This is a genomic window from Bacteroides salyersiae WAL 10018 = DSM 18765 = JCM 12988, assembly GCF_000381365.1.
In the GTDB taxonomy this organism is placed as follows: domain Bacteria; phylum Bacteroidota; class Bacteroidia; order Bacteroidales; family Bacteroidaceae; genus Bacteroides; species Bacteroides salyersiae.
Map to the genome: position 1 here is coordinate 646,113 of NZ_KB905466.1, position 57,671 is coordinate 703,783.

Genomic DNA, 57,671 nt, shown 5'->3' on the forward strand with positions numbered 1-57,671 from the left:
TACAAACAATGGCATGTCACTAATAACATGGCAACGAAACATCTCTCTCTTATCTATTCTACTGCCAAAGATGAAATTGGACATGGTAATATCGAAGAATGTTTGCAAAAAGAATTCAAAAACCAAGGGATTAAGGTAATATTCGATAAATTCTATCTTGGTTACTCTTATTCTAACCGGACAGAAGAAACCGGATGTATTGAAAAATACCTCGAATCGCTTAAAAATAAATCCATAGACCTTATTTTGCCCATAGGAGATCAGGCTACCGGTGCTTTATTATCTACCCATCACCGACTATTATCCTCTATTCCCGTGGTAGCTTGCAATGTGCATTTCCCCAATGAAAAATTGATAGCGGAATATGATTTGCAGAAAGTGTATATATTACGTGATACTCCCGACTTAAAGCGCAATATGGATTTCATTAAAACACTACACCCTCATACCGGCTTAGAGATCTTCTATAATATAGATATGACTGCTATGGGAGGTGAGTCTTTTGATATGCTCACCCACGTAGTTGAACGAAAAAACGTAAAGTTTCTAGGATATCAGAAAGAATTTACACAAGAGTCCGATTACGAGAAGCTATGGAAAATGATCGCGTACTTCAATTTAATGCCCGGCATCACAAATGACAGTTTAGCAATGAACAAGCTGACTGTCAGCCTTTGTCCGTTCCGTTATATAAAAGGAGCCTCTTTGCTGATCATGCTCGAACGCTCGAGACGTATACAGGAAGACCAAGTCTTTTTACTGGATAAATTCGATAGGATGGCTATTCCGATTGTGAATGCCTTGAACATTCCTTCTTTCAGTTGTATTCGTGAGGGATTTAATGAAAAAGCCAAAATTGTAGGCGGATATATGGCCACGAAAGAGATCTCGGCAAAAGCGGCTGTCGACTTAAGTGTCCGTCTTCTGAATAAAGAGAAAACAGGCATGCCTAAAATAAGGGATCTGAACAAAGAATATGTGCTGGATTGGACTTATTTTTCCGAATATGCAGGGCATATGCACAATGTCCCCCAAAATGTCCGCATCATTAATTATCCATTTTATGCCCATTACCAAAAGGAGCTTTATTTATTGGGGACATTGTTTGTTCTAACTTTCATTTTGATTTCCATTATTTTACTGCGCATGCACCGGCGTTCACTAATAGAACACAAAAATCTTCAAATGCTGGAAGAGGTTCAAAAGCGACTGAGTCTCTCTATGGATGGAGGACAAATCACGCTTTGGAATATTCAGGACGACATTATTGAGTTCGACGGCAATTACGGTTACCCAATGGGACTTGAACAACGAAAATTCACCAAGGATGATTTCCGGACATATATACATCCGGATGATATTCCGTTGCTGAGTTCGTTTTATGAGACGCTGCACCAATCTCCCAATATGCAAATACAACGTATTCGTTTCTGTTTCGATAAGGAGAAAGAAGACTACCAATGGTTTGAACTCCGATGCAGCAGCCTGAAAGATGCACAAGGAAAAATTATGATGGCGGGTATCATGCAGAATATCCAGAAACAGACAGAACACGAAGAACAACTCATATTGGCAAAGCAGATAGCAGAAAAAGCAGAACTAAAGCAATCGTTTCTCAATAATATGAGCCATGAGATCCGTACTCCGCTAAATGCCATCGTGGGTTTCACGAATTTACTGGTAGGCGAAGAAGCCGACAAATTAGATCCGGAAGAAAAAGCGACCATGCTCGAGCTGGTGAATCATAATAACGATTTACTATTGAAGTTAGTCAATGACGTATTGGAAATGTCTCGCATGGATTCCGGTATCACCTTTTTCGAAATGGAAGAATGTAACTTGACAGAGGTAATAAAAGAGATCTATATGACCCACCAAGGACTGATACAGCCCTCTTTAAATTTCCATCTTGAACTCGATGAAAGTGTTTCGTTACCTGTCAACACGGATCGTCTCCGCTTCACCCAAGTTATCTCCAATCTCTTGAATAATGCCAATAAGTTCACCAGCAAAGGGGAAATAACATTAGGATGTAAATTAGATAAGACCCATCATGAGGTACGCGTTTATGTAAAAGATACCGGCAAAGGTATCGATGAAAAAGAGCTCCTCATGATTTTCGACCGCTTCTATAAAATTAATGAGTTCGAGCAGGGCAGCGGTTTAGGACTTTCCATCTGTAAAGTGATTATTGAACGGTTGGGAGGACGCATAGAAGTACAGTCGGAAGTAGATAAAGGCAGTTGTTTCACGGTAATTCTATCTTTGGCAAATGCGATATAGTCTGCATAATGGAGATTTTAAAAGAAAAAAACAAACAATGAAAAGCAAAATGAAATCCTGGCAGGAATGGTTGTTATTTAGCAGTGTAATGATTTTGGTCTTTATGCTTGGAATAGGCATCTCATCCTTACTGGAGTCCAGAAAAGAAATAGCAACTATCACTTACACTCAAAAAGTAAAGATAACCGGCGTAGAAGCACGTAGCCCCCTTTTCAGCAAAAGCTATCCCCGCGAATACCAGACGTGGGCAGATACGGTAACGCCTCATTCCCTGAGCGATTTCCGAAGAGATTTTTCCGTAGATATTTTAGCACAACGTCCCGAGATGGTGGTATTATGGGCCGGTTACACCTTTTCAAAAGATTATTCCACTCCGCGCGGACATATGTATGCACTGAATGATGCCATCCATTCTCTCCGTACCGGTGCGCCCATGAAAGCGGCTGACGGTCCGCAACCCTCTTCGTGCTGGGCATGCAAAAGCCCGGATGTCCCCCGATTGATGCAAACGATCGGTGTAGATTCTTTCTACCGTCAAAAATGGGCGGCATTGGGTAGTGAGATAGTAAACCCTGTGGGGTGTGCAGATTGTCATGAACCGGAAAACATGAATCTGCATATCAGCCGTCCGGCACTTATTGAAGCATTCAGTCGTCAAGGCAAGGATGTAAACAAAGCTTCTCCACAGGAAATGCGCTCATTGGTATGCGCCCAATGCCATGCGGAATATTATTTCCAAGGAGATGAAAAACGGCTGACCTTTCCTTGGGATAAAGGTCTCACGGTAGAAAATATAGAAAAATATTACGATGAAGCTGATTTTACCGACTACATTCATAAGTTGAGCCGTGCCCTTATATTGAAAGCCCAGCACCCCGATTATGAAATATTCCGCATGGGTATCCATGCTCAGCGTGGGGTATCATGCGCCGATTGCCATATGCCATATGACGAAGAAGGGGGTATAAAGTACAGTGACCATCATATCCAAAATCCACTGGCAGTAGTGGAACGTACTTGCCAAACTTGCCACCGCGACAATAAGGAAACACTTCGTCATAACGTATATGAACGACAGCAGAAAGCTGATGAACTGCGCAATCTATTGGAAAAGGAATTGACTACAGCGCATATCGAAGCCAAGTTTGCCTGGGACAAAGGAGCTACCGAAAACGAAATGCAAGAAGCATTGACATATATTCGCCAGGCACAATGGAGATGGGATTTCGGGGTTTCTTCTCATGGCGCTTCTTTCCATGCTCCACAAGAGACCATGCGGATCTTAGGGCATGGGCTGGACAAAGCATACAAGGCACGCATGGCTATCGCCAAAGTTCTGATACGGCATGGATATTCCGATGATGTGCCGTTACCGGATATTTCCACCAAACAAAAAGCCCAGCAATATATCGGTTTGGACATTTCTACCGAAAAGGCAGCCAAAGAAAAATTCTTGAAAGAGGTGATCCCGATGTGGATACAGGAGGCGAAAGAGAATAAACGCATTGCAGGTATATAACCCGCTTTTACAATTCGATCTTATATCTTATATTAAGAAGTGCATGCTTCTACAACCCTCTGTAGAAAACATGCACTTTTCAATCTATATTTTAATTTCCAAATTCCTAAAAATGGCTGCTACCATCAAAACAATGGGTACAAACCTGACATTTGGGTAAACCGATAGCCTCTATCAAAGTTTCCAGTGTATTGAACTTCAATGAAGAAAGCCCGAAACGCTCGGCAATGACACTCACCATCTTCTCGTATTCCGGCGAACCGGTAGTGGCATATTTCTCAAGATTCTTGTTCTCGTCTCCTTCAAGTTCTTTAATAATGCGCCGGGTAATTAACTCAAGTGCATTTTTAGAAGCAGTAAAACCGACAAAAGGACAGGCATAAATCAACGGAGGGCAAGCAATGCGCATGTGTACTTCTTTCGCTCCATAATCGTAAAGTACTTTCACATTATCACGCAATTGAGTTCCACGTACAATGGAGTCGTCACAAAACAACAGACGTTTACCATTGAGCATGGCACGATTCGGTATCAGCTTCATCTTTGCCACGAGTGAACGCATCTCCTGATTACTCGGAGTAAAGCTACGCGGCCAGGTAGGTGTATATTTGGAAATAGCCCGATGATACGGCACTCCTTTCCCCTCTGCATATCCCAATGCCATACCGACACCCGAATCGGGAATACCACATGCACAATCCACCTCGAACTCATCTTTCTGTCCCATCTTCAAACCACTGGTGAAACGGACTTCTTCCACATTACGTCCTTCATAACAAGAGGTAGGAAAACCATAGTATACCCACAGGAAAGAACAGATCTGCATTCCTTCGTCCGGCTTACGCAACTGTGTGATTCCATCGGCACGCAAATGCACTATTTCACCCGGTCCCAAATACCTTTCTATCTCATAATCCAGATTCGGAAAACTACTTGACTCACTGGTAGCAGCATACGCTCCCTCTTTTTTGCCTATCACCACCGGCGTACGCCCCCACCGGTCGCGTGCAGCAATAATACCGTCTTCTGTAAGCAGAAGCATGGAGCAAGAACCTTTGATATGCTTATACACATTCTCGATACCTTCTACAAAAGTTTTTCCCTGAATGATAAGTAAAGCGATCAGCTCTGTTTGATTGGTACTGCTGGAACTCAGTTCAGCGAAATGCATATTTTTGGAGAGTAGTTCGTTTTCTAATTCTTGAAGGTTGACGATTTTTGCGACTGTAACGATGGCGAAGCGCCCGAGATGAGAATTGATAACGATAGGTTGTGCGTCTGTGTCGCTGATGATGCCGATCCCGGCATTGCCTTTGAATTTATCCAGATCGGATTCAAACTTGGTACGGAAATATGAACTTTCCAGATTGTGAATGGAACGGATAAACCCTTGCTCTTTACTATAGGTCGCAAGACCGCCCCGTTTTGTCCCCAAATGTGAATTATAATCTGTGCCGTAGAACAAATCGGTCACACAGGCCCTTTGTGAGACTGTTCCGAAAAAACCTCCCATATAAGATTCTTTTTAATTAGTGTTAGTTTTGAAAAAGATTGTGCAAAAGTACAAAAAAGAATCTGACCGGAAAAGAAATTATGAATAATGTGCCTATTGAATAATTTGCCAATATTAATAATTTGCCAATGTGTCAATGTGCCAATATGCCAATTAAAAGAATGTACTCATTAATAATGTGTCAATGTGCCAATGCATTAATGCCAATGTGCCAATCAACCGGCAAAATGAGAGCGCAGCTAATTGGCACATTGGCATATTGACACATTGGCAAATTATTTAAATTTCTTCATTTTCTTATCTGCCGGAGTAGCTTCGATAATGCTCATTGCAAAACCACCGCTACGGGCAAGTTTAGTAGAAATCTTTGTTTTGTTGGTTACCAATCCTTTTTTTATCTGGTAGGAAGTAGGATTGGATTCATAATCGGCATCTTTTCCATCGGCATAAAGAGTGGCTACATATTGTTTCCCCGGATCCAAAAAGTCTAACGTGAAAGTTGCTGTACGGGCATTTTCATCGGTAATGCCACCCACAAACCAATTATTAGTGCCTTTCGCCTTACGGGCTACGGTAATGTAATCTCCCGGTTCGGCTTCCAGATATTTGCTATCGTCCCAGTCCACTGCCACGTCTTTGATAAACTGGAAGGCATCCATGTGACGTTCATAGCTTTCGGGAAGATCGGCTGCCATCTGGAGCGGACTGTACAACGTCAGATAAAGAGCCAACTGTTTAGCCAGCGTAGTATGTACAAAACTATGCTCTCCCGTCAGGAAAGAGAGTTGCGTATCGAAGATACCCGGAGTGTAGTCCATCGGGCCACCAATCTGTCGGGTAAAAGGAAGCAGTGTGGTATGGAAAGGTTTGCTGCCGCCAAATGCTTCGTATTCGGTACCACGGGCAGATTCATTACCGATAAGATTCGGATAAGTACGGCACAGTCCGGTAGGCCGAACGGCTTCATGGGCATTTACACAAATCTTATAATCGGCGGCTTTGGTCACTGCATAGAGATAGTGATTGTTCATCCACTGTCCGTAATGATGTTCACCACGTGGGATGATATTACCCACATAACCACTCTTCACTGCATTATATCCATTGTCCACCATGAACTGATAAGCCTTGTCCATATGGCGTTCGTAATTACGTACAGAAGCAGAAGTTTCGTGGTGCATCATCAACTTCACACCTTTGCTGGCAGCGTAGGCATTCAGCATCTTCACATCAAAATCGGGATACGGAGTCACAAAATCGAATACATAATCTTTTGATTGGCCGAACCAGTCTTCCCAACCTTCGTTCCAGCCTTCTACCAATACCTGATCGAATCCGTGTTCGGCTGCAAAGTCAATATAGCGTTTCACATTTTCGTTGTTGGCACCGTGCTTACCGTTAGGTTTCGTTTTTGAATAATCCGTTTCGCCTAATTTTACGGAAGGCACATCATCCGTGTAAGCCCAACTGCTTTTTCCGGTAATCATTTCCCACCATACACCTACGTATTTCACCGGTTTAATCCAAGAAACATCTTCATATGCACAGGGTTCATTCAGATTAAGGGTCAATTTGGAGGCAAGGATGTCGCGGGCATCATCACTTACAATCACCGTACGCCACGGAGATTTGCAAGGAGCCTGCATATATCCTTTATCTCCCACAGCATCAGGAGTCAGCCATGATTCGAATACGAGATTCTTGTCGTCCAGATTCAAGTGCATACAAGAGTAATCTACCAAAGCGGCTTCATGCAGGTTGATGTAAAGACCATCGGCCGTTTTCATCTGCAAAGAGGTCTGTACGCCTGTCGGTGAAAAGGAGGTCTGTGAAGCATTGCCGGTAATAGCGCCTTTCATCAATCCGCGAATCTCCGAAAGCTTGGATTCTGTATAGTCATATTCTTGCGTGTCATAGTCACCGGGAATCCAGAAAGCTGTATGATCACCCGTCATGGCAAACTGCGAATGTTCTTCCTTGATCACAAAATAATTCAGATTCTTCTGCAATGGAAATTCGTAACGGAATCCCAAGCCATCATCGTACAAACGGAAACGGATAACGATGTTGCGTTCCTGCGCTTTCTGATCCAGCGTCACAGCTAACTCATTGTAGTGATTGCGAATGTATTTCACCTCTCCCCAAACCGGTTCCCAAGTTTCATCGAAAGTGCCGGTTTTCACGTCGGCCAGTGTAAATCCGCTCATCAATCCGGGATCATTCTTTAACTCCAATCCAAGCTTGGACGGTTTGATTACCTCCTTATTCTTATAAGAAAGTTCGTACACCGGTTCGCCTTGCGCGTTTACCGTAAAACTAAGTTTCAAAAGCCCGTTAGGAGAAGTAATACTTTCGGCCATAGTTGCTGTACTTATTAATAATAAGGAAAGCAGCAAGAAAGCCATTTTAGTGGTTAGTGTTTTCATGTGATTCATGATATGAATTTAATAAATTAATAATCGTATGGCAAAGATAAGCAGGAAACATTCAGGTTCGTTCCGCATATAAACGGAATATAAAAGAAATATCTGAAAACGTTTGCATAAACTTCTTACTATTAATAAGATAATAGAGAATAAAAAAGAGTGAAATATAAATCGAATAACAGGAAAATTTAATGATAACAGGAAAATAGCGGCGAATTTACATTAAATAAACAAGCATATAAATGTTTATATTTCGGATACAAGAAACAGGAAGGAAAGAAATAAAAGCACAATTTACACATCAAAAATAAGAGACATTTCCATCATCAGACAATCATTTGAATATCAACACATTAAACAAACCATTATTCCCCTCTACGAGAATCGACCCGTTCCCCGTAGAGAAACACATCGAGTCTCGTAGAGGAACGAACCTTTTCTCGGTGAGGAACCGACCGGATATTTATATAATATGACAAACACTTTAAGGACAGAAATAAAAGCATGTATACACTGTAACAAAATAAGAAATAAGGAAAGAGACATACACTTTACTTCAATTCTGTTTTAATAAAGGAATTCGACTAACATAATTTTCAGACATCCAAAGAAATGATTGAAGTCGTTTGATTGACAAGCCACCAAAACCTCTTTTTTTGCGAAATACAATCATTCCAGCACACCGATTTTCATAATTTCCTCTTCGAAGTTTTCCCGGTTGATAGCCTTGTTTTTCACTTTGTTCCGATAGGTATAAATCGTATTGATGGAATAATGAAGAAAGTTAGCAATTTTAGAACTGTCGTCAATGCCCAAACGGATAATTGCAAAAATTCTCAGTTCGGTATTCAACAGTTCACCCGGCTTCATTATAAAACGTTCTTCCGGTTGCAACAATCGATTGAACTCTGTTACAAAATCAGGATACAGGTGCAGGAAAGCATTGTCGAAGTTGGCATAAAATTCCTTTTGTTCCATTCCGGCAAACTGTGAAGATTTTGTAAGTTTAAGCAATTCCTCTGTTTGTCCGGCAGTGATTTTACGATTTACCGTACGACGAAAATTATCCAGTTTTTCAATATAAAGGGAGCAAAGATTAAGGAAATGTCCGATATATTCTTCCTTTATGTGATTGGCCTGCCGCAAATGACGCCGGGCAACAGAAAGTTTCTTCACCTGCTTGTATATCAGAACGACCGATATAATCAGGAAAACGGAAAGCAGGCTGACTATGATCAGAAAAAGAACCAATTGACGACGCTGGCGCTCTATCTGCAACTTATAGGCAGCATCTATCACAGGAAGCATACCCGAAATCTCGATGGTACGTAAACGCGCGTTACAGAAAATGGCATCTTCGAGCGAACGCTTGATATAATGATAAGCACGGGTTATATCACCTTGCCCGTAAAGAACAAAAGCCAGACTGGGCAAGGCGGCATTCTCCTTAACCGATGCCTTTATATCCGAAATGGTGGAGAGTATCAGATACTTTTCATACTCTTCCGGACGACCCTCGTCCCGATACAACTGTGCCAACGAAAAAGCCGCACGGGCAAAAACATTCGATTCCTCCGGCTGGCTATGTACCAATTCCTGAAATATTTTTTTAGCCTGCATGTACTGACGGGTAGCGACAAAGCGTTCGGCTTCATAAAGACGGTACTCGGGCAAAGCAGGCGAAAGAACGGTCAATAGCGAATCCCTGTATTTATTTTGGAGTGCTGCATACTTTGCAACATAGGCGCTATCGTGAGAATAACTGGCCAGAAAAGAATTCAACTGCCGCCCGCAATTATAAAAAGCCGGTAACAAGCTATCGGGAAGCGTGGTACGATTGATGCCGTGCAACCTGTCCCAAGCCTCTTTATACATTCCGGAAACAGACAAGACAGATACCTGGCAAAGCCGAATCTCATCCGCCCAAGAGACATTATGCAAAGAATCGGCTATCGACAAACTACGGTCGAAATATGCCATGGCCGAATCCGATACAAAAAGTTCATACTCCGTCCCTAACCTCTTATTGAGACGGAATTTTTGTTGCAAAGTCAACGACGGCCGGGTCAGTAGCCGTTTCAAACTATCGATACGGCCTTCTTTTTGTTTCATATATATCTGTTGCTGGTCCAACACCTTATCCAACCGAACGAGAATGGTATCCGTTCCCTTACCCGCACACACGGAAAGAACGCCCCAAAAGAGTGATATCATTACAACAACCAATCGTCTCATAGCCTGTTTTTTCGCATAAGCGTTCAAAAGTACAAAATTTATCCCAAAATATCCCCTCCTTTGCCATATGAAATGCAGGCAACCCTTCAACATCCTACAAATAAATTTGTTTTCGCTTTCGGTTTGTTGTACTTTTGCCTGAACTTGTATGCATAAAAAATGAAAGAAGCAATTTATATATTCATTGGAGGCGGTGCCGGAAGCGTACTCCGCTATCTGGCGCAAATAGGACTCAACGAACGGATGTCCGGCATCGGATTCCCGTTTTCATGGGGAACATTTGCCGTAAACATCATCGGGAGTTTCTTTATCGGCCTGTTCTATTCCGTATCCGAGCGCTGGAACCTGCCTATGGAAATGAGACTCTTTCTCACAACAGGCCTATGCGGGGGCTTTACCACATTTTCCACTTTCTCCAATGACGGGCTAAGCCTGCTGAAAGGAGAGTTTTACGGTACCTTCCTGCTCTATTTTTTTCTAAGCGTTGTTTTGGGATTAGTAGCCGTACTGGCCGGTGGATTCACCGGGAAATTATTAGGATAACTTAAAAAAGAGATAGAGAGAATGAGAACGACTAAAACTGCCAAAGCGTCCATTATACGCATCGCACCTCCCATTGTGGAAGAACCATCCGAAAGTCTCGAACCATTGAAAGAACTCTTTGAAAACGAAGAAACCGCATACCGGCTTTCCTTCACCAAAAGTATGGAAACGGGAATCTACGCTTCCTACCGGAGTATCAAAGAGTGTGCTTTCAGTAACATCACTTTTATTGATTCCGCTTTCAAATCGGCCCAAATATCCGATGTTGTTTTCCGGCAATGCGATTTCTCCAACATTTCTTTCGCCGGAAGCTCCTTCTACCGGGTAGAGTTCATCGACTGCAAATTGATGGGAACCAATTTCGGAGAGTCTACATTCAATCATGTACGGATGATAAATTGTAACAGCCGGTACATCAACCTCGCCATGAGCAAAACGAATCAGATGCAATTTAGCCGGTGCGACTTACAGAACGGCAGCCTTAACGACTGCCGCTTACAAGCGACCGCATTCGAACACTGTTCGCTGATACAAGCAGACTTCTCGCATACGCGTCTGCGGAGCATAGACTTGCGTACTTCGCGTATCAATGGCCTGCAAATCAATATTTCCGACCTGCAAGGCGCAATCGTCAGTTCCATACAGGCAATGGAGCTACTTCCATTGTTGGGAGTAGTCATCAATGACGACTTCCACCAGTAAATAATTTCCCCAAACATTAGTAGACAAGCAGGCGTACCTGTTGCCCAATTTCAAAATTTATCAGTTTATAACTTTCATTATAACACCGGGAAGCGAACCAATTCCCTCCTTTCATTGTTATTTAAATACTAACTAATAGGGAACAAAACAGGGCAGAATTACCTATTCATAGTGATTCCCCACTTCCCGGATAGTGAGTACATTTGCAAGTATCTAAAATATAAGAGAAACAATGAAAATAGAAAAAATTATCGGACGTGAAATCCTCGACTCCAGAGGTAACCCCACAGTGGAAGTAGACGTAGTATTGGAATCAGGTATCATGGGACGTGCATCCGTTCCATCAGGTGCGTCAACCGGTGAACACGAAGCACTGGAATTGCGTGACGGTGACAAAAAACGTTACGGTGGAAAAGGTGTACTGAAAGCCGTAGAAAACGTAAACAATATTATCGCCCCGCATCTTATCGGCATGTCTTCTCTCGACCAGATGGGTATCGACCATGCCATGCTGGCACTGGACGGAACAAAAACCAAATCGAATCTGGGCGCTAATGCCATCCTCGGCGTATCACTTGCCGTAGCCAAAGCGGCAGCCAGCTATCTCGATATTCCTCTTTACAGATATATCGGTGGAACCAATACTTATGTATTGCCTGTTCCGATGATGAATATTATCAATGGCGGTTCACACAGTGACGCCCCGATCGCTTTTCAGGAATTTATGATCCGCCCTGTAGGTGCAAATTCATTCAAAGAAGGATTGCGCATGGGTGCAGAAGTATTCCACGCATTGAAGAAAGTATTAAAAGATCGCGGACTTAGTACTGCCGTAGGTGATGAAGGCGGTTTCGCTCCCAACCTCGAAGGTACCGAAGATGCACTGAATTCGATCATTGCCGCCATCAAAGCTGCCGGATACGAACCGGGTAAAGATGTAATGATTGCCATGGACTGTGCTTCTTCCGAATTCTACCACGACGGCATCTACGATTATACCAAGTTCGAAGGGGACAAAGGTAAAAAACGTACAGCCGACGAACAGATAGACTATTTGGAGAAACTGATCAACGAATACCCGATCGATTCTATCGAAGACGGTATGAGCGAAAATGACTGGGAAGGTTGGAGAAAACTGACCGAACGTATCGGTAGCCGCTGCCAGTTGGTAGGTGACGACTTGTTCGTAACCAATGTAGACTTCTTGGCTATGGGTATCGAAAAAGGTTGTGCCAACTCTATCCTGATCAAAGTAAACCAAATCGGTTCATTGACAGAAACATTGAATGCTATCGAAATGGCTCATCGTCATGGTTACACTACCGTAACTTCCCACCGTTCCGGTGAAACGGAAGACGCAACGATTGCAGACATTGCCGTAGCAACCAACAGTGGACAGATCAAAACCGGTTCATTGAGCCGTTCAGACCGTATGGCCAAATACAACCAACTTCTCCGTATTGAAGAAGAACTGGGCGACCGTGCCGTATACGGATACAAACGTTTGAAATAATTAAAACTGTTTGATAGATAATAAAGAGAGGTTTAGCTTTAGGAATATATTCCGGCTAAACCTCTCTTTTTATATTAAGAAGATAAAAATCTTCGTTTGATTACGAAAACGATACTTTATCAATCATCTTCCGACCTACTCCATCACAATCTTATAAGTTTTCTGTTTTCCCGGAACCCCCGTTTCTATCCGGATCAGAACAACTTTCTCATTCAACGGACTCAAATCGAAATAGTTTCTACCTCCGGCAATCCCGTTTATTTTCTGCAATAGGGTTCCTCCCAATGTATAAAATGCCGCTTTCAAGCAATCCTCAGTTTCAATAACCACACGCTTGGCCTGTTTGTCGTAATAGCAACGGACAGAAGCATCATCTACTTTCTCTAAAGAAGTAATCTGATCCCAGTCTCCTTGCTGAAATCCGGAACTCATAGACTCATTGCAAACCACAATCGTCTCTCCCATCGAACTTTGTGCCCGTTCATCCTGGCTACCCCAACAACCGAAGCTCTCTTGGGCACAGACAAACCCGCACCACATTAATAATAGATACAGAATACTAATCTTTCTCATAATTAATAACCGGGATTTTGAGTTAGGTTCGGATTCTTACTGATTTCACTTTCCGGTATAGGCAACAATGAACGGAAACCCGAAATTTTTAAATAAGAGGCTGTATTTCCCAAAACCTGTAAGATAAAGCGTCCTTTACCCTCTCCATGTAGTTTATCCAAATAAATCTGTGCTACAGAATCATCCGTAAGCACTGTATCTACAGATATATTACATCCGATTTCCATAAATATTCGTTTCGCCTCTTCCATTCTCCCTGTTTTATACAATGCCACCGCATTTACCAAAAACGAATCGATCGAACTGTAAGGAGAAAGAACCGGAGTGGAGTTTTCTATTTGTCTCATCGCATTTTCCCAACGACCCAACAACAGATATGCCTGTGACATCACAAAAAAAGCATCATTTTTTGAAAAATACCCATTACCGTTTTCCACAGGTAAATATACCCCTGCTTGAGCAAGATCTTCAATAACGAAATTCAATACCTCTTCTTTATTTACACGAGAAAGATTCAATTCTTCATTCTGTATATCCAAACTCACTGGAACATCACCAAAAGTTTCTACCAATTTCATGTATGCCTCGGCACGCAATGCACGGGCTTCTCCCTTTGCCGTATTAGCCCATTCAGTTTGAGGCATGGATACCATAATCAGCATATTGGTGTGAGTAATATAAGCATACATCTCCGCCCAGATCATTTCCAACTGACGATTGGATGCCGTAAAAGTATGATTATAAAACTCAGGAAGTTCATCATTCTGTTTTACATACGAATTATCTATAGCTTTCAGTTTTTGCATCCACTGCTGCCGATTCGCATAAACCATATTCAAGAAAGATCGTGTATCCGATTCACTCTGCCATGTTGTTTCCTCACTCGTCCCCGGATCTTTACTTGTTTCCACCTTGTATTCGAAAGTATATTCTTTAGTTATTCCGGCATTGTTGGAAACTTTCAGCACCAAAGGGTAATTCTTCGACTGTACACTTTCCGAACAAGACATACGAATCTTAAAAGAAGTACCATAAACAGACTTTCCACCATACTCAACTGTATAAGTCATTCCAGCCGGACATCCTTCCAACTGCACATTGATATCTTGCTTTTCTTCGTTCAAAAAGAATACCTGCACCCATCCCCACGAATCTTCGTCGGACATCGTTTCACCATTCAATGGATTCGGCACTTCATCAAAAATCAATCTAAAGTCAGCTTTCCGCACAACTTCCCCCGATCTTGCCGCATAAAGAGCATAAGGAACAGACATCATCTGCTGAGTAGAAACTTCCGTATAATTAGAACCACCCTCTGTATCAACCTCTACCTTTATAAAATACGAATCGTCATATCACTGAATCGCGCTAAAATTGCCTTCCGAAGTACCATGCCCCAGAATCAGATTCAAAACACCGTATTTGTTGGTCAACGCCGTATGTGTTTCCATATAAACAGTTTGTCCTTCAATTCCTCCTTTCAGAATAGAGAATCGGACCGATACATTTTTCTCCGCTACAATTTGCAGTTGGGCATCCCTTATCACCGCCTGATAATTTACTCCATATGGAACTTGGGCTGAAACTGTAGCCCCTAACAATAAAAAGAATAAAATGAAAGTCGTGATTTTATTCATAACAATAATGCAATTAATATTTAAAAATTATATTGTTTGTACTGGCAAAAATACAGCATTTCATAAAATCAGCCAATAGGTTGGCTCAATCATCGTAGTAAACAAAAAAACACCTCGGAGATACCGAGATGCTTTCTTTAATTTTGAGCCTCTTGTCGGATTCGAACCAACGACCCCGAGATTACAAATCACGTGCTCTGGCCAACTGAGCTAAAGAGGCGGGTGGGTAAGCTTACTATATCGCGCCGCTACAACCAACTACCTTTGCTGCGATCAAGCCCTGGAGGATTCGAAGGGAGCTGGCCGTATAGGACTTACCCGTTTTGCGGTTGCAAAGGTACATCTTTTTCTTTAATCTGCAATAGCTAATATACATTTTTTCTACAAAAAAGAAACAAAGCGCTACCTTTCAACCGCTTAGCAAACAAAAAATAATTCTATCCCCGCTACTTTCCGGGCTTTATTAACTTTAACAGGCTTATCTCCCCTATCAAACAATATTATTTGTACCTTTGTGCGCTATTTTAAATGAAAAAATGACAGAAAACAGAAATTACTTACAGAAATACGCCATGCATTTCGGTACATATATGGGGATGTATTGGATACTGAAATTTATTTTATTTCCGCTGGGATTCACTATTCCGTTCCTTTTGTTCTTATTTATGTGTCTTACCCTCGCGGTGCCCTTTTTAGGATATCACTATGCCAAAATGTATAGAAACAAAATATGTGGAGGCACAATCGGCTTTGCCCATGCATGTCTTTTCACCTTGTTTATGTACATGTTCGCTTCGCTGCTCGTGGCAGTGGCTCATTATATTTATTTCCAATTCATCGATCATGGATTTATCATGAATCAATATGTGAACCTGATGCAACAAGTGACGACAGAGCTTCCCGGAATGGCAAATGAAAAAGAAATGCTTAAGAATGCAATAGACAGTGCACAAGCGTTATCTCCAATCGATATAACCATGCAGCTTCTATCCAGCGATGTATTTTTTGGCAGTTTAATCGCTATTCCTACCGCACTGTTTGTGATGAAGAGAAGTAGAAACACACCTGCGGGAACGGCAGAGCCCCCACAGGGATAATTCATTAATCATAATTCATTAAAAAGATGGATATATCTGTAGTGATCCCTTTGTTCAACGAGGAGGAATCGATTCCTGAACTGTTTGCCTGGATTGAACGAGTAATGAAAGCCAATGGTTTTTCATACGAAGTCATCTTTGTCAACGATGGTAGTACGGACCGTTCGTGGGAGATTATCGAACAACTCAAAAGCCAGTCTCCATTCGTAAAAGGAATAAAGTTCCGCCGTAACTACGGCAAATCACCGGCCTTATACTGCGGATTCAAAGAGGCGGAAGGGGATGTTGTCATCACCATGGATGCCGACCTGCAAGATAGCCCCGACGAAATACCGGAGCTCTACCGCATGATCACAGAAGACGGTTACGACCTCGTATCCGGCTGGAAACAAAAAAGATATGATCCACTCTCCAAAACCATACCGACCAAACTATTCAATGCTACGGCCCGTAAAGTATCGGGTATCAAAAACCTGCACGACTTCAATTGCGGACTGAAAGCCTATCGCAAAGTAGTAGTAAAAAATATCGAGGTATATGGCGAAATGCACCGCTACATCCCCTATCTGGCCAAAAATGCCGGATTCAAGAAGATAGGAGAAAAAGTAGTCCATCACCAGGCACGTAAATTCGGTAAAACTAAGTTCGGTGGCTTGAACCGCTTCTTCAACGGGTATCTGGATTTAATTTCACTCTGGTTCTTATCTGCATTCGGAGTAAAACCGATGCACTTTTTCGGTCTTTTGGGTTCGCTGATGTTCATCTTCGGATTCATCTCCGTAATAATAGTGGGCGCTACCAAACTATATCATATGCACAACGGCATGGCTTACCGATTGGTGACCGACTCTCCCTATTTTTATCTGTCGCTCACAGCCATGATCATAGGAACCCAGCTATTTATGGCCGGTTTTTTAGGTGAACTGATTTCGCGCACCTCTCCGGAACGTAATAATTATCAGATAGAAAAAATAATATAAAAAGAACCCGAACCGTAAAATGATGAATATATGAAGAATTTAATCCGACTTTTTTTAATCCTCTTTGTTGCAGGTATTGCCATTGGGACGCACACTTCATGTTCCGAAGACAGTGATTGTTCCATCGCCGGACGTGCCATGATCAACTGTACGCTCTACAGGATGCCGGCTCCGTCAGAAACAATTTTACAAAATGACACGTTGGATTCATTGACGGTAACTGCCCTCGGAACCGATTCTATCATTATAAACAATCAGAAGAAAGTGCACACTTTATCACTACCTTTGCGCTTTACATCGGATTCTACCGTATTTATCTTCTATTATGCATACCGGGAAGATCCGACTTTATGTGATACGGTATACATCAAGCAGGATAATACCCCCTATTTTGAATCGATGGATTGCGGATATAGCATGAAACAAAGTATACTCGGACTTGGGCACAGCGAAGTAGAATTAGACTCCATATACATAAGTAATAAACAAGCCAACACTGATGGGACAGAAAATCTTAAGTTATTCTACCGCAATCGCGATTAGTCTGCTTCTACTCTTACCGGCAGGATTTACGGTACATGCCCAGCAACGGCCATATGTTAATCCCACTCCGAAAAGAGATCAGAAAAAAAACGTAAAGGAAGAGCCGAAGGAGATTGTTCCGTTATACAACGGTACCTATATTGGTGTGGATTTATATGGCATAGGAAGTAAACTTTTAGGAGGCGACCTTCTCAGTTCGGAGATTAACGTGGCGGTGAACTTAAAAAACATGTTTTTACCAACCGTAGACGTAGGTTTTGGCACGACAGATTCTTGGAGCGATACCGGTATTCATTATAAAAGTTCCGCTCCTTTCTTCCGTATCGGAGTAGATTATAACACCATGGCCAAGAAAAAAGAGAAAAACAGTTTTTTATATGTCGGACTTCGCTATGGTTTCAGCCATATGAAATACGATATCAGCAGTCTGGCAATACAAGACCCGGCATTCGGTGGCGAGATGGGAAATCCGAGTCAGGAAGACGGTATTTGGGGGGGTAGTGTCCCTTACGATCATCCGGGGCAAAAAGCGACTATGCAATGGTTCGAATTCGTGGCAGGAGTACGGGTACAGATTTATAAAAGTTTTTATATGGGATGGGCTGTCCGGATGAAATATAAACTCTCGGCATCAGTAAGCGAATACGGCAATCCATGGATGGTACCCGGATTCGGAAAATACAACTCTAACAACATGGGAGTGACTTACTCTTTAATATATAAACTACCTTATTAAACACAATGACAGGATTAGAAGTCTGGCTGCTTGCAATTGGCTTAGCGATGGATTGTTTCGCTGTTTCTATTGCGAGCGGTATTATTTTGAAACGCATCCAATGGCGACCAATGTTCGTGATGGCTCTATTTTTCGGTGTTTTCCAAGCATTAATGCCGCTGTTAGGTTGGACAGGCGCCAGCACATTCAGTCACCTTATCGAAAGTGTAGACCATTGGATAGCCTTTGCCATTCTTGCTTTTCTGGGTGGGCATATGGTGCGGGAATCTTTTAAGGAAGAAGATTGTCGTCATGATTTCAACCCGACCAGCTTAAAAGTCGTACTCACAATGGCCATAGCCACCAGTATCGATGCTTTAGCCGTCGGCATATCCTTTGCTTTTCTGGGCATCCGTGATTTCTCTGCCATCCTCTCCCCTATCTGTATTATCGGATTTGTATCATTCGCCCTGTCGATGGCGGGCTTAATCTTCGGCATAAAATGCGGTTGCGGATTTGCACGAAAACTGCGTGCCGAACTATGGGGAGGCATCATACTGATGATCATCGGAGTCAAGATCTTAATTGAACATTTATTTTTCAGCTAACGAATAAAGAATGATATGAAAGCAAAAAAAAGTTTTATCTGGTTAGGCATTCTTCTGCTGGCAACAATCTGGATATTGGTTCGTAAAAACAACGTCCCTTACCACAGCATCAACGGATTGGTATTCGGAACGATTTATAACATCACTTATCAATATGATGGCGATCTGAAATCGGAGATAGAAGCCGAATTAAAACGGTTCGACGGTTCACTCTCACCCTTCAATGACACTTCCATTATTTCACGCATCAACCGGAATGAAGAAATTGTAACAGACAGTTTTTTTCAAACCTGTTTCAATCGTTCCATGGAGATATCGGAAGAAACCAATGGCGCTTTCGACATCACAATCGCCCCTCTGGCAAATGTCTGGGGATTCGGTTTTAAAAAGGGAGAGTTTCCGGATTCAATGAAAATAGACAGCCTGCTGCAAATCACCGATTATAAAAAGGTAAAACTGGTTGACGGCAGGGTAGTAAAAGAAGATCCGCGTATCATGCTCAGTTGCAGTGCCGTCGCTAAAGGTTATTCGGTAGATGTCGTAGCACGCCTGCTTGAAAAAAAAGGTATTCAGAATTATATGGTAGATATCGGTGGGGAAATTGTTGCCAAAGGAAAAAATTCACGCAACGGGCTATGGCGCATCGGTATCAATAAGCCGATAGACGACTCATTGTCCGTCAATCAGGAAATACAAACCATACTTGAACTAAGCGATGCAGGACTTGCCACATCGGGAAATTACCGTAATTTTTATTATAAAGACGGAAAAAAGTATGCACACACCATTGATCCGCGAACAGGATATCCGGTACAACACAATATCCTTTCCGCTACCGTCATTGCCGAAGATTGCATGACAGCAGATGCCTTGGCTACAGCTTTCATGGTGATGGGGCTGGAAGAAGCATCCGCCTTTGCCAATGCACATCCGGCAATAGACGCTTATTTTATCTATAGTGACGAAAACGGAAAATTCCAGACTTTCTTTACAGACGGAATGAAAAAGTATATGCCCGCTAAATAATTCGGGGCATAAAGTATCTTTTTTTCACTAAATGAGCGCATCTGATAAATATATCTTTTGGCAACTCCGACTCATGCCGTACAAAAGTATATACTATTATATGATGAAAGTGTATACTTTTATATGGCATAAGTGTACATTCATCTTGGTGATAAATACAGACTTATGCATTCGTTGTCCAATCGTTTTATTATCTTCTGATAATCAATCTATTATCAATCATTTCATAAACACAAAATACACAGCCAGAATCAAACAAAGAAAAGCGGCAAGATGATTCCAGTGTAAAGATTCGCCTTTAAACAATAAGGTGGAAAACACAGTAAACACAATCAGTGTAATCACCTCTTGAATTACTTTCAACTGCATCAACGTAAAGGGACCGCCGTTTCCATTGAATCCGAGCCGGTTGGCCGGTACTTGGCATGAATACTCACTTAACTAAATAGACTTGCCCAAGTGAAATTTTATACCTATATTTACTTCATAATCAACATATTACATTATGATAAAAATTATAGGATACGCACGAGTTTCTACTACAAAACAAGACTTATCTCGACAAAAGCTAAAGATTAAGGAGTTCTGTGAGAACAACAATTATGAGTTAATTGAAATTATTGAGGACTTTGGAATATCTGGTGTGGTTGCAGACAGAAAAGGTTATATCGAATTACAAAGTAAAACCTACAAAGATGCAGACATGATAGTAATCTCTGAGTTATCACGTTTGAGCAGGCAAGAAGATGTAACAGAGACAGTTTACAACATTCAACAGATTATTAATAAAGGATTATCTGTAATACTCTTAGATAGTCCCAGTAAAATTTATGAAGCTAATAAACTTTTAGACATTACAGAAATACTTATCCTCACTATCAAAGCATGGGCAGCAGCACAAGAAAGATTGGATATTAAAAAGAAGAACCAAGATGGGAAGCAAGCTCTCTTCCAAGCTTATCCTTATGCAGTTGTAGACCAAAAAATACCTTATGGATATAAAGCAGTTCCTAACCCCAATGGGAAACGTCCTAAATATATTTTAGAAGAAGTACCAGAAGAAGTAGAGAATATAAAAAGACTCTTCGCTTTAGTAAACTCTGGTAAGACACTGGGAGCAGTAGCCAGATATTTCAATGAAAGGAATATTACTTTTAGAGGATATTACAGCACTGTTGCCATTCTAAGCAACTATATCCATAGTGATATTTATAGAGGAATCAGAAGAAGAACACAGAGATTAGGTAGAGAAGAACCTTATACCATCGAGGTTAGAATAAAACCTATTATCAGTGAAGAGGATTTTATGAAAGCACAAGAACTGATTAAAAACAACTATAAAAATACTCCAACTGGAAAAGTCAATCATAATCCATTAAAAGGAATCATCAGATGTAGATGTGGGAGAGCCATGACTGTAAAAGACAAAAAGCCAGCAGCAGGAATTTCAAAACTAACATATAGATGTAGCTGTGTTGATAGGAAATCTCATCCAGACTTCTGTAAATATAATATTGATGAAGTTTCTTACGACCTTACGAATGAAATATTATATAGTCTTTTCAAATCTATGCACACAGCAGAATATATCAACTTCTTTAGGAACCAAACAGACAATAGAGTTACAGAGCTACAAGAGGAAATAGCTGGAATTGAGAAACGTTTATCTACCCTATATCTTGATAAAGAGAACTTATCTAATGAAAGTCAAGAAAATGCCAACAAGTTTCTACTAACCACCAATCCTACCCTTTTAAACATTATCCAAGAGAAACAGAACCAGTTAGATGAGAAGATAAAATCTATTAATAAAGAAATTATAAGATATAAAAAATCACAAAGTAAAAAGATAGCAGACATCGAAAGGATTAAAGATAATAATGGTAAAGAGAAGCTTCAAAACCTCAGCATCGAAGAACAAGGAGAACTATATCATAAATATTTGGAGAGAGTGAATTATATTCCTGTCACTACTATGCAGGGATATTATATTGTACAGTTCCTTAATGGAATTAAATTCTATATAGCTATCACGAAAGTCAGAAGCATTGCAATGGCTTCTCTCCTATTAGACAACTGGACGATTGATGAAAAAGGAATTATAACAGCGAACTATGATACTTTAAAGTCCAGTGATATGAAGAACTTTAGCATAGAAATGATTAGGAAAACAAAGACTATGACTTTACAAGAATATCTTAAATCAGACCTTGCAAAAGAAAGAGCCTTGCATCTTGACCTTAGTTATAGAGAAAGATATTTAGAAGAACTACATAAAGCAGGGTTGGATGGTAGGCTCAGACCATTAAAAAAGGAATAACTTCATCCTTTTTAATTATCTTTGCTTCCAAACCATATAAGCAAAGATATGAGACCAATTGAAAGACTTGAAGAAACTTATTTCCCTAAAGGCATAGAGTTACTTGAATACATGGAGGAGGTAGCAGTACTTTATGTACCAGATTATGATATAGACCATGAAACAGGAGAACAATATATTTATGGTACAACCGCCTTGCCCTTATTCATAAGAAGATACAATCAGAATAAACTATATGGTAACTTCACATACGAAGATTATATAGCCAATGAGGACATACAAAATACGCTGAAAGGCTTGGGTGTTGATATAGATAAGTTTTGGTTTCTGCTTCTATTCATCTTTGACTATACTTGTGGAACGTGCTTAGATGGAATGAAAGCAACAGGCATTGGAATAGAACAGCTTACCAAATTTGCCAAAGCCATAGCTGACAACCATAAGGAGATTAATCAATTTGGAGTAAGTTTTAAGAAGCCTATTACAGTCTCTGTAAAGGTTGAAGGCAAGCATCAGATAGTAATTGACAATGCCAATGCCATAGGCTACTTGGCTACTACCATCATCAATAACCTAAAGGAGATAGAGGAACATCCTTGGATGCAGAGCCAACAAGTCAGCATGGACACCCATGCAGAAGAAAAGGAATCCGTTCAGATATGGCTGTTCTATAAGATGTTCAATGACTTCTTCAATTTATCCCCATACAATAAGCAGTTTAATGTCAGACAAAAGAAAGGAGGCACCATATCACTCAGTAAGACATTGCTCATATCAAGGCTTATCTACTTCACCAAGCTATCTAAACATAGTAAATTCTCAGATGATGAAGATGTCCTAAAAGGCTACATCAAGCAATATAAAGACAAGAGAATTAATACTGTGAATAGCATATACTTCTAATAACACACTGATAACCAATCAAGTCCTGCTCCGTACCATTAAGAGGGTACATAAAAGCAGGACTTTTTTTCTCTCTTTTAATCCTACCATTATATCCCATCTTTGCATCGTCAAAACGATAGCGGACGAGCTACCAATTTAGAGGGGAAATAAAACCACTCATTAATTTCTCTCTTTTAATCAGCCCAGAAGCCAGTAGCTTTGCAATATCAAAATTAACAAAAGCTGGAGCGCACCAGTCTAAAAACTGCAAAGAAGATATGATGACTATTTATTTTTATGGCAGCAATCGTGAAATCGTAGCAGAGAATGTAAAGAAGTGCTATTCAATGATTGAGAAATATGGCTTTAATGCTGCAATGGGTAAGATTAAGTTAGTTGGCAGCGAGGATTTAACAGGAGAGAAATTATTAAAGGTTTCCATTGTTCCTAAGTCCAATGCCAAACCTCTTTCAATAGACAACTGGATGCTGAATACAGAAGAGGTTACAGATGCCACTGAAAGAGCAGCAGCTAAAGCCCCAGTGGATGGACAACACAGGATGATAGCCATGTTCATACTGGAGGTAGAAGGCTATATTGATTTTAATGAAGAAGAAATGACTGAAACCATTAAGAAACCAGAGAATATGAGTTTGGCATTATTTACAGCCTCTATCAATAACGGCAGACCTTGGAATTACAAAGACTTTAGCAAATCAAAGTTCCAAACAGGAGACGAGAGAATTGATTATATTGAAGCACAAATTCAAGAAACAGGATTGAAGTCTGACGTAATCTATAGCTTTTATACATTAGGGCAACCAGAGGTTAAAGCTAATGTCGCCAAAGACCTTAAATTGGGCATAAATAGACTACCCAAATCTTTAAAGTTAAATGCAACCACCCAAGAGTTAGGCGATAAAGTTCTAAAGGCTTTTAAAAGCAGTAAAATCTCTGAATCTACATACGATAATGGAAGATTAGCAAAAGGATTTAAGCTGTTCTACAATGAATACAAACCAGAGATTAGCCAACTCCAGCAGTTAATCGCCATGATTAGCAAAGATGTGTGGTTTGGTAGTCAGAAGCCAGACGGTAGTGCAGAAGCCAAACAATATTACAAGAATTTTGAAAAATGGTTCCAATATATGAATGAGAGTAACAACAAGTCTGTAGAAACTGCATAACCAACTAACAATAAAGCCCATGTGACAGGTGGGCTTTATTCTTAACCAACTAAATAATAAAACAATGAACCCATATATCATACAATCCAGTTTATATTTAAGCACTATCTACGAAGCAATAATTGCTAAGCAAGAAATACTAAGAGCTAAAATGCAGCAATACAATGATGTCAAGCTCTACTTGTTCAGTTTCATTCTCCCAGAATATAGTTCTAATGAATATATTGCAAATAGCCTCAAACTTTATAATGAAAATGAACTGTTCCCCATTATTATAACTTCCATTACATATAAGGAAGTTAATAATCCAAGAATAGCTTTCAAGAATGAGAATGGAATTATACACTTAGTCCTATGTTTTGAACATAACAAGGAGGATTGACAAGGAGCAGGGAAATGTGAGAGGTTTCCCTGCCTACTTAATACTTCTGAATTGTGGTCTTATCATTAGTTCCCCACTTGTGGAATTACTACTTTTACAGTAGCACAGACAGATAATCCCACCACACAGATTGACGGACTACAAACTATTCAGAATACCAAAATGGAAGAATTTACCTATGAGCAGATAAGGGCTAAGGCTCTTAAACAGGGAATAAAAGATAATAAGGTTCATATTGGATTATGGGCTAATTTTAATAACTATCTAAAGACAAGGAGAAAGAAGAATGGAAAGGTTACTACCTATTATATCCCATTGCAAAAATTGGCTTATTGACAAGATAAAAATTGAAGCAGAGAGATTCATATTGTTAAATCTTTGGGGTGTGCTTATTCACTTTTTACTGCGTGTCTAAACACCCCCTCTCTACACTCCTACGCTACATTCCAATAAGACCCATGCAATGTCCTTACGGACACCGCAAAGGTAATCTGTAAGCTGGGAGTGACTAAAATCAATGATATGTGGATTTATAACAATCATTTCTATAACAAGCTGAGCGAACTTAGAAAATCCAACAGGTTAAGTTCCTCTAAAGTGAGATTCTTATTAAAGACCAACCAAATCATTTTAATTAAACATATTGAGCGATTGCCTTATGAGTTACGAGAAATTACCATTCAAGGAATATACAGTAATGAGCAACAATCTGATTCAGAAGTTAGGTTGTGCTGATGTTTACAGGACATATGTGTTACTATTGACAGCAGACAAATATACATTGACCACTGACACTACAATAGACCAACTTGCATCATTCGTTGGTGATAAACCTGCCAACTATAAAGGTGGTAAGAGTTCCAAATCATTCAATGACAAGTTAAGAGCCACAGGAGAAGTCAGCATACAGGATAAGGACAGTGGTAAGAAAGATAGGACTTGGACTGATTATATATTCTTTCCTGTCAGCTTTGGACATTACAGAAGAATTAACAGGGAGTTTTACGATTCATACAACAATACTCTGGATTTAAAGCTCAGAGGATTTATACTTAAACTGTTCAGTGCAGCAGAGCCATACAGTCATACTATTACCTTATCTGTAAGAATACTGAAAGAACTAATCCACATGGGACATGGCACTATCTCCAGCTACATAGACCAACTAAGGGAGATGGACTTATTGGATGAAGTTGGAGATTCAATCATTTTAAAGGCTAAAGGTTTGCTTATAGACCTACCCAAAGATAAATATGTGGAGGAAGTGAAAGCAGACTTTGAACACATGATAGCATTTAATGAGAGCAGAGGAAACCCCATTTCAAGGGAGTGCATGATTTACAAGAAGTACAAGGAGAATAATTTTGAGGAAGTAAAGGATATGCACGCTCTTATGAAATCATTATCAAGTGGGTTGGTAGGCAGAAAGCAGGAGGTAAAAGACAAGGAAGAACTGCCAGATTTAACCTTATAAAGATATGGCAATAAAAGCTCCAGACTACTAAAAAGATTTAGAGTTCTTTCTTTTAAAGGCATATTAGTTATATATTTGCAATATAACCTTATACATCAATTCAATGGCACAAATTTATCCTGACTTCTATACAATCCAGCATCTCCGCCAACCAGCAACAGAAGGAGAACTAATCCTATTAGACTTTTTACAAAAGAATCTAAATATGGAGTTCGAGATATATTACCATCCTTTCATAAATGGTGACAGACCCAATATTGTTATTCTTAAAAAGGGATGTGGAGCTATAATCATATCTGTAAATGATTGGGATTTAACTGACTATGCTATTAATGATGATTTGGATTGGTGGAATAATTCAACTTCAACAAAGGTTCAATCACCTTTCTCTCAAATAAATTACTATAAAGAGAATCTTGTCTCATTACACATAAGTACTTTCTTAGAGAAGAAAATGAATAAGTGGTACTATTCAAATATTATATATACACTTGTTTACTTCCATAAGATGTCCCAAGATAATATTGAGAAGTTTATACATGAGAATATATCCAAGGAAGATAATAAGACCAAATTTTTAAAAGACATAAAATATATACAATATTGGGGATATGATTCTCTTACACTGCAAAACTTAGAAGAATATTTCAGCAAGATAAGAATAGAACAACCTTCTTTCTTATTTGATGAAGATATTTACAATAATTTCAAACGCTACCTCAAGCCACCTTTTCATCAATTAGAAGAAGGGATTGATATTAAGTACACTAAAGCACAAGCAGAACTTATTAGAAGTGAAAGCAGACCCAGACGTAAAATAAAAGGGATTGCAGGAAGTGGTAAAACTCTTGTCCTTGCAAAGAGAGCTGTCAATGCATATCTAAGAACTAATAGTGAAATATTAATTCTAACATTTAATCTATCCCTTAAGAATTACATTCGCGACAAAATCAATGATGTAAGAGAGAGTTATCCTTGGGAGAAATTCTATATCACCAACTATCATCAGTTTATTAAATCAGAAGCAAACAACTATAACCTACCCATAAAAGGATTAAAATCTTATACGGATATTAATTTCTTTGAGCCTGTAAAGAATCACATTAAGAAGTACAAGGCTATATTCATAGATGAGGTACAAGACTACCAAACTGAATGGCTGGAAATAATTACCAAATATTTCTTATACGAGGATAGTGAATTTGTTGTGTTTGGAGATGAGAAACAAAATATTTACAGAAGACCGTTAGATGAGAACAAAGAACCAATAATTAAAACAATCGCAGGAAACTGGAACAAGTCTCTCAACGCTTCCAAAAGATTCACAAGTGAAATAGGGAAGTTAGCGATGAAGTTCCAGCACCATTTCTTAGAGAATAAATACACCATTGACAATATGGTTGTGTTAGATAACCCTATGCTTGATTTTGAACAAAGGAATATTAAATATGCCAATATTGGAGCGAAAGCCAGCACAGAAAGGATATTCAATATCTATAAAGGGACTTGTAAGAAATATTGCCTTAACCCAGCAGACATTACTATTCTATCTGGTACTGCTGATATTTTAAGAGAAATAGAATACTCTATAAGAACTCAATTAAAAGAGAATACAACCACTACATTTGAAACTAAAGAAGAATATGATAAAAGCGAATTAGAGACCAAATCTAAAAACAACTTTGAAGAGAGGATAAATACAATCAGACGATACAGAAGAAATCACTTCTCAATAAAAACAGGAACTGTAAAGCTATCTTCTATACACAGCTTTAAGGGCTGGGAATCACACACAATCTTTTTAATCATTGAGCCACATAAAAGTGATTCTATACAAGATTTTGAATCTGTTGAGCTTATATATACTGCGATAACAAGGGCACAAGTTAATTTATTCATTCTCAATATAGGTAATGAAAAGTACGATTCATTCTTTAATGACAATATCCAAAATTAATCTAACAGAACCACAAGCGAGACACCCCTACCCACATAAACACCCCCTTATAGCTCTTAAATAAAAAAGAATGCTTTAACAATGCAGTCTGACTGCTGACAGAAATAAGCATTCTTTTTAATCTGAGAGGGGGCACGATGTACTATTGCCACAGCCTACCAATAATTTACTAATGCTCCTCATTCCCTTTGAAAGAATCTTTAGGGAAAGACATAGAACAGCCTAAGATGCAAACGAAGTAATTCACTTGTGTTTTAGGTTTGTTCTTGTTAAATCCATTCAATCAATAACCATTTAATTCAATTTCATTATGAGAGATTTAGTAATTATGCCAGCTATGGCACAGCGTAGAGAATCATTAAACATGGGTGAGTTTGCAGAAGAAGCAATTATTGTGGAAGAAGTTGCAGCACCCAAAAGAGTAAATCATTTCATTGAAGCCAATACACAGGAAGTAACCTTGCAGCATCTACAACAAGACTGCATCATTCCAAGTTTTGCATCAATGGAAGAAACCATTAGTCACCAATCCTTTATAGGTGCAGTAGTGGATGCAGCTAAGGATTACTTTCATGGAGAACAGTTTGATATGCCAGAGATAAGAATCTCACATCCTATCAATGGTAGAATACCAAGTGCATTAGGTAAGAAGGCTTCTGAACTGACAGACGAAGAGAAAACTTTGTTCTATCAGAGAATGTGCTTCTGCTTTGAAATTCCATCCATTGTACACGATGAATACGGTAATCGTTTAGCTTTATCCATTGGTGGAGTGAGAGCATATAACGAGATTAACCTATACAGTAAGAAGTCTGTTGAGAGATTTAAAATCTTCATAGGCTTTAGAAATAGAGTTTGCAGTAATCTTATGCTCACCACTGATGGCTTACAGGATAAGGTAGAAGTTCTAAGCACGCAAGAACTATATGCAGCAGCATTGAATCTGTTCCATGCTTACAACCCATCCAAAGACCTGCATCTATTAAGAACACTTGGGCAGATGTCAATCTCCACAAGCGAGTTCTGTCAGATAATAGGCAGGATGAGATTATATCAAGCTCTTACACCCAACCAACAGAAACGCTTACCTCGTCTATTGTTAGGAGACAGTCAGATTAATGCGGCTTGCAGGGCATTCGTTTCTGATGCAAACTTCAAGAGTACAGGGGATAGCATTACAGGCTGGCAGCTCTTAAACCTGCTCAATGGTTCTGTAAAGTCAAGTTACATAGATAACTTCTTGGAAAGGAATCTTAACTGCACAGAGTTTGTACAAGGCATTCAACGTGCTAAATTAGGAGATAGTGAATACGCTTGGTTCTTGGGCTGAGTGGATTGTTGATTGAGAGAGGAAAGGGCAGCTGTTCAATTAGTTGTCCTTTCTTCATTTTATCAATCATCAAATATTACAATCATGAATAAATCTAAAATTGAAAATGCTATCAATCATATCACCTCTTTACAAGAAAGACTATGCTACTGTGAGAACAACCTACAATACATCAAACGCTTGCAAGCACTTAAATATTGGCTGCACAAGTTTGATTCATTTTTAGATAGGAACAGCAAACAGCATGGTGAATATGCAGCAGTTTATGAAAGTTACTTCCATACTTGTTGCGGGTTCTCATTCTACGACAGAGTTTGTAACTCAATTCTTGTTTATGAATATGGTGACAGACCATTTTAAAGAATTAATGCAAAAAGAAAGAACATTATTTTAAGTGTTCTTTCTGGCATTGTTCTATTAGTCCTTGCAAATATTCATCACTTACAGAACAAAGTAAGGTCTTAGCGGTTGAAGATTTCTTAAAATCTATATTATATCGTTTTATCTCGTTTTTATAGATTTCTTTAATTGCTACCAATGTTGAATTTAAATTAACAATAGATAAACTTAATATAGGTTCAAACAACTCCTCGCTCTTGTCCAAGTCACAATTACTTATACTTAAGCCATGTACAAACACTGATAAATAACTTGCATAAGTTGAGAAAGAGGGATTTGAATCGACCATTTTATATAAAGAGTTCCAAGTAAATTGATTTTTCTCTTTGGGGTTAAGAAGAGGTTTTAAACTCTTATATTTCCAATTTGCATTCTCAATAATCTGATTAACAATTTTATTATTATTATAGAGTGGGCTTCTTTTTAATTCTTTAATTATGAATTCCTTTGCAATCATATCAGATTTATTAGTATCTCTTACTTGGGTTACTAATGCTATAAACTCATCTTCTTTAATTCGTCCATTATTAACTATTTGATTATAATCTGGATAATCCTTATATCTACAAAGAATTCCATCCAAAACATATAAATAATGTTTGAACACCTTTTCATCTTCGTTGGAGTTCATATATACATGATAGATAGTGGCTAAATTATCAATAATATTTCTACATAAGGTACAAGCTGATACATAATCATGGTTATGTGAATAAATAAGGAATATAGACTCCCATGTTTCTAACATTTTTTTTACAAGTCGCAATACATAGCTGGGAATATCATTAATTCCATCATTATTATACAACTTTTGTAATTCAGTAGTCAAATAGTCTAATTCTGAGAATGCAAATAAATAGACATCCTCATAATTCCATCCCATTCTTTCTGCTTCTGGATAAGAAATTCTCATAATTAATTAATTTATATCCAAAGATAATCGTTTGAATACAATAAACAAAATATTCACTTTGATAATTAGTGAATGTTCCTTTAGTAATCAATGAGTTAGTAAATCCAACTCAGAATTAATATTCACTTCTATTTATTTCATTATAAAACAGAACATTATGTCACTTAAATATTCAAGCACAACGGCAGACTATCTTGTTTGGTCTGATGCAATGAACCTCATAAGGAAGTTAGCCAAAGACGAGAATTATAAAATCTCACTTCTTATAGCTTTGGGATGCTTCACAGGATTAAGAATATCTGATATTCTATCTCTAAGGTGGAACCAGATATTAGGTACTGACGAGTTTACAGTAATTGAGAAGAAGACAGGCAAGGTAAGAACTATCAGACTGAACCCACAATTACAACAGCACATTAAAGAGTGCTACGAGCATATAAATCCAGTTGGAATCAATGCACCAATTCTTATAAGTCAGAAAGGCACTATCTTCACAGTTCAGAGAATTAACATCATTCTTAAAGAGGTGAAGAAGAAGTACAAGTTAAAGATTAAGAACTTTAGCTGCCATTCACTTAGAAAGACTTTTGGTAGGCAGGTCTATAACATGAACAGTGATAATGCTGAACTTGCCTTAGTAAAGCTGATGGAACTATTCAACCATAGTTCTGTTGCCATTACTAAAAGATACTTGGGGTTAAGACAGGAGGAAATATTGCAGACTTATGACTGTTTGAGCTTCTGATAATTGGGACAGGATTATTAAGATTCACCTTATATGGTGGTCTGAATGGTTCTGTCCCCAATCCATGAAATATTGAGCTTAGATACATCTAAAGTCCAATCTTGGTAGTTTGGCATTTCAGCCTTATAGAAGTAAGTCAATTCCATTAATTTACAGAGTTTAGAACGATTTCAACTCTTATTAGTTAAGCCACAGGTAGCACTTCTTGAATATCCAACAATATGCTGACTTAAAGATAGTAATTCAAGGCAGGTTAGAATATTCAGAATTCAGTCTTTATATAGGGAGAAGTGAATTTGATACCCACATGGATTTACAGAGTTCAGATGCAACTCTGCTTAAATACCCTATTAATTCCCTGTTTAGTAACACAATAATTACTATTAATCTTCACTCCATGCTGATTGATTTAAAACCTTTTGTTATCTTTGCACCAATTCCAATGAACTAATGAGATAGGGAGTTGGAAGGACATATTTAACGAAAGGTGTTATTGAAATTATCTTCTACTGACAAATTCTCGCAAAATTTGAAATGGAGTGAAGATGGTAGCAATAGCACCCACATCATTTGTTATATACCTACCTTTTATAAGGTTTCTATATCTCAAACTGGTGTGGGGCTATTGTTTTATCCACTCCAAAGGCAATGCGAGAAGCCAGTCAGTAGGGTAAAACATATATAGTTCCCACACCTTTTTTATTTTAAATAGCTTATCCATAGGGAACAGGTAGGCATAATATCATTATTATGGAATTAGTTAATAGTTTAAGTGCCAAAAGTCCTCTATGCTATGATACAGGGTGTAGATTATATATGCCTTCATCATTCTTAGAGAAATCCTTTAAGTTACCATATATCGAATACACTACTAAAGGCAGAATAAGTAAGAAAGAACGAGAAGAAAAATATATTCTAAAAGAATGGGATAAACTTAGATTCTTATATAACTGCATGAGTCAATGTACAGACTTTTGCATATCTCAAGATGAAGTAGATTACTTATTATCTGATTCCTTCAAGACTTTATGTAACATATTTCAAAAAGCATACCCACCTGTTATTGATGAAGATGGATGCTTAATCATTAAATCTTTTGATGAGCCACCTAGAACTTATGTCCCTATAGCTAATCATGTGGGAGAATATTGTAGATATAAAATAGAATATTTTCCAGAAGAGGGTACATTATATGTTCAAACCACTAAGAAAGGAGATACTAAGAGTGAAATTAGAAATCTTAAAGTTGAATGCTCATTCGAGTTTTATAAATATCTACAAATATATTGGGGCATAGCATATATTGAATACCTGTCTGAAGGGGGTGAATATAATTGTTGCCCTAAATATGAAACACGCAGAATTTATGACGCTATAGATAGAGGCATGATTAGAACAATGAAATCAATATAATAACAATGAAATCAATTAGATTATTGGCAACCTCACTATTGGTTGCATTAAGCATGGGAGTTTGTTCCTGTGGGGACGATGAATTGGAGGTAAATCCACCTTTAACCAATGTAGAACAAATGTGCTTGGAATATGGAATTACAGACTATAAGAATATCGAATTGCTAAGTCTGTTTGAACATGGAAATAATACTATTATCAATTTAGGTCAAGCAAACTTCTCTGGACTAAAGGATGATAAGCTATGGCTTGCATCATTCAACGTAGAGAACAAATCACCTATTATTAATTGGACTGACGAGTTGCCATTTAACAGGAATCGCAGAATTTACAAAGGCTATGGAGAATATGAAGATGTTACGATTCAACAGATAACTCTGTTACAAGTAATGCCATTCAATCAAGACTTTGTCGCATCATTAAGTTACAGCTTTGGAAAAGACTATAGCTACTATGCCTTACTTTTCAAACAGAGTTCACAAACTAAAGAAGTTCAAATTAAAGAGGGTGGTTTCGGCATAGGCTTATGGTACGAAAACTCTATCATAAACAACAGATGTTGCTACTCGCTGTCTGGAGATACTATCTATGTAGCAGAGAAAGGTTTTGGATTTTCCAATAATGTAGGAACTCTCTATACTTCTGAACTTTTATCTTATGAAGAAGCAATCTACAGTCATAGAGATAATAAAGGCTTCTTCGTGGGTAAAAGAAGTTTTAAATTGGGAGAGGATTTATGGCATATCCAAGTACCACAGCTTAACGATGAACCTGCTGATGCCAAGATTGAGGTCAGTGTAGAAGATAAATCTACGCCAGTTTGGAAGTTCAATGTCAATATTACACATTATGATGGGGCTAAGAAGAATGTAACATTTGAAGTAGATACTGATAATGGTACAATCAAAGGACAGGATGATTATGCTTCCCTCATTATAGGTAAATGGAAGATGACAAGTGGTAATGCTGTTGCCACCCATGTAACTTATAAGAATGATGGTACATTTGAATACACAAGTACAGAAGATGGCTCTTATAACGAAGTGGGCAAGTACAAGATAGACGGTAAGAAACTCTATGAAATGTACAGTGATGAAGATGAATGGATTATCAATGATATCCTGTTACTTAATTCAATGACCTTATCAGTGCAGGAATTGGAAGCTGATGGAGTTACCCCCACAGGTCAGAAGTACTCTTATCAGAGAGTGGAATAAAGGACTTATTCATACTAAAAGTGAGCAGCATTTGAGGAAACTCTTATGCTACTCTCTTCTATAACTATTTCATAAATACAAAATAGACAGCCAATATTAAGCAAACAAAGGCAGCTACATGATTCCAGTGCAAAGCTTCACCTTTAAAGAATACAGTTGTAAAAACTGTGAATATAATAAGAGTTATTACTTCTTGAAGAACCTTCAACTGCATCAAGGAAAATGGTCCTCCATTACCAATATATCCAATGCGATTCGCTGGAATTTGACAAGAATACTCAAGAAAAGCAATTGACCAACTAAAGGCTATTACCCCTATCAATGGAAGAGTAGCAAACCAAGAATATTCCTGTTTCATCTTTAAATGACCATACCAAGCAAAAGTCATGAAGACATTCGATACTATAAGCAATAAAATTGTGTAGAGAGCTTTCATATTATTCTAATTCTACTATACATTATTATATATATCAACGTAAAGTGTTAAATTCCCAGTTGGGTTTTTCTATTTTATTATACTCGGCAAGAGCAATCAGCCAGGAAAACAATATAACGCCATACAACGGCCAATTGCTTATCACTTTAGTCTCCTGCAATTTTAAGTGCCCATACCATGCAAACGTCATGAATATATTCGAAACAATCAACAACGAAACAGCATAAATACCTTTCATCATATTTTTTCTGCTTTTAATATAACCTAATCTATTTTATCGGGTAATAACTCTTCCTGTACATTTGTCATACTTCCCCACAAGCTATAACGTGCTTCGGGATTCATCGCTTCAAGCTGTTGCAAAATACCTTTCATATCACTGCGACTCGACTGGGATTCATAAGGGCAGTTTTTCACCTGCTTCCGATATTCATGTAACGCAGCAAGCTCTGTCAGGTCTTTTTCGTGTACCAGACACATCGGACGGATGATGGTCATATCGAACTTTTTCATTGCCAACTTAGGAGGCATCGTAGAGAAAGCACCTTGAAAAGTTATATTCATCAATAATGTTTCAAGGATATCATCCATATGATGTCCTAATGCTATTTTGTTGCATCCCTGCTCTTTGGCAACCGTAAAAAGAGCTTTCCGTCTATTCCAGGAGCAAAGAAAACAAGGCGACTTACGAGTGTCGGTAGTTGGATCGAAAGAGGTCTCATACACCACCAAAGGCACTCCGAAAGCCTCGGTATGTGCTTTCAGATATTCCAAATCGCTCTGATAAGGAATATTTTTCATTACTACATGTACGGCTACGACCGAAAATCGGGGTTTGAATATTTTCGCCCGCTTTCCCAATAACTCGACTAAGGCCAGTGAATCCTTTCCGCCCGAAAGACCGATTAGGATTTTATCACCTTCTTCTATCAGCCCATACTGCACCACTCCCTTATTAAACCGCCGCTCAATGCCGCGCAAGGTCTGTTCTTCTTCTGTAAACTTTGCCATATTTATAAAATCGGCTGCAAAAGTAAGCGAAAAGAATGATTTAAAGAAGAATTAACATAATAGAATAACAGTAAAACAGAGAATATTCCCGATTAATTTGTATTTTTGAACTTCTGAATTGCTACAAGTCACAAACCCTTGGTAGCAAGTAGTTTTGCAAAAGAGCAACGGACTCATTATCGGTCTTCCTTTGTTCGTAACTTGTAACTTAAAAGACAATGAAGAAAAAACATATCTTATTCTTTTTATTCTGCTTTGTACTGATAGGCATTTCTGCACAAACACTGGAGCAGGCTAAAGTCATGTTCAACAAAAAACAATACAGCGAGGCCAAGCCTGTTTTCAAGAAATACGTAAAATCTCAACCGGCTAACGGCAATTATAATTTGTGGTACGGTGTCTGCTGCCTGAAGACAGGAGAACCGCAGGAAGCCGTGAAATATTTAGAAACAGCCGTCAAGAAGCGCATTCCCAGCGGACAATTGTACTTGGCAGAAACTTACAATGACCTGTATCGCTTTGAAGACGCCGTTAAAAATTACGAAGCTTACATAGAAGATCTTACCAAAAAGAAAAAACCGACCGAAGAAGCCGAGAAGTTATTGGACAAGGCCAAAGCCAATCTCCGTATGTTGAAAGGTGTGGAAGAGGTATGCATCATCGACAGTTTTGTTGTAGATAAAGCGAACTTTCTCGATACTTATAAAATAAGCGAAGAATCAGGAAAGTTGTTCACGTATAATAAATTCTTCAAAACAGAAGGAGACCATCCGGGAACTGTGTATGAAACCGAACTCGCCAACAAGATATATTATAGCGAAAAGGATAAGAACGGTTTGCTCAATATTTTTTCTAAAAATAAAATGCTCGATGAATGGAGCAAGGGATGGGAACTTCCAAGTAGCATAAACGCTTCGGGAAATACAAACTATCCATACGTCTTGACAGATGGAGTAACCATTTATTACGCTTCGGACGGAGAAAGCTCCATCGGTGGATATGATATCTTCGTAACACGTTATAACACGGCCACCGATACGTACATGAGACCGGAAAATGTGGGTATGCCTTTCAATTCTCCATACAATGATTATATGTATGTGATCGATGAATACAACAATTTAGGTTGGTTTGCCTCAGACCGCTATCAACCGGAGGGGAAAGTCTGCATCTATGTTTTTATTCCGAACGAATCCAAGCAAGTATATAATTACGAAGCAATGGACCCGAAGCAAATAGTAGCCCTTGCCCAACTTCATTCGCTGAAAACAACCTGGAAAGATCAAAAGGAAGTGGATAGCGCCCGGAAAAGGCTGGAAGATGCCATCAATCATAAGCCTCAGGAACAGTTTGTAGCTGATTTTGAATTTGTGATCGATGATCATGCAACGTACTATCACCTGGATGATTTCAAATCTCCACAAGCGAAAGATCTCTTCAAAAGATATCAGACAAAAGAAAAAGATTATCGCCAGCAAGAAAATAAGCTGGACAACCAACGGCAGTGGTATGCACGTGCCAATAAAGAAGAAAAAGCTAAAATAGCTCCCTCTATCCTCGATCTTGAAAAACGGGTAAGACAAATGTCCCGTGAACTTGATGAAGAGGCTATCATCATCCGCAATACAGAAATACAATATAAAAAATAACAAAACTATGGACGTACTGATAATCATTGTACTCATCATCGCTGCAGTTATACTGTTTCTGGTGGAGTTATTCGTTATTCCGGGAATCAGCTTTGCAGGGATCGCAGCACTGGGATGTATTATTTTTGCCAACTATTATGCATTTGCCAATCTCGGTACGGGGGCAGGATTTATCACATTGGTCGTATCGGGTGTGGCCTGCGTCGGCTCACTGGTCGGTTTCATGCGTTCAAAAACACTGGACAAGCTGGCTCTAAAGAAAGATATAACTTCCAAAATAGACAACAGTGCCGCAAATAAAATCAAAGTAGGCGATATGGGTATAACCACCACCCGCCTGGCACAAATCGGTTATGCCGAAATTGAAGGTAACATCATAGAAGTAAAATCGACAGAAGGATTGCTGGACGAGAAGACTCCGATTATCGTTAACCGTATCGCTGACGGCACTATCTTTGTAGAAAAACAAAAACCATAATATTCACTTAATTCAAAACTCATCATGAATATCGAACCCATGTATCTGACTATCTTACTGATAGCGGGAGGTATTATTCTCCTGGTTCTCTTTTTTCATTATGTGCCTTTTTTCCTTTGGCTATCGGCCAAAGTATCAGGAGTAAACATCTCATTGGTACAACTTTTCCTCATGCGTATCCGTAATGTTCCGCCGTATATCATTGTGCCGGGCATGATCGAAGCCCACAAAGCCGGATTAAACAAAATCACCCGTGACGAACTCGAAGCACATTACTTGGCCGGAGGACATGTAGAACGGGTAGTACATGCGCTCGTATCTGCCTCAAAAGCCAATATAGAACTTCCGTTCCAGATGGCAACTGCCATTGACTTGGCAGGACGTGACGTATTCGAAGCTGTACAGATGTCTGTTAATCCGAAAGTGATCGACACACCCCCTGTAACTGCCGTTGCCAAAGACGGCATCCAGTTGATAGCCAAAGCCCGTGTAACGGTACGTGCCAATATCCGCCAGTTAGTAGGTGGTGCGGGCGAAGATACGATTCTGGCCCGTGTAGGCGAAGGTATTGTGTCTTCTATCGGTTCTTCCGAAAACCACAAATCGGTTCTTGAGAATCCGGACTCCATTTCCAAACTGGTGTTACGCAAAGGACTCGATGCAGGAACGGCTTTTGAAATCCTGTCTATCGATATCGCCGATATCGATATAGGTAAAAACATCGGTGCCGCCCTTCAGATAGACCAAGCCAATGCCGATAAAAACATTGCACAAGCCAAAGCGGAGGAACGCCGCGCAATGGCGGTAGCCACCGAACAGGAAATGAAAGCAAAAGCAGAAGAAGCACGGGCTAATGTGATTCAGGCAGAAGCGGAAATTCCTAAAGCAATCGCAGAAGCTTTCCGTAGCGGCAACTTAGGTATTATGGATTATTACAAGATAAAAAATATTCAAGCCGATACTTCCATGCGCGAAAATATAGCAAAACCGATCGGTGGAAATACGAACATGCCGCTTGGTGATTAATCCATCGCCACAAAATGATGCAGAGTTTCATAAGAACCTGTTTAAATTTTACTCAGCATTATTTTAAAAGTTATTTTTGAGGATGTTTTTCTGTTTTTAAAGGAGGATAGCGGGCTATCTGACGAATGAAAGCAGGAAAACAGACCGAAAATGAGCTTAAAATAAACTGATAAAACTTTTTAGGGGAAAATGTAAGCAGGCTCGAAGGTTTTCATTTTTAATAAACACTTTGTGGAGCTCTGTGTTATTTTTATAGAGAACTTGTTTAAAACTTAATCCTTATAAACATGAAAAAGTATTTTCCTTCCTCGGAGTTGATCATCAATGAAGACGGATCTGTATTCCATCTCCACGTGAAACCGGAACAACTGGCCGACAAAGTCATTTTAGTGGGTGATCCCGGACGTGTGGCACTCGTAGCTTCTCATTTTGAGAATAAAGAATTCGAGGTAGAAAGCCGCGAATTTAAAACGGTCACAGGAACCTATAAAGGCAAGCGTATTACGGTTGTCTCTACCGGTATCGGTTGCGACAATATCGACATCGTCATGAACGAATTGGACGCATTGGCCAATATCGATTTTCAAACTCGTGAAGAGAAAGAACACCTTCGCTCATTGGAATTAGTGCGCATCGGCACTTGCGGGGGATTACAGCCCAATACTCCGGTCGGTACTTTCGTCTGCTCACAAAAATCAATCGGATTTGACGGATTGCTGAACTTCTATGCCGGACGTAACGCTGTTTGTGACCTTGCTTTCGAACGAGCTTTCCTGAACCATATGGGATGGTCGGGCAACATGTGCGCCCCCGCCCCTTATGTGATTGATGCCAATGCCGAGTTGATTGACCGGATTGCAAAAGAAGATATGGTACGTGGTGTGACTATCGCTGCGGGAGGGTTCTTCGGTCCACAGGGACGTGAACTGCGTGTACCGTTGGCTGATCCCAATCAAAACGACAAGATTGAGAAGTTTGAATACAACGGCTTCAAAATTACGAATTTCGAAATGGAGAGCTCCGCTCTTGCAGGACTGGGCAGATTGATGGGACACAAGGCTATGACTGTGTGCATGGTAATAGCCAATCGTTTGATTAAAGAAGCGAACACCGGTTATAAGAATACCATCGATACTTTGATTAAAACCGTTCTCGATAGAATCTGATGAATTTATCTTTTGTCGCCATCGACTTCGAAACAGCTACAGGCTACATGGAGAGTGCTTGTTCGGTAGGTATCGTCACCGTGACCGACGGTATCATAACAGACGAATATTACAGTCTCATCCAACCGCCGGAAAACGAATATTGGCGTTCAAATATCCTCGTACATGGCATTACCCCGGATATGACCGAATCATTGCCAGGGTTTCATGCCATTTATCCCGAAGTGAAAAAACGGTTGCAAGGAATGACAGTGGTTGCCCACAATGAACAATTCGACCGTAATGTATTGCAGCGCACGATGCGTATGTATCAACTTGATTACGATGAATTGCTGCTTGCGGAACGTTGGGAATGTACTTTACGCATTTACCGTTCTTTAGGCTATAAACCGGCAAATCTGAGTGCCTGTTGCGAACGACAAGGTATCGAACTTACACATCACGAAGCCCTGTCCGATGCTCGCGGATGTGCCAAATTATACCTTAATTTTCTGGAACGCTACTGTCCGGCTAATACCCTATGGTAAATCGTTCTTGATGATGGGCAGGTTTTTCAAACTCGTCAATCATGGCAGCCGCATAATCCTGTACGGAAATATGGCTGTTACCTGCTACGTCTACCACCATATCATCTTTTCCTAAACGATATCTGCCGGTACGTACTCCGGGAACCATATCGGCAGCCGGTGAGAAAAACACCCAATCGATTTCTTTTTCTTTTTTCAAGAAATGAAAATAAAAATCACTTAATGCCTTGACTCCGGGTAATAGTTTTTCGGGTACCTCACCGGAATCTACCAAACGTATGCCCGGAGCTATAAACAAAGACCCGGCACCGCCGACCATCAGGAAACGGCTGACTCCGGATTTCTTCACTCCGTCCATTATTGTCAGATAAACCTTAATCGTTTCATCGTATATATCCGGATTATCCCATCCGGGATTGAATGCACTGATCACCGCATCGGCTCCTTTACATACTTCGGCTACCTCATCCAAGGAAGAAACATCCGCTTTCTTTATGATCAGATTTTCATTTTGTATCTTGATCTTCTCCGGATGGCGAACCACTGCCGTAACTTGAATTTCACGGTTTAAAGCTTCATTCAGAATAGCCGACCCCACGAAGCCACTCGCTCCTATTAATACTACCTTTTTCATATCCAATTTGTTTTAATGTTCAATTTATAATACTATATTATAACACACCACCCTACAAATTGTTGTGACATGAAAAAGAGGATCAGATATACTTCTCGATTGCCACTTTTAACTGCTCCATGGAATAAGGTTTAGATACCACCTCATTACAACCGGCAGCAAACGCCTGCTTCTGTTCTGTATAAAAAGCATGGGCCGTCACTGCTATAATGGGGATATCAGCAGACATGGTGCGAATTTTTGCAGTAGCTTCAATACCATTCATCACCGGCATACGAATGTCCATCAAGATTAAATCGGGAGTATCCCGTAAGAAACTTTTCACAGCATCTTCCCCGTTCGTTACCCACAAAATAGTATATTCTTTTTTTAGAAAAGCATTTATCTGCATAAAGTTGACCTCGATATCTTCAACCACAAGAATCCGCTTTTGCCCTGTCTTATACGCAGTCCCCTCATCTGCTGACGAATGGATTTGTCGATAAGGCAGATATAAAGCGAACACGCTCCCTTTACCCAATTCAGATTCTACTTCGATCCGTCCGCCAAGACGTTCTGCAATACTTTGGCAGATAGGTAATCCTAATCCTGTACCCTGTACAAAAGCATTCAATTTCTCAAAACGGGTAAATATCAGGGGGAGCTTCTCCTTAGATATACCGCAACCGGTATCACGGACGAACAACTTTACCCAATCTCCCTCTTTACACATCCCCAATGTTATAGTGCCCTGTTTCGTATTCTTGATAGCATTGGAAAGAAAATTGAACAATACTTGAGTAACCCGATTACGGTCCGTCACCGTAACTATTTCCTCTTCCGGACGTACTACTTTAAACTCAACATTCTCTTTCATCTTCAATCGATGTACTTTCCCGACCTCATCAATCAACGTACAGATCTCCGCCGGTTGAAGTTGCATCTCCGACTTCCCCGATTCAATACGTGACAAATCAAGGATATCATCGATCAACTGCAACAACAAATTGCTATTCTTACGGATGATGCCTATGTATTCTTCTTTTTCTTCGGGATCTTCCGTAAAAGCAACAATCTCAGAAAAACCGACAATAGCATTGAGTGGAGTACGTATTTCATGGCTCATATTTGCCAGAAAAACAGATTTCATCCGATCCGCCTCTTCCGCTTTCCGTTTTGCTTCGATCAATTCTTTAGCGTGTTGCACCCTTTCTCCGATATCATGGATCAAAGCCAACACGTTGTTACCTTCAAAAGGAGCAATACGTGCCTGAAAATAATACCTGCCATTCTCAATGTCCAACGGGTATTCTATCTCTTTCATTTCCCCGTCTTTCAAACATTCATTAATATTCCGAATGAATAAATCACTGACTTCAGGGCTATAGATAGAACGTCCGTCAGCACCTTTTAAAACGTCCACCGAATGCAGCAAAACCGTATCAGGAGCCATTAAGACATCTGTTATAAAGAAATTATTATCGAAAATAAAGATAAATTCAGGCAAAGCTTCAATAATCTTCCGGTTCCGTTCTTCCAGTCGCCGGATATGCGACTCTTTCTCACATTGCGAAGTAACATTAATAGTATATGCAATTATCTTTTCGGGGTGTCCCGCTTCATTCTTCTGATAAGAGAGGAAATGATCCTCCAGCCAGATAATCTCACCATGACACCCCATACAGCGCACCTGTATCTGAGATGTCTTGTCCTCCGATTCAAGCATCTGTGAAAAAGCATTCCGGTAAGGCACGATATCTTCCGGATGGGCATATTGATAAAAGTCATCAATATTTTCAAATACGATGCCTGCTTCTCTCAGACCCAATATACGAAAATAGTCATCCGTAAAACTACATTGTCCGGTAGAGATATCATACTCCCACAATGCTATTTGATGCGCGGCCAAAACGGAGGTTATCTCTTGATATTTATTTTTCAGTTCATCAAAATCCTCATCCTTTGTCAGTGAATTCATTTCTTCTATTACCATGGTATGTATTGTTTTGCTGTATGATAAACAAAGATATGAATTATAAAGAATAACTTGCACCAAAGTTATCTCTTTTTTCTTCAGAAAGTTTTATCTTTGCCTTTCATAAAATAAAAAACAATGAATCAAGATACCATCTGCGCCATCGCCACCGCTCAAGGTGGTGCTATCGGAAGTATTCGTGTTTCCGGCCCCCATGCCATTGACATCACTGAACGGATATTTATTCCTGTGAAAGCTGAGAAAAAATTAACCGGCAGAAAGCCATATACCCTCACATTCGGCCATATCTACAACGGAGAAGAAATAATAGATGAAGTGCTTGTCAGTCTGTTTCGTGCTCCCCATTCTTATACAGGAGAAGACAGTACTGAAATTACCTGCCATGGTTCCAGCTATATCCTCCAGCAGGTATTGCAGTTGCTTATCAAAAACGGTTGTCGTCTGGCGCAACCCGGTGAATTTACACAAAGAGCTTTCTTAAATGGTAAAATGGATCTCAGCCAGGCGGAAGCGGTAGCGGATTTAATTGCTTCAACATCAGCAGCAACCCATCGCCTTGCCATGAGTCAGATGCGAGGCGGGTTCAGTAAAGAGCTGACAGATCTCCGGGAAAAGCTACTCAACTTCACCTCTATGATAGAATTGGAATTGGACTTCAGTGAGGAGGACGTAGAATTTGCCGACCGTTCCGCATTGTTGCAACTGGCAGATAGCATAGAAAAAGTAATAGCCCGTCTGGTGCATTCATTTAATGTAGGTAATGTTATCAAGAACGGTGTTCCTGTAGCTATTATCGGTGAAACGAATGCCGGAAAATCAACACTCCTCAATGTTTTGTTAAATGAAGACAAAGCCATCGTCAGTGACATTCACGGCACCACCCGTGATGTCATCGAAGATACCGTAAACATCAATGGTATCACCTTTCGCTTCATCGACACGGCGGGCATTCGTGAAACCAATGATACAATCGAGAATTTAGGTATAGAGCGTACCTTTCAAAAAATTGATCAAGCGGAAATTATCCTTTGGATGATCGATGCTACAGACGCCCCCTCGCAAATAGAAGGACTATCGAAAAAGCTCCTCCCCCATTGCGAAGGCAAACACCTGATCCTCACTTTTAATAAATCCGACCTCATCAGAGAAGAGCAGAAAGAAGCCATTTTGTTTCTCCTAACGAATTTTCCCAAAACTGATATAAATTCGATCTTTATCTCTGCAAAACAACATTCAGGAACAGATGAATTACAACAGATGCTGACTGAAGCTGCTCATTTACCGACAATCACTCAAAATGATGTTATTGTCACCAATGTTCGTCATCACGAAGCACTTAGTCTTGCTTTGGAAGCCATACACCGTGTACAGGAAGGATTGAACAGAAATATTTCCGGAGATTTTTTGGCACAGGATATACGCGAATGTATTTTTCATCTATCGGATATCGCGGGAGAGGTTACTAATGACATGGTATTGCAGAATATTTTTCAAAATTTCTGCATCGGCAAATAACGGCTTGTAAACAGCCATAAGCAACCATAACCATTTAGAATAAAGTCGCTGAAATACAGCGACTTTTATTTTTATGTCCATTCCTGTCAATTCTGACAGACTACCGATTTTCAGCATCTTTTTGTACCATAATTCTACCGCCGAACAAATAAGCGGACTTCTCGCACTCATCATAGCGACATCTTAGGCACGATGTGAGACGCTATGAGAATGAGCGGAACCGCTATAGAAGACACAGCGTGAGACGCTGTGAGAAATTGTGAGACGCGTTGAGACGAAATCGACGAAATTAAAGGCGACCAATATATGGAGGTACAGAGAAAATGCCAGTGGTGCGGCAAACCATTTATAGCACACACGATGGTAACACGGTTTTGCAGCAAATCGTGTACAGAAAAAGCGTACAAGGACAGGAAGCGCAAGCAGAAATTGCAGGAGTACGAAGCGAGGCAAAGCGAACAACCGATGCAGGAAGTCGGCATTGTGGGTGGCAAACCGTTCCTCTCCCCTGCCGAAACCGCTACCCTTTTAGGCATCAGTCGTGCCACCATCTACCGACACATGGCTGCCGGTATCATTCGGGCTTTGCAACTTCGCGGGCGTACCATCATACGCAAATCCGACATTGAAAAGATGTTCGACAATGCACCCGACTACAAGAAACGCAACTATGGACGGAAACAGACCGTCATCTATTACACCACGAATGAGATTCTGGAGAAATACCAAATCCAGAAGAAAACCCTGTATCGTCGCTGCAAACTATACAACATCCCAAAAGTTGAAGAAGGTAGCCGTGTGTTCTACAACCGCACCCTCATAGACAAGTATTTTGCCGACCTTGCCGAAGAAATCAATCCGGACTGTTATTACACCCCGGAGCAGGTCATGGAAAAATACGGTATGAGCCGTAATGCCGTTGTCACCTTTGCCCTGCGGCACAACATTCCCCGAATCAACCGTCACCACGAGGTGTATTATTCCCGTACCCATATAGACACAATCAAAGAAAAACAGGACAAACTGAATCCCGACTATTATACCTATTCGGAAATCACCAAGGAATACGGGCTTACCAAGATAAACATCAGTTACTATGTCAACAAATACGATATAACGAGGTTCAAACAAGGAAGCCGGACTATGGTATTGCGCACCGAGTTTGACAAGGTATATCGTGAGCATCGGGACGGTACATATACACCCAAGAAGCGCGAAAGCAAATCCGGTCAGCAGGTACAGAAAGAGCCTTTTACAATTCCCGATGGCTACTACTCGTCGGAACAGATTGCAGTCACATATCAGATGACCAAGAAAACCATTTGCAGGCTGTGCCGTGAAAACGACATCCCGAAAATTAGTCACGGAGGGTTCAACTACTACGAACAACTGGCAGTAAACCGTTTCTTCGCCAAATACAAAGCTGCTGACAATATCAAAGAATGGATTGGCGCAGAACAAATGGAAGAAATATACGGTATGAGCAAAGATGCCAGATGCTCGTTTGTACATCGCCACAAAATCCCCTCCCGTGTAGTCTATGGCAAGGTTCAATACTCCAAAGACCATATCGACATCATCAAGAACGGAGGTTTCGACCAACGCGAAAAGTATTACAGCGTGACTGAGGCGATGGAAAAATATGGTTTGCGTAGGGATGATGTCTATAACTATGCACGCTATAACAACATCCGAAAAATGCACCACGGCAAATCCATGTTCCTGCTAATAGAGGATTTTGATAATGTGATGGCTGAAAAATCCGTCACCTGAAAATTATTCTATTGCAGACAGGAAAATTATTCAACAATGGGCATGGTCTGCATAGAACCATTTCGTTGGTTTGCAGCAAATTATTAATAACAATATAATATAGAAGAGTATGCACGAATGTAAAACTGTAACATTGAGGACAAGACCTCTAAAGAACAAAATGTTGTCGTTCTATCTGGATTATTATCCGGGATATAGAGACAAGGAAACAATGAAAGTAATCCGTCACGAATCGCTTGGCATTTATATCTATGCCAATCCGAAGAACAAACGGGAGCAGAATTTCAACGATGTAATGACCGAGAAAGCCGAAGCCATCCGTTGCCGCAGATTTGAATCTGTTGTAAATGAACGGTATGACTTCTTCGACAGGTACAAACTCAAGGGTGATTTCTTGGAGTACTATCGCCAGCAGCTCCGCAAGCACGACCAGAAATGGGAGTTCGTCTATCTCCATTTCAAGAACTTCGTACACGGCAAATGCACTTTTGAAGAGATTGACATCGACCTGTGCAACAAGTTTCGGGAATACCTTCTGAGCGCCAAAAAACTAAGACGCAACGGACGTATCACACGAAACTCTGCATCAGGATATTGGTCTACTTTCAGAGGATTCTTGAAAATACTATATCGCAATGGGATGATAAAGACCAATGTCAATGACTTCTTGGAAAAGATTGAAACAGAAGACACTATGAAAGAAGCTTTATCTGTTGAAGAATTGTACCAGTTAGCTGAAACGCCATGTAAAAAGCCTATTGTAAAAATCGCATCGCTGTTTTCCTGTATGACCAGCTTGCGCATCAGCGATATCCTCGCCCTACGTTGGGAAGACATAGTGGACTACTCTGCCGGAGGAAAATGTGTGCATATCATCACACAGAAAAACAAAGCGGAAGACATCATTCCCATCAGCGAGGAAGCATTAGGGCTGATAGGATACAGTTCTGAGAAGAAAGGACTGGTATTCAGGGGACTTATGCGTAGTTGGACACAAGTACCAATGAAAGAGTGGATTCGTTCTGCCGGAATAACCAAGAACATAACATTCCATTCATATCGTAGAACATTCGCAACCCTTCAAGGGGCTGCCGGTACTGACATCCGTACCATACAAAGCATAATGGCGCACAAAAGCATCACCACCACGATGCGTTACATGAAAGTCGTGGACAGCAACAAGCGTGAAGCCAGCAAGAAAATCACTCTGATACGCAAGGGGTGAGCTCCCCTATTTTGCTACATTTCATAGGCTTAGAGTATGATAATCACTCGAAAATCATACTCTAAGCCTATATTTTCTTAAAAATTGACCGATTTACTGCACTTATTTATAACTATCTGGAAATGTGCTTATAACTTTGCACTATCATTTCATCCAAACAACAATAGATTATGACAGATAGTATTCAAATTCACAGGAAAAAGGCAAGTTTCATACTTGCTGTAAGCGTTACTTCATACTCGGTAATCGCCACTTATCTTTATAACTGCCATCAAATAAACCTGATGGAATATACCACACCTATTATATTGAGTATCGTACTCTTAACTCTTTCATGCGCGTTTTCTCAAAGATTTTTCTATCGCCACCTTATCAAGAATAACGTATGTATTTCTTTTGGCAAGCAAAAAGAATTCATCCCACTTGAAATCACGCAGCCATCTGATACCATTACCCCGGAAGTAGAAGTTATGAAAGTTATAGAAGTGCCGACTGTAAAGAATGATTACACAGATGGTTATGACGAACGCATAGCTGAAATAGAACGGGTAAAGACAGAGCAGCAAGCTGACATTATGCGTGTTATGCACGAATATACAACATATAGTATGGCTGAATTTCTTTCAAAAAACGACCTTATTACACTTCACGAAAACATAGAGTGCTTTGCCCATGGGCAATGTGATTTATACAAGCCCATACGTTCCAAATTCGACACCCCATTAAACACTCTTGATATACGGCATTTTGTATGGAATATCGGTATAAGGTTGAATATCTCGGTGGAAAAATGCGCAGAATTCATAAAAACCATATTCTCACACGAATTGAAAAATGCTACTCTGTTTTATCTATCAAAAAATCTACGGACTACAGGTATTTGTAAAATCCCACTTGACATTCCCCTAAAAGGAGAGTATTATTTCAATTGCCTCAAAAAAGCAGACGACGAGACAGTGGTTTTGACCGACTGAAATGATTCCATCGCTGACTGAAAAATTACCCTCTGCTGGCGAAGGTCTGCATAGTATCATTGTGTTGGTTTGCAGCATGTTTAACAAATAAAACATTTGAATCATGTCTAAGAATCAATTCACATTCAATGACCTTCCCGAAGTGCTGGGAGAGTTATGCGACCGAATCGCAAGTATGGAAAGTTTGCTGACCGAAAAACTTTCCAAGCAGAACGAAGTCAAGGAGAACACGCACGTCCCCATGACCGTGCAGGAGGCTTGCGCCTATCTCAAAATGCCACTATCGACCTTTTATTACAAGGTCAAAAAGGACGATATTCCGGTTATAAAACAAGGCAAGCACCTCTACATCTATCGAGATGAGCTGGATAAATGGTTGGAGTCATCCCGTAAGACTGCCGTTCCGCAAAGTTTCGAGGAAGAGAATGATGCGCTGCTCGCTTCCCATCGTCGTAAACCAAACTCTAAAAACTGGTAGGCTATGGAGAAGACGAACAATAACATTCCATCCGCTGAGGAACTGGCTATTTACATAAAGGAGGCTACCGTGAGCGTAGCCAACACATACGAACAGTCGCCTGTGGTGCTGATGGTGGATGACTCCATTATCGGAACATTGGGAAACTTCAGTGCATCCATCGGTAAAGCCAAGAGCAAGAAGACTTTCAATGTTTCAGCCATTGCCGCTTCCGCATTGGCCAATAGTACTGTACTCCATTACCGTTCATCGTTCCCAGAAAATAAACGGACGATATTGTATATCGACACCGAACAAGGAGAACCTCATTGCCAAAAGGTGCTACAACGCATTCTATGTTTGGCTGGATTACCAAAGGATGCCGATTCTGACAATCTGATTATGTTAGGTCTGCGGAAATATTCTCCCGAAATGAGACTTGCAATAGTCGAACAGGCCATTGGCACAATTCCGAATTTGGGATTGGTCATTATAGATGGCATCAGGGATTTTATGTACGACATCAATTCTCCGAATGAAGCCACCAATATAATCTCCAAATTCATGCAGTGGACTGACGACCGTCAGATTCATATCCACACCATCCTGCATCAGAACAAGAATGATGAACATGCCCGTGGTCACATTGGCACGGAACTCAACAACAAGGCAGAAACCATCATGCAGGTGGAAGTGGATAAAGATGATAAAACTATCAGTTGTATTGAAGCCATTCATATCCGAGACCGGGAATTTGAGCCTTTCGCTTTCCGCATAAACGAATGTGCCTTGCCTGAACCAGTGGAATCCTATATATCCAAAGAGAAGAAACTCGGACGACCGACCAAAGAACCTTTTGAGCCATACAAGGAAATCCCGGAGAGCGTACATCGTGCTGCGTTGGATGCCACTTTCGCCGATGGCAATATTACCGGTTACGACAACTATCTGGAGCGACTGAAAAACGGCTACGGGTTACAGGGTGTAAAACTCGGTCATAACAAAGCGGTCAAAGTAGCTACCTTTCTCGGCAATAAACGGATGGTGATAAAAGAAGGGAAAGAATACCAATTCAATCCTGACTACCATTATTAATCTTGATGAATCAGTACAACCGTAGAACTTTACTTTAGTACAGGGGGCGTATATATAGGAATAAAGCAAAGTGGTCAAGGATTGCAGTATGCAGTATTCATTCCTACCCTTTTATTGTAGGATATGTCAAATCCTGATTCCAATCCATTTGCCGATTCTGTGTGTACATCTTATACGGCTTGCCGTGAAGCATCAACAGGTAACTGTTGCGAGATATGCCAAGGTATAACCTCACTGCGTTACGGTTGTACATTGGCATCCTTGCCCGCTCAGAGACTTTGCTGGTGCGGTACTCGCAAGCTCGCACCTATTCACTATTATAACAATGATTTATATGGAACAAAATATTGAGGAACAAACACAATCTCCAGAGGAGAAAAAAGAAACAAGATCCGTTTTTATCGGAGCAAAAGTAACTCCCGGTCAGAAGGAGTATATAAAGTCACAGGCCGATCAATGCGGTATGACAGTAAGCGATTACTTGCTTGCCTGCGCATACAACTACCGCCCCAGACCGAGGCTCACAAAAGAAGAAACAGACCTATTGCAGAATCTGGACAACTGTCGGTCAGACCTTGTAAAATACACTTCTGCACTTCGTGGAATGTCCACAAAGCAACGAATGATATTGTTCAATCAGGTGCCGTTCATGGTAGGCTGGCTCAAAGAGCTTGGCAATATTGCTGAAAGCGTCTGCCAATTTCTCAACGCCGTAAAAGAGAGAAATAAGATTCCATCTAACGAAAAATCCGAAGAAGTATGATAGCAAAAGCTAAAGCAATATCGCACGGCATAAACGCCATCCGTTATATTACCGGCGAATCTCTGAACAAAAAACACCCGGAGAAAATCTATCGGGTATTGGACAATCTGATGCCGTCGCAACCGGATACTCTGGGGATATGGAACTCCATGCAACTGACCTTATCACGTTTCAAACCCATTAAGAACTCGGTCATCAGAATCGAGCTAAGCCCCTCTGCCGAACACACCCGTTTCTTCGACATCGAAGACTGGCAAAAGCTCTGGCAGGATTTCGCTACGGAGTTTGACAAACAAGTGTTTACCGGTAAGGACGGAAAAGTCCGTTCCTGCCAGACCAATCTGGCTAACAGCAAATATACAGTTTGGCTACATAAGGAATCCGATGGCGAAGTTCCTCACCTTCATGCTGCTGTCTGCCGTTTGGATGAAGACGGTAACATCAACAACGACCACAACATTCATCTTCGTGCGCAACGTGCTGCCGAGCGAATAGCAAAGAAACGGGGCTGGACTACTGCTGTGCAAATCCGATATACCAATATCCATCAGGTGAATCGTGATTGTATGGATGCACTGAGATCAATGTCTGAATGGTCTTGGGAAGAATACAAAAATGCCCTCACAAGAAAAGGTTACTCTGTACACGAAAGAAAGGATGCGCAACACGTTATCAGGGGCTACGCACTTGTAAACGGCAATACCAAATACAAGGCTTCCGAATTAGGTGTTGCCCGTAATCTGATGATTTCAAAACTCCCTAAAACATGGGACAAGCTGCATCATAAGCCGCAAGTTGCCGCTGTTAGCAATCAGCCTAAGGAAACTCAAACGGAGCAGAATCTCAAACCGTCAGCATCCGCAGAGCATTCCAGATATAGCACTTATCATCCCGATACTATTTCCTATACGCTTAATCATGACGATAAGGAACATCGGTTCTATATTCCGGAAAAAGTACTTGAATATTTCAACGATAAGTTTGACTACAGAGATACTGAGAACAGTCAGGAACTTACCGATATGGCTGTAGCTATTTTTGTCGGACTGCTTGAAACGCCCAACGTTACCACCGGAAGTGGTGGTGGAGGTTCACAAAGTAATTTGCCTTGGAGAGATAAGGACGAAGACGATTTGCAATGGGCACGAAGATGTGCTCGTGCTGCCGGTCGCCTACTCGGAAAGAAACCAAAATCAGGATTAAAACGATAATCAAATGAAAAAGAAATTCGACTTTTCCGCAGAAATGGCTGAAGCGGAAGCAATAAAGTCCAATCCTAAGAATGAATATCAGGAGGAAGAAAACCGCCTGCTCAATATCAATGCGCAAGAACTTGCCAAGCTGAACGACAACGTGTTCAAGTTGAGAACGGAGGTCGAAAGTCTGTCCGGTTCTATCCGAGAGTGTAAACCTATCATTTCTTCAGAAATGCAGAAACTGGCAGTGGAATTTGGGGCAAGGCTTCTATGTGATTTTCTCGGTCAGATTGAGAGCAAATGCAAGGAAGCCGAGCGAAGAATGAAGAAATCCGGCAATGCCATCCATATTCCGGCTACCACATTTTACATCACTATTGTAATACTGGTAGCCCTATCTTCTTTTTTCGTTAGCATGATAGTGGCAAACGCTGAGATATTGCATTCAAGTCTGATTTGGAAAGCAGTTGCCATCTGTGCCCTTATTGCAATTTCGGGGACTGCCATGGCTATAATCGTACCGAAGATTTTGGATAAATGGACATAATTGAAAGTTACCGAATCTTTAGGAATCAATTATCATTGGCGTTTGTTTGGTCATATCAGAGATTATTTGTAATTTTGTAACCGCCGTAACTGTTACGGTGGTTACTATAAATAGCAGGGAATTTACTATGAAGTTTTATAATCGTACATCTGAATTGCAGGAGCTGCATCGCATTCAAAAGCTCTCATTTGACAGTCATTCACGCATGACGGTGATTACAGGTAGGCGTCGAATTGGCAAGACATCGCTTGCAGTGGAAGCCACAAAAGGAGACTACCCTACTGTGTATCTGTTTGTAAGCCGCAAGAATGAGGCTGCTCTGTGTGCGGAGTTCTCACAACTGATTGTCTCTGTTTTAGGCTGTTATATACCTGCGGAGATAAAAAGTTTCCGCTCACTTTTCCAGATGATTATGGAACTGGCAAAGGCACAAAAATTCAATCTCATAATTGATGAATTTCAAGAATTCGAAAAAATAAATCCATCTGTTTTCAGCGATGTGCAGAATATTTGGGACCAATATCGTAAGGAAACTCATGTAAATTTGATTCTGATGGGTTCGGTGTTTTCGATGATGCACCGTATTTTTGAAGGGGCAAAAGAACCGCTATTCGGCAGGGCTGACAATATCATCCGTCTTACCGGATTTGGCACAGATACTCTTAAAGAGATAATGAACGACTACCGTCCCGGTTATGATAACGATGAACTGCTTGCACTATATTCAATCACCGGCGGTGTCCCGAAATACATAGAATTATTGTGTGAGAATACTGACTTGTCCATCTCCGGAATGTTTGACTACATCGTGCGCGATAACTCTCCATTCACAGATGAAGGTAAGAATATTCTGATTGAAGAGTTTGGCAAAGACTATGGCATCTACTTCTCAATACTCAGTTGCATTGCCTCTGGCATAAACAATCAGTCTGATATTGAAGTTGCGTTGGGAGGAATAAGTATCGGCGGACAACTCCGTCGTCTGATTGATGACTACTCTCTTATCACTCGTCAGCGACCGATAATGTCGAAAGAGCGCACACAAGCCATCCGCTACGAAATCAACGACAATTTCCTGAAATTCTGGTTCAGGTACTACGACAAGAATCAATCCATCGTAGAGATACGGAATTTCGTACTTCTTCGGCAGATAATCGAATCGGATTACCCTACATTCTCAGGACTGATGCTCGAACGATATTTCCGTCTGAAGATGATAGAGAGCCATCAATATTCAGCCATCGGCTCGTGGTGGGAACGCAAGAAAGGCAAAGAAGCCAACGAGATAGACATTGTAGGCATACGAGCCGAAGGAAAAAAGGCATTGGTAGCCGAGGTTAAACGTCAACGACGCAACTACGACCACAAACTCTTCACCGAAAAGGTCGAGCATCTCAAAAACGCCATTCTCTCAAATTACGACATCGAGACTTGCCTTTGGACAATGGAGGATATGTAACTTATTGACCACATTTTATCTGCCACCAACCGTTACGGCGACCATTGACACGAATAAGGATGCCCTTTTCTACAAGACAGGATGTGATATTTTTCACTGTGCGTTCTGATTTGCCAATGGCTGTTGCTATGTCTTTCTGCGTAATTTTGGGATTATCTTCAATGCAACGCAATACAGCACTCTCTTCTAAAGTGTAATTCAAAGTGCAAATTTTGCTCTTTGGAACTTCTACTCTTGCACTTTTGAGCCCTATTTTAGAAATATGCATATCTCGGTTATGAAGCTCATTTTGCTCACCGAGAATCAAATTTCTGAAAAACAAGACTAAAAAGGAATTGTCGTATGCAATGCCTTTAGGGATGTTCTGATAATTGGCACGAACAAGAGCATTACGAAAATACCACGATTTTTCAGCAAATAAATCATTGGTTACATTAAAGCCCATCGAACGGAGATACTTGATAACAAATACTGCCGTTGTCCGGGTATTACCCTCCCGAAACGGATGGATCTGCCATATTCCAGAAGTAAACTTTGCCAACTGCAAAATAACAGCCTCCATACTAAGTTGCGTATAATCAACCTGTTTTTCCTGACTCAGATCGTATTCTATGGTCTGACGGATTTCATCTGCCGACACATAACGCACTGTATCACCTTCAAGTATCCATTCCTTTTTAGTGATATTCACAGTTCGTAACTGACCGGCAAACTTGAATACGCCCTCAAATACCCGACGATGAATTGCCATCAGGCCTGCCAAAGAAAACGAAAAAGTCTTCTCATTTAACAGTTTGACTATATTTGAAGATACGCAGTCTGCCTCTTCCTGTTCGGCACTTTGGTCGTCATGTGCAGACTTTGTTTCATAATATTCTTTCAGATCCCGTCGTACTTCATCAATAGACATTTCGCCCTCGATATGCTTCCTGGCAGATTCTATCAGATAGGATGATACTTTCAGCCCATCGACATCTTGCAGTCCGATAGCCGTTTGCCATGCCTGAGCTTTTTCTTTTCGTCCCGGCTCACCTTGCTGTATATATTCGTCAAAATTTATCATAAATCATTATTCCTGTTCGTAATAATACGAAGCCAATTCCCTCTCTCCGTCAACATTAAGCACAGAAAACTACCATTGGAGTTTCCTCTTCCTAAACTGCCCACACCTCTCAATCATTATAAAATATGTTGATGTTTTGCTCATAACAAATACATATTTTTCTATATCAAACTGAACCCAAATTCACGAATAGTTTCTTCGCTATCTCTTCCTGATACAGATTTACCCGTTGCTATTTCTATTCTATCAAGCAATTGTTTTGCTCTATCAACGAAGTAAGCGTTGAAATCATCTGATACAAGATGAGCATAATTTATCTTATGAGATTCTATTGCTTCCTGAATTTGAACTTGCATTAATCCTTTATTAGCCATAGTACCAATATAAATACTTGGTGCGTGTCCTCCAATTGAACGGTTGGAGGAAGCATATATTGGAGTCTTATTTATAACGGAATTCCATTTTATACGTGGAAGATTTTTTCTTTCACAATAGGTTTGAGGAAATATATGATGAATATCAGCATCCTCATCAATATAAGATGCTATATCCATACGATGACCTGTCATAAAGTCAAGAGGTGAATCTTGAAGAATAAGTGCCATAATCCCCTTGTATGCAGCACTGTTTCTTGTCTGCATTGTCAATAAACGAGTGGGCTGTATACTGGAACGATATACAGTTTCTGGCATTTCGCCTCCTTCCATCCAACGAAATATTCCAATTATATCTGTTGCAAACCGGGCTTCATTGGCTCCACCATATAATTCACCCATCACGCCACACCAATACCAACGAGATAATAAACTTTGATTGCATCCAAGATGTAGCATCCTTTTGTTTTCATTATCGTATGCAAAAATTGCTGCAAGAGGAATGAGTTGCGAAGAGTAAGGTAGATCTATAGAACGAAATATGCCCTGATGCACCAAGAAATCCGCTGCATCGCAAAAACCTTTAACTAAAGCACCGTGGTATTTCAGATAATCCTGTAATTCAAGTTTAAGAATATCTCTTTTCTTACACGTAACTGCCACACGTTCATCATCACCAGAAACAACTCTTTTATAATATGATACCAACAGAGTCATTGCTGCCAAAAAATTGGCTCCAGTAATTTCTTTTAGAAGTTCGCCATTCACTTTTTGCGCAAACATATTGCGAATGATTTCCCAGTCTTTTCTCAGTTCGTGACCATCAGCAGCAAAAGTTGCTGTGACAAGTTCAAAAACAGTCAAAGGTACACCTCCTGTATTTACATTCTCGAAAATCTGACAGACAGCTTCCTTTGGGGTATCTTTATCAAGCTGAATTACAGGCATATTATACTCCAAAATAGGACGAAGTATTTGTTGTGAAAAGTCACGGAATAAATTGCGGTATTCTTTATCATTTTTATAATAGTCCTCCATATCATAGTGCCAATCTTCTGTATCGTTATGAGAGAACGTAATGTTCAATGGAAACATCAAATTTTCAAATTCCTTTTCTCTTGTGGATAAATCCAAAGTTACTGTGCGACCTATATCCGTTGTACGTTGTTTCTTCTCGGATACAGATACTATCGCTTCCAACCTGTCAACCTCAGGATTAAGACATTTACGAATATCAAGATAGTAATAGCGTTTTATTGTTGTATCCCTATTAGTCTCCAGTCGAGTGTTAGTTGCATTCTTACTCTTCAAAACCTGATACAACGTTGTAAGCCTCTGTTGTCCATCAAGCACAAGCCATTCAGGTGTAACTTCTTTTGTTGAATACACCCCTTCAAACTTACGATATTTAAAACGAATATGCTCACCACCATTCGCCAAAAACATAGCTGCTCCCATTGGGAAACCAGATGTAATGCTTTCGATAAGTTTACATATCTTCGTATCATCCCAAACCCAGCTACGCTGAAAATCCGGCAATTGAGCCTTACCTTCCTCAACCATCTTCAGAAGGTCGTCAAGTTTTTTATCATGTGATTCTACTGCCATAGTCTATTCCTTTATATTTATGATTTTCTTTATTGTTTCTAAATTCATCGTATCTGTGGTAGAAATACGATGTGGACAAAGACCAAACTTTGTGAGTAATTGATCTTTGAGGATATCTCGTGATTTCTGTACATCGCTTTTCTGGTGAAAATGCCAGCCATCAACCTCAATCGTTTGGAGTGGTTGCTTGGTGAGTGAATTGTAGATAAGGAAATCCACATGAGAAAACGGACTTTCTGCGAAAGCCTTTTCTTCTTCACTAAGCAAATTCCAATCGCCAATTAGTCGAGAGAGCGGATAATGACATAATACTTCCGCATTAATCAAATTCAAATCTGCAATAGCTTTTACCAGAACCTCATAAACGAGGTTTTCAGATAGATGGTTCGATACCGAAGGATGGGTGGCTTCATGCGCCAAACGCTCTACGGTGTATTGCTTATAGAGCAAATCAAACACAGAGTGGAGTTTACTTTCCTTAACCTCAAAGTTGTTGTATTGTACATAGGCAATGAGTTGGGCTAGATTCGATTTTTTCGGCATCTCATTACCATTAGTCACAATACGCAAACGAGTCTTGGCACG

52 protein-coding genes, 1 tRNA gene and 1 pseudogene (2 of these 54 cut by a window edge) are annotated in these 57,671 nt (G+C 40.1%); 37 read left to right on the plus strand and 17 right to left on the minus strand.

Annotation, left to right across the window (positions count from 1 at the left end; genetic code table 11):
* Window positions 1-2,283, plus strand: the 3' portion of a protein-coding gene (locus HMPREF1532_RS02600; RefSeq protein WP_025819218.1) for a sensor histidine kinase. 78 nt of this gene lie to the left of the window's left edge; 2,283 of the gene's 2,361 nt are visible here — the last part of the coding sequence; its start codon lies beyond the left edge, outside the window; it ends in the stop codon at window positions 2,281-2,283.
* A 37-nt stretch (window positions 2,284-2,320) separates the two neighbouring features.
* A complete protein-coding gene (nrfA, locus tag HMPREF1532_RS02605; protein WP_005924406.1) occupies window positions 2,321-3,802 on the plus strand; it encodes an ammonia-forming cytochrome c nitrite reductase in 1,482 nt (493 codons plus the stop codon).
* Window positions 3,803-3,908: 106 nt separating this feature from the next.
* Here the strand turns inward: nrfA and HMPREF1532_RS02610 are convergent, their stop codons facing one another.
* From HMPREF1532_RS02610 to HMPREF1532_RS02620, 3 genes are all read right to left on the minus strand, one after another.
* Window positions 3,909-5,315 carry an amidophosphoribosyltransferase gene (locus HMPREF1532_RS02610; RefSeq protein WP_005924409.1) on the minus strand — a complete coding sequence of 469 codons (1,407 nt, stop codon included), beginning with the start codon at window positions 5,313-5,315 and terminating at the stop codon, window positions 3,909-3,911.
* A 275-nt stretch (window positions 5,316-5,590) separates the two neighbouring features.
* The gene (locus HMPREF1532_RS02615) at window positions 5,591-7,750 is read right to left on the minus strand and encodes a glycoside hydrolase family 97 protein (RefSeq protein ID WP_025819219.1); all 2,160 of its coding nucleotides are present in this window, start codon (window positions 7,748-7,750) and stop codon (window positions 5,591-5,593) included.
* A gap of 660 nt (window positions 7,751-8,410) precedes the next feature.
* Window positions 8,411-9,976 (minus strand): DUF6377 domain-containing protein, encoded by a 1,566-nt coding sequence (locus HMPREF1532_RS02620; protein ID WP_025819220.1) that lies wholly within the window; start codon window positions 9,974-9,976, stop codon window positions 8,411-8,413.
* Between the two features lie 159 nt (window positions 9,977-10,135).
* On the opposite strand from HMPREF1532_RS02620, the gene crcB reads away from it, so the two are divergent.
* The 3 genes from crcB to eno all read left to right on the plus strand — a co-directional run bounded on the left by crcB (window position 10,136) and on the right by eno (window position 12,734).
* Window positions 10,136-10,519, plus strand: coding sequence for a fluoride efflux transporter CrcB (gene crcB, locus HMPREF1532_RS02625; RefSeq protein WP_005924417.1), 384 nt, complete (start codon window positions 10,136-10,138; stop codon window positions 10,517-10,519).
* Between the two features lie 21 nt (window positions 10,520-10,540).
* Window positions 10,541-11,221, plus strand: coding sequence for a pentapeptide repeat-containing protein (locus tag HMPREF1532_RS02630; RefSeq protein WP_005924420.1), 681 nt, complete (start codon window positions 10,541-10,543; stop codon window positions 11,219-11,221).
* 232 nt (window positions 11,222-11,453) lie between these two features.
* On the plus strand, window positions 11,454-12,734 hold the full coding sequence (gene eno, locus HMPREF1532_RS02635; RefSeq protein WP_005924423.1) for a phosphopyruvate hydratase: 1,281 nt from the start codon (window positions 11,454-11,456) through the stop codon (window positions 12,732-12,734).
* Window positions 12,735-12,869: 135 nt separating this feature from the next.
* Here the strand turns inward: eno and HMPREF1532_RS02640 are convergent, their stop codons facing one another.
* The 4 genes from HMPREF1532_RS02640 to HMPREF1532_RS02650 all read right to left on the minus strand — a co-directional run bounded on the left by HMPREF1532_RS02640 (window position 12,870) and on the right by HMPREF1532_RS02650 (window position 15,164).
* Window positions 12,870-13,307, minus strand: coding sequence for a hypothetical protein (locus HMPREF1532_RS02640; protein WP_005924426.1), 438 nt, complete (start codon window positions 13,305-13,307; stop codon window positions 12,870-12,872).
* Between the two features lie 2 nt (window positions 13,308-13,309).
* Window positions 13,310-14,584, minus strand: coding sequence for a RagB/SusD family nutrient uptake outer membrane protein (locus HMPREF1532_RS02645; protein WP_148301692.1), 1,275 nt, complete (start codon window positions 14,582-14,584; stop codon window positions 13,310-13,312).
* A gap of 78 nt (window positions 14,585-14,662) precedes the next feature.
* Window positions 14,663-14,944 (minus strand): hypothetical protein, encoded by a 282-nt coding sequence (locus HMPREF1532_RS20515; protein WP_005924430.1) that lies wholly within the window; start codon window positions 14,942-14,944, stop codon window positions 14,663-14,665.
* A gap of 146 nt (window positions 14,945-15,090) precedes the next feature.
* Window positions 15,091-15,164: transfer RNA gene (locus HMPREF1532_RS02650), tRNA-Thr, on the minus strand.
* Between the two features lie 316 nt (window positions 15,165-15,480).
* Between HMPREF1532_RS02650 and HMPREF1532_RS02655 the strand changes: the two genes are divergently transcribed.
* Genes HMPREF1532_RS02655 through HMPREF1532_RS02680 form a run of 6 tightly spaced genes read left to right on the plus strand, consistent with a single transcriptional unit; the run spans window position 15,481 to window position 19,913 of the window.
* On the plus strand, window positions 15,481-16,041 hold the full coding sequence (locus HMPREF1532_RS02655; RefSeq protein ID WP_005924432.1) for a DUF4199 domain-containing protein: 561 nt from the start codon (window positions 15,481-15,483) through the stop codon (window positions 16,039-16,041).
* A 26-nt stretch (window positions 16,042-16,067) separates the two neighbouring features.
* Complete coding sequence (locus HMPREF1532_RS02660; RefSeq protein WP_005924435.1) at window positions 16,068-17,021, plus strand: glycosyltransferase family 2 protein; 954 nt, start codon at window positions 16,068-16,070, stop codon at window positions 17,019-17,021.
* Between the two features lie 30 nt (window positions 17,022-17,051).
* Window positions 17,052-17,564, plus strand: coding sequence for a DUF6452 family protein (locus tag HMPREF1532_RS02665; RefSeq protein ID WP_005924437.1), 513 nt, complete (start codon window positions 17,052-17,054; stop codon window positions 17,562-17,564).
* A complete protein-coding gene (locus HMPREF1532_RS02670) occupies window positions 17,521-18,300 on the plus strand; it encodes a DUF6048 family protein (protein WP_005924440.1) in 780 nt (259 codons plus the stop codon). The genes HMPREF1532_RS02665 and HMPREF1532_RS02670 overlap by 44 nt, the downstream gene beginning before the upstream one ends.
* Before the next feature lie 5 nt (window positions 18,301-18,305).
* The gene (locus HMPREF1532_RS02675) at window positions 18,306-18,887 is read left to right on the plus strand and encodes a manganese efflux pump MntP (protein WP_005924442.1); all 582 of its coding nucleotides are present in this window, start codon (window positions 18,306-18,308) and stop codon (window positions 18,885-18,887) included.
* Between the two features lie 15 nt (window positions 18,888-18,902).
* The gene (locus tag HMPREF1532_RS02680) at window positions 18,903-19,913 is read left to right on the plus strand and encodes an FAD:protein FMN transferase (RefSeq protein WP_005924444.1); all 1,011 of its coding nucleotides are present in this window, start codon (window positions 18,903-18,905) and stop codon (window positions 19,911-19,913) included.
* A 219-nt stretch (window positions 19,914-20,132) separates the two neighbouring features.
* On the opposite strand, the pseudogene HMPREF1532_RS02685 reads toward HMPREF1532_RS02680, so the two are convergent.
* A pseudogene (locus HMPREF1532_RS02685) lies at window positions 20,133-20,348 on the minus strand (DMT family protein); the annotation flags it as partial.
* A 70-nt stretch (window positions 20,349-20,418) separates the two neighbouring features.
* Between HMPREF1532_RS02685 and HMPREF1532_RS02690 the strand changes: the two are divergent.
* From HMPREF1532_RS02690 to HMPREF1532_RS21685, 8 genes are all read left to right on the plus strand, one after another.
* The gene (locus HMPREF1532_RS02690; protein WP_005924447.1) at window positions 20,419-22,233 is read left to right on the plus strand and encodes a recombinase family protein; all 1,815 of its coding nucleotides are present in this window, start codon (window positions 20,419-20,421) and stop codon (window positions 22,231-22,233) included.
* Between the two features lie 48 nt (window positions 22,234-22,281).
* Window positions 22,282-23,136, plus strand: coding sequence for a hypothetical protein (locus HMPREF1532_RS02695; RefSeq protein ID WP_005924449.1), 855 nt, complete (start codon window positions 22,282-22,284; stop codon window positions 23,134-23,136).
* 260 nt (window positions 23,137-23,396) lie between these two features.
* Window positions 23,397-24,305: a hypothetical protein gene (locus HMPREF1532_RS02700; protein ID WP_005924455.1), complete on the plus strand. Its 909-nt coding sequence runs from the start codon at window positions 23,397-23,399 to the stop codon at window positions 24,303-24,305.
* Window positions 24,306-24,849: 544 nt separating this feature from the next.
* Entirely contained in the window at window positions 24,850-25,023 is a 174-nt protein-coding gene (locus HMPREF1532_RS21465) for a hypothetical protein (RefSeq protein WP_167556077.1), read from the plus strand.
* 322 nt (window positions 25,024-25,345) lie between these two features.
* Window positions 25,346-26,161 (plus strand): hypothetical protein, encoded by an 816-nt coding sequence (locus HMPREF1532_RS02710; RefSeq protein WP_005924460.1) that lies wholly within the window; start codon window positions 25,346-25,348, stop codon window positions 26,159-26,161.
* A 103-nt stretch (window positions 26,162-26,264) separates the two neighbouring features.
* On the plus strand, window positions 26,265-28,118 hold the full coding sequence (locus tag HMPREF1532_RS02715; RefSeq protein ID WP_005924463.1) for an AAA family ATPase: 1,854 nt from the start codon (window positions 26,265-26,267) through the stop codon (window positions 28,116-28,118).
* A 310-nt stretch (window positions 28,119-28,428) separates the two neighbouring features.
* Window positions 28,429-29,448 carry a DUF3871 family protein gene (locus HMPREF1532_RS02720; RefSeq protein WP_005924465.1) on the plus strand — a complete coding sequence of 340 codons (1,020 nt, stop codon included), beginning with the start codon at window positions 28,429-28,431 and terminating at the stop codon, window positions 29,446-29,448.
* Between the two features lie 84 nt (window positions 29,449-29,532).
* Window positions 29,533-29,808, plus strand: a complete 276-nt coding sequence (locus HMPREF1532_RS21685) for a hypothetical protein (RefSeq protein WP_081623156.1) — start codon at window positions 29,533-29,535, stop codon at window positions 29,806-29,808.
* 25 nt (window positions 29,809-29,833) lie between these two features.
* Here the strand turns inward: HMPREF1532_RS21685 and HMPREF1532_RS02730 are convergent, their stop codons facing one another.
* The gene (locus tag HMPREF1532_RS02730; protein ID WP_005924467.1) at window positions 29,834-30,760 is read right to left on the minus strand and encodes a hypothetical protein; all 927 of its coding nucleotides are present in this window, start codon (window positions 30,758-30,760) and stop codon (window positions 29,834-29,836) included.
* 157 nt (window positions 30,761-30,917) lie between these two features.
* Here HMPREF1532_RS02730 and HMPREF1532_RS02735 point away from each other — a divergent pair, with 157 nt between their 5' ends.
* The 3 genes from HMPREF1532_RS02735 to HMPREF1532_RS02745 all read left to right on the plus strand — a co-directional run bounded on the left by HMPREF1532_RS02735 (window position 30,918) and on the right by HMPREF1532_RS02745 (window position 34,135).
* Complete coding sequence (locus tag HMPREF1532_RS02735) at window positions 30,918-31,505, plus strand: tyrosine-type recombinase/integrase (RefSeq protein WP_005924469.1); 588 nt, start codon at window positions 30,918-30,920, stop codon at window positions 31,503-31,505.
* Window positions 31,506-32,255: 750 nt separating this feature from the next.
* The gene (locus HMPREF1532_RS02740; RefSeq protein ID WP_005924471.1) at window positions 32,256-32,918 is read left to right on the plus strand and encodes a hypothetical protein; all 663 of its coding nucleotides are present in this window, start codon (window positions 32,256-32,258) and stop codon (window positions 32,916-32,918) included.
* A 5-nt stretch (window positions 32,919-32,923) separates the two neighbouring features.
* Window positions 32,924-34,135: a hypothetical protein gene (locus HMPREF1532_RS02745; RefSeq protein WP_005924472.1), complete on the plus strand. Its 1,212-nt coding sequence runs from the start codon at window positions 32,924-32,926 to the stop codon at window positions 34,133-34,135.
* 64 nt (window positions 34,136-34,199) lie between these two features.
* Here HMPREF1532_RS02745 and HMPREF1532_RS02750 read toward each other — a convergent pair whose 3' ends face one another.
* Genes HMPREF1532_RS02750 through HMPREF1532_RS02760 form a run of 3 tightly spaced genes read right to left on the minus strand, consistent with a single transcriptional unit; the run spans window position 34,200 to window position 35,582 of the window.
* Complete coding sequence (locus tag HMPREF1532_RS02750; protein ID WP_005924473.1) at window positions 34,200-34,571, minus strand: DMT family protein; 372 nt, start codon at window positions 34,569-34,571, stop codon at window positions 34,200-34,202.
* 34 nt (window positions 34,572-34,605) lie between these two features.
* Entirely contained in the window at window positions 34,606-34,812 is a 207-nt protein-coding gene (locus HMPREF1532_RS02755; protein WP_005924474.1) for a DMT family protein, read from the minus strand.
* 23 nt (window positions 34,813-34,835) lie between these two features.
* Window positions 34,836-35,582, minus strand: a complete 747-nt coding sequence (locus HMPREF1532_RS02760; protein WP_005924476.1) for a PP-loop family protein — start codon at window positions 35,580-35,582, stop codon at window positions 34,836-34,838.
* A 218-nt stretch (window positions 35,583-35,800) separates the two neighbouring features.
* Here HMPREF1532_RS02760 and HMPREF1532_RS02765 point away from each other — a divergent pair, with 218 nt between their 5' ends.
* The 5 genes from HMPREF1532_RS02765 (at window position 35,801) to HMPREF1532_RS02785 (ending at window position 40,428) form a co-directional block, all read left to right on the plus strand.
* A complete protein-coding gene (locus HMPREF1532_RS02765; RefSeq protein ID WP_005924477.1) occupies window positions 35,801-37,231 on the plus strand; it encodes a tetratricopeptide repeat protein in 1,431 nt (476 codons plus the stop codon).
* Window positions 37,232-37,238: 7 nt separating this feature from the next.
* Entirely contained in the window at window positions 37,239-37,709 is a 471-nt protein-coding gene (locus tag HMPREF1532_RS02770) for an NfeD family protein (RefSeq protein ID WP_005924479.1), read from the plus strand.
* Window positions 37,710-37,733: 24 nt separating this feature from the next.
* Window positions 37,734-38,735, plus strand: a complete 1,002-nt coding sequence (gene floA, locus HMPREF1532_RS02775) for a flotillin-like protein FloA (RefSeq protein ID WP_005924481.1) — start codon at window positions 37,734-37,736, stop codon at window positions 38,733-38,735.
* 287 nt (window positions 38,736-39,022) lie between these two features.
* Window positions 39,023-39,901: a nucleoside phosphorylase gene (locus tag HMPREF1532_RS02780; protein WP_005924483.1), complete on the plus strand. Its 879-nt coding sequence runs from the start codon at window positions 39,023-39,025 to the stop codon at window positions 39,899-39,901.
* Window positions 39,901-40,428: a 3'-5' exonuclease gene (locus HMPREF1532_RS02785; RefSeq protein WP_005924485.1), complete on the plus strand. Its 528-nt coding sequence runs from the start codon at window positions 39,901-39,903 to the stop codon at window positions 40,426-40,428. The genes HMPREF1532_RS02780 and HMPREF1532_RS02785 overlap by 1 nt, the downstream gene beginning before the upstream one ends.
* Here HMPREF1532_RS02785 and HMPREF1532_RS02790 read toward each other — a convergent pair.
* Both HMPREF1532_RS02790 and HMPREF1532_RS02795 read right to left on the minus strand, forming a co-directional pair.
* On the minus strand, window positions 40,412-41,062 hold the full coding sequence (locus HMPREF1532_RS02790; protein WP_005924487.1) for an NAD(P)-dependent oxidoreductase: 651 nt from the start codon (window positions 41,060-41,062) through the stop codon (window positions 40,412-40,414). The genes HMPREF1532_RS02785 and HMPREF1532_RS02790 overlap by 17 nt on opposite strands.
* An 82-nt stretch (window positions 41,063-41,144) precedes the next feature.
* A complete protein-coding gene (locus HMPREF1532_RS02795) occupies window positions 41,145-43,019 on the minus strand; it encodes a PAS domain-containing hybrid sensor histidine kinase/response regulator (RefSeq protein ID WP_148301697.1) in 1,875 nt (624 codons plus the stop codon).
* 135 nt (window positions 43,020-43,154) lie between these two features.
* Here HMPREF1532_RS02795 and mnmE point away from each other — a divergent pair, with 135 nt between their 5' ends.
* The 10 genes from mnmE to HMPREF1532_RS02845 all read left to right on the plus strand — a co-directional run bounded on the left by mnmE (window position 43,155) and on the right by HMPREF1532_RS02845 (window position 54,041).
* On the plus strand, window positions 43,155-44,552 hold the full coding sequence (gene mnmE, locus HMPREF1532_RS02800) for a tRNA uridine-5-carboxymethylaminomethyl(34) synthesis GTPase MnmE (protein ID WP_005924491.1): 1,398 nt from the start codon (window positions 43,155-43,157) through the stop codon (window positions 44,550-44,552).
* Between the two features lie 306 nt (window positions 44,553-44,858).
* The gene (locus HMPREF1532_RS02805; protein WP_005924495.1) at window positions 44,859-46,325 is read left to right on the plus strand and encodes a helix-turn-helix domain-containing protein; all 1,467 of its coding nucleotides are present in this window, start codon (window positions 44,859-44,861) and stop codon (window positions 46,323-46,325) included.
* A 109-nt stretch (window positions 46,326-46,434) separates the two neighbouring features.
* Window positions 46,435-47,550: a tyrosine-type recombinase/integrase gene (locus HMPREF1532_RS02810; RefSeq protein WP_005924498.1), complete on the plus strand. Its 1,116-nt coding sequence runs from the start codon at window positions 46,435-46,437 to the stop codon at window positions 47,548-47,550.
* Between the two features lie 170 nt (window positions 47,551-47,720).
* A complete protein-coding gene (locus HMPREF1532_RS02815) occupies window positions 47,721-48,524 on the plus strand; it encodes a hypothetical protein (RefSeq protein WP_005924501.1) in 804 nt (267 codons plus the stop codon).
* Window positions 48,525-48,627: 103 nt separating this feature from the next.
* Complete coding sequence (locus tag HMPREF1532_RS02820; protein ID WP_005845215.1) at window positions 48,628-49,002, plus strand: helix-turn-helix domain-containing protein; 375 nt, start codon at window positions 48,628-48,630, stop codon at window positions 49,000-49,002.
* 3 nt (window positions 49,003-49,005) lie between these two features.
* Window positions 49,006-50,076 (plus strand): AAA family ATPase, encoded by a 1,071-nt coding sequence (locus HMPREF1532_RS02825; RefSeq protein ID WP_005924503.1) that lies wholly within the window; start codon window positions 49,006-49,008, stop codon window positions 50,074-50,076.
* A gap of 334 nt (window positions 50,077-50,410) precedes the next feature.
* Complete coding sequence (locus HMPREF1532_RS02830; RefSeq protein WP_005924505.1) at window positions 50,411-50,839, plus strand: plasmid mobilization protein; 429 nt, start codon at window positions 50,411-50,413, stop codon at window positions 50,837-50,839.
* Window positions 50,836-52,050 (plus strand): relaxase/mobilization nuclease domain-containing protein, encoded by a 1,215-nt coding sequence (locus tag HMPREF1532_RS02835; protein ID WP_005924509.1) that lies wholly within the window; start codon window positions 50,836-50,838, stop codon window positions 52,048-52,050. Before HMPREF1532_RS02830 ends, HMPREF1532_RS02835 begins: the two co-directional genes overlap by 4 nt.
* A gap of 4 nt (window positions 52,051-52,054) precedes the next feature.
* Window positions 52,055-52,582, plus strand: coding sequence for a hypothetical protein (locus HMPREF1532_RS02840; RefSeq protein WP_005924512.1), 528 nt, complete (start codon window positions 52,055-52,057; stop codon window positions 52,580-52,582).
* Window positions 52,583-52,709: 127 nt separating this feature from the next.
* Complete coding sequence (locus HMPREF1532_RS02845) at window positions 52,710-54,041, plus strand: ATP-binding protein (protein WP_005924515.1); 1,332 nt, start codon at window positions 52,710-52,712, stop codon at window positions 54,039-54,041.
* Between the two features lies 1 nt (window position 54,042).
* Here the strand turns inward: HMPREF1532_RS02845 and HMPREF1532_RS02850 are convergent, their stop codons facing one another.
* From HMPREF1532_RS02850 to HMPREF1532_RS02860, 3 genes are all read right to left on the minus strand, one after another.
* Window positions 54,043-55,104 carry a Fic family protein gene (locus HMPREF1532_RS02850; RefSeq protein WP_005924518.1) on the minus strand — a complete coding sequence of 354 codons (1,062 nt, stop codon included), beginning with the start codon at window positions 55,102-55,104 and terminating at the stop codon, window positions 54,043-54,045.
* A gap of 161 nt (window positions 55,105-55,265) precedes the next feature.
* Entirely contained in the window at window positions 55,266-57,086 is a 1,821-nt protein-coding gene (locus HMPREF1532_RS02855) for a GmrSD restriction endonuclease domain-containing protein (protein WP_005924521.1), read from the minus strand.
* A gap of 3 nt (window positions 57,087-57,089) precedes the next feature.
* Window positions 57,090-57,671, minus strand: partial view of an AAA domain-containing protein gene (locus HMPREF1532_RS02860; protein WP_005924524.1) — the end only. Its footprint extends 2,130 nt past the window's final position; the window shows 582 of its 2,712 coding nt (coding positions 2,131-2,712); its start codon lies beyond the right edge, outside the window; its stop codon occupies window positions 57,090-57,092.

What these genes read in the sequence shown, in the direction of transcription:
- nrfA (WP_005924406.1), top strand. Translation starts at nt 2,321, where the DNA reads ATGAAAAGCAAAATGAAATCCTGGCAGGAATGGTTGTTATTTAGCAGT.
- HMPREF1532_RS02610 (WP_005924409.1), bottom strand. Translation starts at nt 5,315, where the DNA reads ATGGGAGGTTTTTTCGGAACAGTCTCACAAAGGGCCTGTGTGACCGAT.
- HMPREF1532_RS02615 (WP_025819219.1), bottom strand. Translation starts at nt 7,750, where the DNA reads ATGAATCACATGAAAACACTAACCACTAAAATGGCTTTCTTGCTGCTT.
- HMPREF1532_RS02620 (WP_025819220.1), bottom strand. Translation starts at nt 9,976, where the DNA reads ATGAGACGATTGGTTGTTGTAATGATATCACTCTTTTGGGGCGTTCTT.
- crcB (WP_005924417.1), top strand. Translation starts at nt 10,136, where the DNA reads ATGAAAGAAGCAATTTATATATTCATTGGAGGCGGTGCCGGAAGCGTA.
- HMPREF1532_RS02630 (WP_005924420.1), top strand. Translation starts at nt 10,541, where the DNA reads ATGAGAACGACTAAAACTGCCAAAGCGTCCATTATACGCATCGCACCT.
- eno (WP_005924423.1), top strand. Translation starts at nt 11,454, where the DNA reads ATGAAAATAGAAAAAATTATCGGACGTGAAATCCTCGACTCCAGAGGT.
- HMPREF1532_RS02640 (WP_005924426.1), bottom strand. Translation starts at nt 13,307, where the DNA reads ATGAGAAAGATTAGTATTCTGTATCTATTATTAATGTGGTGCGGGTTT.
- HMPREF1532_RS02645 (WP_148301692.1), bottom strand. Translation starts at nt 14,584, where the DNA reads ATGATGTCTGTTCCTTATGCTCTTTATGCGGCAAGATCGGGGGAAGTT.
- HMPREF1532_RS20515 (WP_005924430.1), bottom strand. Translation starts at nt 14,944, where the DNA reads ATGAATAAAATCACGACTTTCATTTTATTCTTTTTATTGTTAGGGGCT.
- HMPREF1532_RS02655 (WP_005924432.1), top strand. Translation starts at nt 15,481, where the DNA reads ATGACAGAAAACAGAAATTACTTACAGAAATACGCCATGCATTTCGGT.
- HMPREF1532_RS02660 (WP_005924435.1), top strand. Translation starts at nt 16,068, where the DNA reads ATGGATATATCTGTAGTGATCCCTTTGTTCAACGAGGAGGAATCGATT.
- HMPREF1532_RS02665 (WP_005924437.1), top strand. Translation starts at nt 17,052, where the DNA reads ATGAAGAATTTAATCCGACTTTTTTTAATCCTCTTTGTTGCAGGTATT.
- HMPREF1532_RS02670 (WP_005924440.1), top strand. Translation starts at nt 17,521, where the DNA reads ATGGGACAGAAAATCTTAAGTTATTCTACCGCAATCGCGATTAGTCTG.
- HMPREF1532_RS02675 (WP_005924442.1), top strand. Translation starts at nt 18,306, where the DNA reads ATGACAGGATTAGAAGTCTGGCTGCTTGCAATTGGCTTAGCGATGGAT.
- HMPREF1532_RS02680 (WP_005924444.1), top strand. Translation starts at nt 18,903, where the DNA reads ATGAAAGCAAAAAAAAGTTTTATCTGGTTAGGCATTCTTCTGCTGGCA.
- HMPREF1532_RS02690 (WP_005924447.1), top strand. Translation starts at nt 20,419, where the DNA reads ATGATAAAAATTATAGGATACGCACGAGTTTCTACTACAAAACAAGAC.
- HMPREF1532_RS02695 (WP_005924449.1), top strand. Translation starts at nt 22,282, where the DNA reads ATGAGACCAATTGAAAGACTTGAAGAAACTTATTTCCCTAAAGGCATA.
- HMPREF1532_RS02700 (WP_005924455.1), top strand. Translation starts at nt 23,397, where the DNA reads ATGATGACTATTTATTTTTATGGCAGCAATCGTGAAATCGTAGCAGAG.
- HMPREF1532_RS21465 (WP_167556077.1), top strand. Translation starts at nt 24,850, where the DNA reads ATGGAAGAATTTACCTATGAGCAGATAAGGGCTAAGGCTCTTAAACAG.
- HMPREF1532_RS02710 (WP_005924460.1), top strand. Translation starts at nt 25,346, where the DNA reads ATGAGTTACGAGAAATTACCATTCAAGGAATATACAGTAATGAGCAAC.
- HMPREF1532_RS02715 (WP_005924463.1), top strand. Translation starts at nt 26,265, where the DNA reads ATGGCACAAATTTATCCTGACTTCTATACAATCCAGCATCTCCGCCAA.
- HMPREF1532_RS02720 (WP_005924465.1), top strand. Translation starts at nt 28,429, where the DNA reads ATGAGAGATTTAGTAATTATGCCAGCTATGGCACAGCGTAGAGAATCA.
- HMPREF1532_RS21685 (WP_081623156.1), top strand. Translation starts at nt 29,533, where the DNA reads ATGAATAAATCTAAAATTGAAAATGCTATCAATCATATCACCTCTTTA.
- HMPREF1532_RS02730 (WP_005924467.1), bottom strand. Translation starts at nt 30,760, where the DNA reads ATGAGAATTTCTTATCCAGAAGCAGAAAGAATGGGATGGAATTATGAG.
- HMPREF1532_RS02735 (WP_005924469.1), top strand. Translation starts at nt 30,918, where the DNA reads ATGTCACTTAAATATTCAAGCACAACGGCAGACTATCTTGTTTGGTCT.
- HMPREF1532_RS02740 (WP_005924471.1), top strand. Translation starts at nt 32,256, where the DNA reads ATGGAATTAGTTAATAGTTTAAGTGCCAAAAGTCCTCTATGCTATGAT.
- HMPREF1532_RS02745 (WP_005924472.1), top strand. Translation starts at nt 32,924, where the DNA reads ATGAAATCAATTAGATTATTGGCAACCTCACTATTGGTTGCATTAAGC.
- HMPREF1532_RS02750 (WP_005924473.1), bottom strand. Translation starts at nt 34,571, where the DNA reads ATGAAAGCTCTCTACACAATTTTATTGCTTATAGTATCGAATGTCTTC.
- HMPREF1532_RS02755 (WP_005924474.1), bottom strand. Translation starts at nt 34,812, where the DNA reads ATGATGAAAGGTATTTATGCTGTTTCGTTGTTGATTGTTTCGAATATA.
- HMPREF1532_RS02760 (WP_005924476.1), bottom strand. Translation starts at nt 35,582, where the DNA reads ATGGCAAAGTTTACAGAAGAAGAACAGACCTTGCGCGGCATTGAGCGG.
- HMPREF1532_RS02765 (WP_005924477.1), top strand. Translation starts at nt 35,801, where the DNA reads ATGAAGAAAAAACATATCTTATTCTTTTTATTCTGCTTTGTACTGATA.
- HMPREF1532_RS02770 (WP_005924479.1), top strand. Translation starts at nt 37,239, where the DNA reads ATGGACGTACTGATAATCATTGTACTCATCATCGCTGCAGTTATACTG.
- floA (WP_005924481.1), top strand. Translation starts at nt 37,734, where the DNA reads ATGAATATCGAACCCATGTATCTGACTATCTTACTGATAGCGGGAGGT.
- HMPREF1532_RS02780 (WP_005924483.1), top strand. Translation starts at nt 39,023, where the DNA reads ATGAAAAAGTATTTTCCTTCCTCGGAGTTGATCATCAATGAAGACGGA.
- HMPREF1532_RS02785 (WP_005924485.1), top strand. Translation starts at nt 39,901, where the DNA reads ATGAATTTATCTTTTGTCGCCATCGACTTCGAAACAGCTACAGGCTAC.
- HMPREF1532_RS02790 (WP_005924487.1), bottom strand. Translation starts at nt 41,062, where the DNA reads ATGAAAAAGGTAGTATTAATAGGAGCGAGTGGCTTCGTGGGGTCGGCT.
- HMPREF1532_RS02795 (WP_148301697.1), bottom strand. Translation starts at nt 43,019, where the DNA reads ATGAATTCACTGACAAAGGATGAGGATTTTGATGAACTGAAAAATAAA.
- mnmE (WP_005924491.1), top strand. Translation starts at nt 43,155, where the DNA reads ATGAATCAAGATACCATCTGCGCCATCGCCACCGCTCAAGGTGGTGCT.
- HMPREF1532_RS02805 (WP_005924495.1), top strand. Translation starts at nt 44,859, where the DNA reads ATGGAGGTACAGAGAAAATGCCAGTGGTGCGGCAAACCATTTATAGCA.
- HMPREF1532_RS02810 (WP_005924498.1), top strand. Translation starts at nt 46,435, where the DNA reads ATGCACGAATGTAAAACTGTAACATTGAGGACAAGACCTCTAAAGAAC.
- HMPREF1532_RS02815 (WP_005924501.1), top strand. Translation starts at nt 47,721, where the DNA reads ATGACAGATAGTATTCAAATTCACAGGAAAAAGGCAAGTTTCATACTT.
- HMPREF1532_RS02820 (WP_005845215.1), top strand. Translation starts at nt 48,628, where the DNA reads ATGTCTAAGAATCAATTCACATTCAATGACCTTCCCGAAGTGCTGGGA.
- HMPREF1532_RS02825 (WP_005924503.1), top strand. Translation starts at nt 49,006, where the DNA reads ATGGAGAAGACGAACAATAACATTCCATCCGCTGAGGAACTGGCTATT.
- HMPREF1532_RS02830 (WP_005924505.1), top strand. Translation starts at nt 50,411, where the DNA reads ATGGAACAAAATATTGAGGAACAAACACAATCTCCAGAGGAGAAAAAA.
- HMPREF1532_RS02835 (WP_005924509.1), top strand. Translation starts at nt 50,836, where the DNA reads ATGATAGCAAAAGCTAAAGCAATATCGCACGGCATAAACGCCATCCGT.
- HMPREF1532_RS02840 (WP_005924512.1), top strand. Translation starts at nt 52,055, where the DNA reads ATGAAAAAGAAATTCGACTTTTCCGCAGAAATGGCTGAAGCGGAAGCA.
- HMPREF1532_RS02845 (WP_005924515.1), top strand. Translation starts at nt 52,710, where the DNA reads ATGAAGTTTTATAATCGTACATCTGAATTGCAGGAGCTGCATCGCATT.
- HMPREF1532_RS02850 (WP_005924518.1), bottom strand. Translation starts at nt 55,104, where the DNA reads ATGATAAATTTTGACGAATATATACAGCAAGGTGAGCCGGGACGAAAA.
- HMPREF1532_RS02855 (WP_005924521.1), bottom strand. Translation starts at nt 57,086, where the DNA reads ATGGCAGTAGAATCACATGATAAAAAACTTGACGACCTTCTGAAGATG.